Annotated in this window: 56 protein-coding genes (2 of these 56 only partly in view); 34 read left to right on the plus strand and 22 right to left on the minus strand. The window is 56.2% G+C overall.

Annotated elements, in window-relative coordinates:
- From hemA to CSC3H3_RS13180, 7 genes are all read right to left on the minus strand, one after another.
- Nucleotides 1-933: the 5' portion of a glutamyl-tRNA reductase gene (hemA, locus tag CSC3H3_RS13150; protein WP_101268167.1), read on the minus strand. 429 nt of this gene lie to the left of the window's left edge; 933 of the gene's 1,362 nt are visible here — the first part of the coding sequence; it begins with the start codon at nt 931-933; the stop codon falls past the left edge of the window.
- A 7-nt stretch (nt 934-940) separates the two neighbouring features.
- Complete coding sequence (gene hisS, locus CSC3H3_RS13155; RefSeq protein WP_101268169.1) at nt 941-2,182, minus strand: histidine--tRNA ligase; 1,242 nt, start codon at nt 2,180-2,182, stop codon at nt 941-943.
- Between the two features lie 107 nt (nt 2,183-2,289).
- Nucleotides 2,290-3,402, minus strand: a complete 1,113-nt coding sequence (ispG, locus tag CSC3H3_RS13160) for a flavodoxin-dependent (E)-4-hydroxy-3-methylbut-2-enyl-diphosphate synthase (protein WP_101285119.1) — start codon at nt 3,400-3,402, stop codon at nt 2,290-2,292.
- A gap of 175 nt (nt 3,403-3,577) precedes the next feature.
- A complete protein-coding gene (locus CSC3H3_RS13165) occupies nt 3,578-4,864 on the minus strand; it encodes a helix-turn-helix domain-containing protein (RefSeq protein WP_101285120.1) in 1,287 nt (428 codons plus the stop codon).
- A 168-nt stretch (nt 4,865-5,032) separates the two neighbouring features.
- On the minus strand, nt 5,033-7,312 hold the full coding sequence (gene ptsP / locus CSC3H3_RS13170) for a phosphoenolpyruvate--protein phosphotransferase (protein ID WP_101268175.1): 2,280 nt from the start codon (nt 7,310-7,312) through the stop codon (nt 5,033-5,035).
- 5 nt (nt 7,313-7,317) lie between these two features.
- The gene (locus tag CSC3H3_RS13175; RefSeq protein WP_101268467.1) at nt 7,318-8,346 is read right to left on the minus strand and encodes an NAD(P)H-dependent flavin oxidoreductase; all 1,029 of its coding nucleotides are present in this window, start codon (nt 8,344-8,346) and stop codon (nt 7,318-7,320) included.
- Between the two features lie 430 nt (nt 8,347-8,776).
- The gene (locus CSC3H3_RS13180; protein WP_101268179.1) at nt 8,777-9,997 is read right to left on the minus strand and encodes an aspartate kinase; all 1,221 of its coding nucleotides are present in this window, start codon (nt 9,995-9,997) and stop codon (nt 8,777-8,779) included.
- A 325-nt stretch (nt 9,998-10,322) separates the two neighbouring features.
- Here CSC3H3_RS13180 and CSC3H3_RS13185 point away from each other — a divergent pair, with 325 nt between their 5' ends.
- From CSC3H3_RS13185 to CSC3H3_RS13210, 6 genes are all read left to right on the plus strand, one after another.
- Nucleotides 10,323-11,009: an HAD family hydrolase gene (locus tag CSC3H3_RS13185; RefSeq protein ID WP_101285121.1), complete on the plus strand. Its 687-nt coding sequence runs from the start codon at nt 10,323-10,325 to the stop codon at nt 11,007-11,009.
- Between the two features lie 29 nt (nt 11,010-11,038).
- Nucleotides 11,039-12,109 carry an AraC family transcriptional regulator gene (locus CSC3H3_RS13190; protein WP_101285122.1) on the plus strand — a complete coding sequence of 357 codons (1,071 nt, stop codon included), beginning with the start codon at nt 11,039-11,041 and terminating at the stop codon, nt 12,107-12,109.
- Nucleotides 12,110-12,179: 70 nt separating this feature from the next.
- The gene (locus CSC3H3_RS13195; RefSeq protein ID WP_245881117.1) at nt 12,180-12,833 is read left to right on the plus strand and encodes a YbhB/YbcL family Raf kinase inhibitor-like protein; all 654 of its coding nucleotides are present in this window, start codon (nt 12,180-12,182) and stop codon (nt 12,831-12,833) included.
- 190 nt (nt 12,834-13,023) lie between these two features.
- Nucleotides 13,024-13,779 (plus strand): bifunctional 2-polyprenyl-6-hydroxyphenol methylase/3-demethylubiquinol 3-O-methyltransferase UbiG, encoded by a 756-nt coding sequence (gene ubiG / locus CSC3H3_RS13200; protein WP_101268184.1) that lies wholly within the window; start codon nt 13,024-13,026, stop codon nt 13,777-13,779.
- A 26-nt stretch (nt 13,780-13,805) separates the two neighbouring features.
- Complete coding sequence (locus CSC3H3_RS13205) at nt 13,806-14,336, plus strand: GNAT family N-acetyltransferase (protein ID WP_101285123.1); 531 nt, start codon at nt 13,806-13,808, stop codon at nt 14,334-14,336.
- A 73-nt stretch (nt 14,337-14,409) separates the two neighbouring features.
- The gene (locus CSC3H3_RS13210) at nt 14,410-14,949 is read left to right on the plus strand and encodes a GNAT family N-acetyltransferase (protein ID WP_101285124.1); all 540 of its coding nucleotides are present in this window, start codon (nt 14,410-14,412) and stop codon (nt 14,947-14,949) included.
- 37 nt (nt 14,950-14,986) lie between these two features.
- On the opposite strand, the gene CSC3H3_RS13215 is transcribed toward CSC3H3_RS13210, so the two are convergent.
- Together CSC3H3_RS13215 and CSC3H3_RS13220 are read right to left on the minus strand one after the other, a co-directional pair.
- The gene (locus tag CSC3H3_RS13215; protein WP_157831894.1) at nt 14,987-16,375 is read right to left on the minus strand and encodes a GGDEF domain-containing protein; all 1,389 of its coding nucleotides are present in this window, start codon (nt 16,373-16,375) and stop codon (nt 14,987-14,989) included.
- A 548-nt stretch (nt 16,376-16,923) separates the two neighbouring features.
- Nucleotides 16,924-17,361 carry a DUF1178 family protein gene (locus CSC3H3_RS13220; protein WP_101285126.1) on the minus strand — a complete coding sequence of 146 codons (438 nt, stop codon included), beginning with the start codon at nt 17,359-17,361 and terminating at the stop codon, nt 16,924-16,926.
- 561 nt (nt 17,362-17,922) lie between these two features.
- On the opposite strand from CSC3H3_RS13220, the gene CSC3H3_RS13225 reads away from it, so the two are divergent.
- From CSC3H3_RS13225 to CSC3H3_RS13240, 4 genes are all read left to right on the plus strand, one after another.
- Nucleotides 17,923-19,410, plus strand: a complete 1,488-nt coding sequence (locus tag CSC3H3_RS13225; RefSeq protein ID WP_101285127.1) for an alkaline phosphatase family protein — start codon at nt 17,923-17,925, stop codon at nt 19,408-19,410.
- Between the two features lie 77 nt (nt 19,411-19,487).
- Nucleotides 19,488-19,931 carry a hypothetical protein gene (locus tag CSC3H3_RS13230; RefSeq protein ID WP_101268198.1) on the plus strand — a complete coding sequence of 148 codons (444 nt, stop codon included), beginning with the start codon at nt 19,488-19,490 and terminating at the stop codon, nt 19,929-19,931.
- 1 nt (nt 19,932) lies between these two features.
- Complete coding sequence (locus CSC3H3_RS13235; RefSeq protein WP_157831895.1) at nt 19,933-20,652, plus strand: ABC transporter ATP-binding protein; 720 nt, start codon at nt 19,933-19,935, stop codon at nt 20,650-20,652.
- On the plus strand, nt 20,649-22,016 hold the full coding sequence (locus CSC3H3_RS13240) for an ABC transporter permease (protein WP_101285129.1): 1,368 nt from the start codon (nt 20,649-20,651) through the stop codon (nt 22,014-22,016). The genes CSC3H3_RS13235 and CSC3H3_RS13240 overlap by 4 nt, the downstream gene beginning before the upstream one ends.
- A 99-nt stretch (nt 22,017-22,115) precedes the next feature.
- On the opposite strand, the gene CSC3H3_RS13245 is transcribed toward CSC3H3_RS13240, so the two are convergent.
- The 4 genes from CSC3H3_RS13245 to CSC3H3_RS13260 form a co-directional block, all read right to left on the minus strand.
- Nucleotides 22,116-22,943: a carbon-nitrogen hydrolase family protein gene (locus CSC3H3_RS13245; protein ID WP_101285130.1), complete on the minus strand. Its 828-nt coding sequence runs from the start codon at nt 22,941-22,943 to the stop codon at nt 22,116-22,118.
- A gap of 144 nt (nt 22,944-23,087) precedes the next feature.
- On the minus strand, nt 23,088-23,345 hold the full coding sequence (grxC, locus tag CSC3H3_RS13250) for a glutaredoxin 3 (protein WP_101268206.1): 258 nt from the start codon (nt 23,343-23,345) through the stop codon (nt 23,088-23,090).
- 81 nt (nt 23,346-23,426) lie between these two features.
- Complete coding sequence (locus CSC3H3_RS13255) at nt 23,427-24,359, minus strand: ComFC family protein (protein ID WP_245881118.1); 933 nt, start codon at nt 24,357-24,359, stop codon at nt 23,427-23,429.
- 82 nt (nt 24,360-24,441) lie between these two features.
- Nucleotides 24,442-25,347 (minus strand): LysR family transcriptional regulator, encoded by a 906-nt coding sequence (locus tag CSC3H3_RS13260; RefSeq protein WP_101285131.1) that lies wholly within the window; start codon nt 25,345-25,347, stop codon nt 24,442-24,444.
- Nucleotides 25,348-25,557: 210 nt separating this feature from the next.
- Here CSC3H3_RS13260 and CSC3H3_RS13265 point away from each other — a divergent pair, with 210 nt between their 5' ends.
- The 3 genes from CSC3H3_RS13265 to CSC3H3_RS13275 all read left to right on the plus strand — a co-directional run bounded on the left by CSC3H3_RS13265 (nt 25,558) and on the right by CSC3H3_RS13275 (nt 29,980).
- Nucleotides 25,558-26,175 carry a glutathione S-transferase family protein gene (locus tag CSC3H3_RS13265; RefSeq protein WP_101268210.1) on the plus strand — a complete coding sequence of 206 codons (618 nt, stop codon included), beginning with the start codon at nt 25,558-25,560 and terminating at the stop codon, nt 26,173-26,175.
- A gap of 324 nt (nt 26,176-26,499) precedes the next feature.
- Nucleotides 26,500-28,872 carry a 2Fe-2S iron-sulfur cluster-binding protein gene (locus CSC3H3_RS13270; RefSeq protein ID WP_172963425.1) on the plus strand — a complete coding sequence of 791 codons (2,373 nt, stop codon included), beginning with the start codon at nt 26,500-26,502 and terminating at the stop codon, nt 28,870-28,872.
- A 193-nt stretch (nt 28,873-29,065) separates the two neighbouring features.
- On the plus strand, nt 29,066-29,980 hold the full coding sequence (locus CSC3H3_RS13275) for a methyltransferase domain-containing protein (RefSeq protein ID WP_101285133.1): 915 nt from the start codon (nt 29,066-29,068) through the stop codon (nt 29,978-29,980).
- Nucleotides 29,981-29,999: 19 nt separating this feature from the next.
- On the opposite strand, the gene CSC3H3_RS13280 is transcribed toward CSC3H3_RS13275, so the two are convergent.
- Nucleotides 30,000-30,218, minus strand: a complete 219-nt coding sequence (locus tag CSC3H3_RS13280; RefSeq protein ID WP_101286233.1) for a DUF6500 family protein — start codon at nt 30,216-30,218, stop codon at nt 30,000-30,002.
- Between the two features lie 126 nt (nt 30,219-30,344).
- Here CSC3H3_RS13280 and sfsA point away from each other — a divergent pair, with 126 nt between their 5' ends.
- Both sfsA and map read left to right on the plus strand, forming a co-directional pair.
- Complete coding sequence (gene sfsA / locus CSC3H3_RS13285; protein WP_101285134.1) at nt 30,345-31,067, plus strand: DNA/RNA nuclease SfsA; 723 nt, start codon at nt 30,345-30,347, stop codon at nt 31,065-31,067.
- A gap of 237 nt (nt 31,068-31,304) precedes the next feature.
- Nucleotides 31,305-32,111, plus strand: coding sequence for a type I methionyl aminopeptidase (gene map, locus CSC3H3_RS13290; RefSeq protein WP_101268218.1), 807 nt, complete (start codon nt 31,305-31,307; stop codon nt 32,109-32,111).
- Nucleotides 32,112-32,190: 79 nt separating this feature from the next.
- On the opposite strand, the gene CSC3H3_RS13295 is transcribed toward map, so the two are convergent.
- From CSC3H3_RS13295 to CSC3H3_RS13315, 5 genes are all read right to left on the minus strand, one after another.
- Nucleotides 32,191-33,480 (minus strand): MFS transporter, encoded by a 1,290-nt coding sequence (locus CSC3H3_RS13295; protein ID WP_245881119.1) that lies wholly within the window; start codon nt 33,478-33,480, stop codon nt 32,191-32,193.
- Nucleotides 33,481-33,550: 70 nt separating this feature from the next.
- On the minus strand, nt 33,551-34,120 hold the full coding sequence (locus CSC3H3_RS13300; RefSeq protein WP_101285135.1) for an isochorismatase family protein: 570 nt from the start codon (nt 34,118-34,120) through the stop codon (nt 33,551-33,553).
- A 484-nt stretch (nt 34,121-34,604) separates the two neighbouring features.
- The gene (locus CSC3H3_RS13305; protein ID WP_101285136.1) at nt 34,605-35,066 is read right to left on the minus strand and encodes a MarR family winged helix-turn-helix transcriptional regulator; all 462 of its coding nucleotides are present in this window, start codon (nt 35,064-35,066) and stop codon (nt 34,605-34,607) included.
- Between the two features lie 221 nt (nt 35,067-35,287).
- Nucleotides 35,288-36,559, minus strand: coding sequence for a beta-ketoacyl-ACP synthase II (gene fabF / locus CSC3H3_RS13310; RefSeq protein WP_215907501.1), 1,272 nt, complete (start codon nt 36,557-36,559; stop codon nt 35,288-35,290).
- 34 nt (nt 36,560-36,593) lie between these two features.
- On the minus strand, nt 36,594-37,028 hold the full coding sequence (locus tag CSC3H3_RS13315; protein WP_101268226.1) for a MarR family winged helix-turn-helix transcriptional regulator: 435 nt from the start codon (nt 37,026-37,028) through the stop codon (nt 36,594-36,596).
- A gap of 153 nt (nt 37,029-37,181) precedes the next feature.
- On the opposite strand from CSC3H3_RS13315, the gene radC reads away from it, so the two are divergent.
- Together radC and CSC3H3_RS13325 are read left to right on the plus strand one after the other, a co-directional pair.
- On the plus strand, nt 37,182-38,117 hold the full coding sequence (gene radC, locus CSC3H3_RS13320; RefSeq protein ID WP_245881120.1) for a RadC family protein: 936 nt from the start codon (nt 37,182-37,184) through the stop codon (nt 38,115-38,117).
- Nucleotides 38,117-38,509 (plus strand): VOC family protein, encoded by a 393-nt coding sequence (locus tag CSC3H3_RS13325; protein ID WP_215907502.1) that lies wholly within the window; start codon nt 38,117-38,119, stop codon nt 38,507-38,509. Before radC ends, CSC3H3_RS13325 begins: the two co-directional genes overlap by 1 nt.
- A gap of 48 nt (nt 38,510-38,557) precedes the next feature.
- Here CSC3H3_RS13325 and CSC3H3_RS13330 read toward each other — a convergent pair whose 3' ends face one another.
- Complete coding sequence (locus CSC3H3_RS13330; RefSeq protein WP_101286235.1) at nt 38,558-39,709, minus strand: FAD-dependent oxidoreductase; 1,152 nt, start codon at nt 39,707-39,709, stop codon at nt 38,558-38,560.
- 74 nt (nt 39,710-39,783) lie between these two features.
- Between CSC3H3_RS13330 and CSC3H3_RS13335 the strand changes: the two genes are divergently transcribed.
- Entirely contained in the window at nt 39,784-40,227 is a 444-nt protein-coding gene (locus CSC3H3_RS13335; RefSeq protein ID WP_101285138.1) for a MarR family winged helix-turn-helix transcriptional regulator, read from the plus strand.
- A gap of 95 nt (nt 40,228-40,322) precedes the next feature.
- On the opposite strand, the gene CSC3H3_RS13340 is transcribed toward CSC3H3_RS13335, so the two are convergent.
- Together CSC3H3_RS13340 and CSC3H3_RS13350 are read right to left on the minus strand one after the other, a co-directional pair.
- On the minus strand, nt 40,323-41,303 hold the full coding sequence (locus tag CSC3H3_RS13340; protein WP_101268232.1) for an aldo/keto reductase: 981 nt from the start codon (nt 41,301-41,303) through the stop codon (nt 40,323-40,325).
- A gap of 227 nt (nt 41,304-41,530) precedes the next feature.
- Complete coding sequence (locus CSC3H3_RS13350) at nt 41,531-42,112, minus strand: 4'-phosphopantetheinyl transferase family protein (RefSeq protein ID WP_101285140.1); 582 nt, start codon at nt 42,110-42,112, stop codon at nt 41,531-41,533.
- A 323-nt stretch (nt 42,113-42,435) separates the two neighbouring features.
- Between CSC3H3_RS13350 and CSC3H3_RS13355 the strand changes: the two genes are divergently transcribed.
- The 16 genes from CSC3H3_RS13355 to CSC3H3_RS13430 form a co-directional block, all read left to right on the plus strand.
- Nucleotides 42,436-42,837 carry a hypothetical protein gene (locus CSC3H3_RS13355; protein WP_101285141.1) on the plus strand — a complete coding sequence of 134 codons (402 nt, stop codon included), beginning with the start codon at nt 42,436-42,438 and terminating at the stop codon, nt 42,835-42,837.
- A gap of 15 nt (nt 42,838-42,852) precedes the next feature.
- On the plus strand, nt 42,853-43,719 hold the full coding sequence (locus tag CSC3H3_RS13360; protein ID WP_101285142.1) for a beta-ketoacyl synthase chain length factor: 867 nt from the start codon (nt 42,853-42,855) through the stop codon (nt 43,717-43,719).
- On the plus strand, nt 43,712-44,527 hold the full coding sequence (locus tag CSC3H3_RS13365) for a lysophospholipid acyltransferase family protein (protein WP_101285143.1): 816 nt from the start codon (nt 43,712-43,714) through the stop codon (nt 44,525-44,527). Before CSC3H3_RS13360 ends, CSC3H3_RS13365 begins: the two co-directional genes overlap by 8 nt.
- The gene (locus CSC3H3_RS13370) at nt 44,514-44,777 is read left to right on the plus strand and encodes a phosphopantetheine-binding protein (RefSeq protein WP_101268242.1); all 264 of its coding nucleotides are present in this window, start codon (nt 44,514-44,516) and stop codon (nt 44,775-44,777) included. The genes CSC3H3_RS13365 and CSC3H3_RS13370 overlap by 14 nt, the downstream gene beginning before the upstream one ends.
- Nucleotides 44,774-45,037, plus strand: coding sequence for an acyl carrier protein (locus CSC3H3_RS13375; protein ID WP_245881121.1), 264 nt, complete (start codon nt 44,774-44,776; stop codon nt 45,035-45,037). Before CSC3H3_RS13370 ends, CSC3H3_RS13375 begins: the two co-directional genes overlap by 4 nt.
- The gene (locus CSC3H3_RS13380) at nt 45,018-45,605 is read left to right on the plus strand and encodes a COG4648 family protein (protein WP_101285144.1); all 588 of its coding nucleotides are present in this window, start codon (nt 45,018-45,020) and stop codon (nt 45,603-45,605) included. The genes CSC3H3_RS13375 and CSC3H3_RS13380 overlap by 20 nt, the downstream gene beginning before the upstream one ends.
- The gene (locus CSC3H3_RS13385; protein ID WP_101285145.1) at nt 45,602-47,356 is read left to right on the plus strand and encodes an ApeI family dehydratase; all 1,755 of its coding nucleotides are present in this window, start codon (nt 45,602-45,604) and stop codon (nt 47,354-47,356) included. The genes CSC3H3_RS13380 and CSC3H3_RS13385 overlap by 4 nt, the downstream gene beginning before the upstream one ends.
- Before the next feature lie 15 nt (nt 47,357-47,371).
- Nucleotides 47,372-49,132: a glycosyltransferase family 2 protein gene (locus CSC3H3_RS13390; protein WP_101285146.1), complete on the plus strand. Its 1,761-nt coding sequence runs from the start codon at nt 47,372-47,374 to the stop codon at nt 49,130-49,132.
- Nucleotides 49,119-50,693: an HAL/PAL/TAL family ammonia-lyase gene (locus CSC3H3_RS13395; protein WP_101285147.1), complete on the plus strand. Its 1,575-nt coding sequence runs from the start codon at nt 49,119-49,121 to the stop codon at nt 50,691-50,693. Before CSC3H3_RS13390 ends, CSC3H3_RS13395 begins: the two co-directional genes overlap by 14 nt.
- Nucleotides 50,690-51,097: an acyl-CoA thioesterase gene (locus tag CSC3H3_RS13400; protein ID WP_101285148.1), complete on the plus strand. Its 408-nt coding sequence runs from the start codon at nt 50,690-50,692 to the stop codon at nt 51,095-51,097. Before CSC3H3_RS13395 ends, CSC3H3_RS13400 begins: the two co-directional genes overlap by 4 nt.
- Nucleotides 51,094-51,732 carry a LolA family protein gene (locus CSC3H3_RS13405; protein WP_101285149.1) on the plus strand — a complete coding sequence of 213 codons (639 nt, stop codon included), beginning with the start codon at nt 51,094-51,096 and terminating at the stop codon, nt 51,730-51,732. The genes CSC3H3_RS13400 and CSC3H3_RS13405 overlap by 4 nt, the downstream gene beginning before the upstream one ends.
- Complete coding sequence (locus tag CSC3H3_RS13410) at nt 51,729-54,200, plus strand: MMPL family transporter (RefSeq protein WP_101285150.1); 2,472 nt, start codon at nt 51,729-51,731, stop codon at nt 54,198-54,200. Before CSC3H3_RS13405 ends, CSC3H3_RS13410 begins: the two co-directional genes overlap by 4 nt.
- Nucleotides 54,187-55,440, plus strand: coding sequence for an NAD(P)/FAD-dependent oxidoreductase (locus CSC3H3_RS13415; protein WP_101285151.1), 1,254 nt, complete (start codon nt 54,187-54,189; stop codon nt 55,438-55,440). The genes CSC3H3_RS13410 and CSC3H3_RS13415 overlap by 14 nt, the downstream gene beginning before the upstream one ends.
- On the plus strand, nt 55,437-56,132 hold the full coding sequence (locus CSC3H3_RS13420) for a DUF3261 domain-containing protein (protein WP_101285152.1): 696 nt from the start codon (nt 55,437-55,439) through the stop codon (nt 56,130-56,132). Before CSC3H3_RS13415 ends, CSC3H3_RS13420 begins: the two co-directional genes overlap by 4 nt.
- A 98-nt stretch (nt 56,133-56,230) precedes the next feature.
- Complete coding sequence (locus CSC3H3_RS13425) at nt 56,231-57,448, plus strand: beta-ketoacyl-ACP synthase (RefSeq protein WP_425444982.1); 1,218 nt, start codon at nt 56,231-56,233, stop codon at nt 57,446-57,448.
- Nucleotides 57,449-57,513: 65 nt separating this feature from the next.
- Nucleotides 57,514-57,671: the 5' portion of a hotdog family protein gene (locus CSC3H3_RS13430; protein ID WP_101285154.1), read on the plus strand. It continues 445 nt past the right edge of the window; only the first 158 of its 603 coding nucleotides appear in the window; the start codon lies at nt 57,514-57,516; its stop codon lies off the right edge, out of view.

A 57,671-nucleotide genomic window follows, 5' to 3' on the forward strand; every position in this document is an offset into this window, starting at 1 on the left:
ATAAAAGACTTCCGAAATATCATCGACCTGCGGGTCAATGTCGCCGGGAACGGCCGTATCAATCATCAATACCGGGCGATACCGCCTGCGCTTTACCGCTGCTAACGCAATTTCACGGTTAATCAGGTAACGGCGTGATCCGCCAGCCGTCAGCACAATGTCGGCCTCGGCCAGCAGGCGGTCGAGATCGCCCATATCCGACCAGTGGCATTCCAGCCGGCGCGCAACAAGGCGGGCACGCGCGGTTAACCTGTCGGTCACCATGATGCGGCCAATGCCCCGTTCGGCAAGGGATGCGGCAATCAGTTCGCCCATATCACCCGCACCGGCCAACAGCAGCGCGCAATTGCCAATATCCCCATGCAGGTCACGGGCGACGGACTGTGCGGCCGCCGCAATCGAAACCGCCCCCTGCCCAATCCCCGTCTGGCTGCGGACCTTTTTGGAAATGGCATAGGCCGTTTGATAAACCTGCTCAAGCTCGCGGCCAACAAGGCCGTGGGCACGGGCAATTTTGTGGGCATCCTTGATCTGGCCGAAAACTTCGGGTTCGCCAATCACCAGGCTGTCCAGGGACGCAGCAACGGCAAAAACATGGCGCAGCGCTTCGCGCCCGTTACGAATATAAAGTTCGGCTGCCAGCTGGTCACGGTCCAGATCGGCCCACAGCGCCATCAGGTCGATAACGCGTTCGCGGCCCCGTTCGGCCTCGTTGGCCAGCAGGTGGATTTCGGTACGGTTGCAGGTCGAAACCACAACCGCCTGCCCCAGCCGCGCCTGGGTGATAACCCCCAGGAATTGCGGCAAACGGGCTTCGTCAATGAAAAGGCGGTCGCGCGTTTCCTCACTGGATCGCCGGTGGTTGGTCCCAACCACCATCAAGCGGTCCAGCGGCCAGTCTCCGGCTTCGTCGCGTCCCGCCGCCTCACTCACCGGGCACTTACCTCTCGCCAATAACACCAATCAGGCTGTCAATCGCAACTTCCTGCTGCTCGCCTGCATCCAGATCACGCACAACGGCAACGCCTTTTGCCAGTTCATCATCACCGATGATAACCGCCATTTTGGCATTTGCCTTATCTGCCCGTTTCAGGCGTTTTTTCATATTGCCCGAATAACCCAGTTCAACGGCAATGCCCGCTTCGCGCAACTGTTGTGCCAGTGTGCGGCAACGGCTTTCGGCGGCATCGCCCATCGGCACCAGTGCAACAGGGCGCGGTGCAGCGGGGGCCGTACCCACCATCATTGCCAGGCGTTCAACACCGGCAGCCCAGCCAACACCGGCGGTTTGCGGGCCACCCATGGTCGAAATCAGGCCGTCATAACGGCCACCGGCCATTACGGTGCCCTGTGCGCCAAGGGTGCTGGTCACAAATTCAAAACAGGTGTGGCAATAATAATCCAGCCCGCGTACCAGACGCGGGTTAAGCTGGTAATTAATGCCAATATCACCCAGCCCGTCGGTCAACTGCTTGAAGAACGTTTTTGAATGTTCATTCAGATATTCACCAAATAACGGGGCATTGGCCACCAGTTCACGGTCGCCTTCATCCTTGGAATCCAGAATACGCAGCGGGTTTTTCTCAAGGCGGTTGCGGCTGTCTTCCGACAGCTTTTCAAAATGCCCTTTGAAATAATCCACCAGCACATCGCGATATGCCGCACGGCTTTCCGGGTCCCCCAGGGTGTTAAGTTCAAGGGTGATGTTATCCCAAAGACCCAGCGCCTTAAGGATATGCGCGCCATAGGCAATGACTTCGATATCACCGGCAACCTGTTCAACGCCAAGCAGTTCAACACCGATCTGGTGGAACTGGCGCTGACGGCCCTTCTGCGGGCGCTCATAACGGAACATCGGCCCGTAATAACACACCTTCACCGGCGACATCTGCTGCATGCCATTGGAAATATAGGCACGCGCGATACCGGCGGTATTTTCCGGGCGCAGGGTGATGCGCTCCCCACCGCGATCCTCGAAGGTGTACATTTCCTTGGTCACAACATCGGACGTATCGCCAAGGGTACGGGCAAAAACATCGGTGAATTCAAAAATCGGCGTGGTCATACGATGATAACCATACAGCTCGCCAATGGCGCGGGCAGTTTCCGCAATATGGTCCTGTACCCGGTTTTCTTCGGGTAGAAGGTCATGTGTGCCACGGACGGGTTGAAGCGATGCCACGTTCTGTCTCCGATATTCTTGCTGTTTTCCAAATCAGGCGGGACGCCTGCGCACGAAAATAGCCTTCCGCCGGGATGGCGGAAAGCCCTAATTCCGCATAAAAGGCGCTATTCTGCGGCGGCCTTGGCTGCTTCGATTTTCGCAGCCCGTTCCTCGACCAGTTCCACAATATGATCAACCATCTTTTCAGTGCTGATATTATGGTCGGGACGGCCGGAAATATACATTTTGTGGTTGCCACCACCGCCACCGGTCAGGCCGATATCAGTTTCGCGCGCTTCGCCCGGGCCATTAACGATGCAGCCAATAATCGACAGCGAAATCGGCGTGGAAATATGGGCCAGGCGCTTTTCAAGCTCGGCCACGGTATCCACCACGTTAAAGCCCTGCCGCGCACAGGACGGGCAGGAAACAATCTGAACACCGCGGGTCCGAAGCCCCAGCGATTTCAGAATGTCAAAACCGACATGGATTTCCTCGACCGGGTCAGCAGACAGCGACACACGCAATGTATCGCCAATACCAGCCCACAAAAGGTTACCCATCCCGATAGAGGATTTAACCGTACCGCCGCGCAAACCACCGGCCTCGGTAATGCCCAGATGCAGCGGGTAATCGCAGGCATCAGCCAGCCCATAATAGGCGGCAACAGCCAGAAACACATCCGATGCCTTGACCGAGATTTTAAATTCGCGGAAATCAAGGTCTTCAAGAATGCGCGCATGGTTCAGCGCACTTTCGACCATCGCTTCAGGGCAGGGTTCGCCGTATTTTTCCAGAAGTTCACGTTCCAGCGACCCGGCATTCACGCCAATGCGCATCGAACAGCCATGATCCTTGGCAGCCTTCACCACTTCGCGCACCCGATCGGTCGAACCGATATTACCGGGATTAATGCGCAGGCAGGCGGCACCACTTTCGGCGGCCTCGATTGCACGTTTGTAATGGAAATGGATATCAGCAACGATCGGCACGCTGACCTGTTTGATGATGTCCTTTAACGCCAGCGACGATTCCTGATCCGGGCAGGACACACGCACAATATCAGCACCGGCTTCTTCAAGCCGGTGGATCTGCGCGACCGTAGCCGCCACATCCGTGGTCAGGGTGTTGGTCATGGACTGCACCGAAATCGGTGCATCGCCACCAACCTCGACATTGCCTACACGGATTTTGCGGCTTTTGCGGCGTTCGATATCACGATAGGGGCGGACACTCATTTGCGGATCCGTAGCCTTTGTTGGAACACAGTGAACTGTAGGCCTGTATATAGCTTATCCCCCGCGCGGAAGAAACCGTCCCGCGCAGGTTTTTCACGGTGTTTTTGTGACAGTCACAAAAAAGGCGGCCCGGGGTGCGGCCGCCTTCCTGTTTTTCATACCTGCGGGCAGGTCATTACTGGGTCTTTTTCTCGGTCGTGGTCGCCAGAATATCATCAGGATTCAGCGAATAATCCGAAATCACCTGACCATATGACCCCACCACAAGGTTCTTTGCGCCATCAACACTGATCGAAAGCGCACCGGCATTACCCACTTCAAGCTTCAGGCCATCCCGGTTGGGAACGCGATAAACATCACCGGCACTCAGCATACGGGTCAGAAGAATATTGCCATCTTCCTCGCGAATGCGTACCCAACTGGTTTCATTGGCCGAAATGGTCACGCGGCTATCGGCATTCACGGCACCAAATACGCGCCCGCCGCCTGCATCACCCACTTCCGGCGCTGCCGGAACAGAGGCAACTTCCGGCGTGCTCGCCGTTTGCGGGGTATTGGGTGCACGCGGCGGCAACGGAATATTGCCCTGATCAGGCATGATACCTGCGGCCTGGTCTGCCGGGGCAGCAGGCGCAGACGCCGCACCACCAGCCGCACCATTATTTGCCACCTGCCCGTTTGCAGGTGCCGGTGCCGCACCATTGGTCGCATTGGCGCCATTGGCCGCCATGGCCGGCGTATCATTCATATTCGCCGGTGAATTGGCGTTACCATTGGCCGTGCTGGCATTGCCTGTGGCATCAAAATCAGGTTCGGCAAACATGCCTTCAACCGTGCCAGACGCCTGGTCATTCATGCTTTCCGATGCCTGCGCCGAGGGGGAGCCCCCCATCCGCTGCCCCGATGAAGACGGGCCAACTTCGGCTGCATGTGCTTCGGCTGCGTTTTCCAGCGTACGTTCACGTTCAGAAGATGCATTACCAGCCGGTGCCGATGCTTCGGGAACGGCGGTATAGCCTTTCATGCGATCAGGCAGCGGCTCGACCAGATCGGCAATGGTTTTGCCCTGGCTTGAAAGATAGTACCAGCCACCATAGGCAACGATGCCCAAAACAGCCGCAATCAGCATCATCGCGCCACCAGGAACCCGGCTTTCCTGCACAGGTTTGGGAAAGCTCAACTGGCTGCGCACGGCGGGCGCATTGCTTTCTTCCTTGTAGCGACGGACAATTTCTTTGCCATCCAGGCCAAGATGCTCTGCATACCCCTTCACAAAGCCCAGCCCATACGGCCCGCCCGGAAGGGCGTCGTAATCACTGTTTTCAATCGCTTCCAGATAGACTTTGCGAATCCGCAAAAGCTGCGCAACACCGTCAAGGGTCTGGCCATGCGTCGTCCGCGTGTGACGCAAAAGCCGCCCGACAGTCATCGATTCAGCGTTTAAATTAGCCTGTGGTTCCATACTCATATCATTTGAAGGCACACTTCCGGGCAACGGTTTAAAACGCAAACGCCCTCTTGGTGGCACTCCCAAATGATCTTCCTTTCGCTTTCCGATCGCCAACTCCCGCACCCCCACGTTACGATCCAGCAACAAACTAGCAAATACCCCAGCCAAAAGCGATTTTTTTTAAAGTTTTACACCGTGATCTATTGCGAAAGCCTTAAGACGGGACCTAAGACTTTTGCTGGGGCTGTCGAGGAGCGACAGAACGTATTGTTCAACACTTTTTGCATTCATGCTCCTGACCATCTCCTTGACCGGACCAACCGATGCCGGCGCCATTGACAAACGCCGGACCCCAAGCCCGATCAATGCCATCGCCTCCAATGGTCGCCCGGCCATTTCACCACAAATGGTCAGGCGCACATTCCGGTCATCACACAGTTCCACAAGGTGCTTCAGGAAACTGAAAACACCCGGCGACAAAGTGTCATAGCGACCTTCAAGACGCGGATTCCCACGATCTGCGGCAAACATGAACTGAAGCAGGTCATTGGTACCCACCGAAAGAAAATCCACCTGGCCCAACAGGCTGTTTGCCTGCCACACCAGCGCGGGAACTTCCAGCATCGCACCTACCTTGACCGAACGCGGCACAAATCCACGCCCGGCTTCACGTTCAAGCTGCCGGTCAAGCAGTTCTCTGGCAGCCCTGAATTCCGCCACCTCTGCTATCATCGGGAACATGACATGCAAATCCCGGTCATGTGCTGCGCGGATCAGGGCACGCAACTGGTGCACCAAAACCGCCGGTCGATCCAGGGTTATCCGGATAGACCGCCAACCCATGGCCGGATTTTCTTCTGTCATATCCTGCCAATAGGGCAATAATTTGTCACCGCCCACATCCAGGGTCCGAAAAACAACCGGTCGTCCTTCGGCCTGTTCGAAAATGCGGTTATAAAGCCGTGTCTGGTCCTCGATATCGGGCATGGCCGATCGCACCATGAACGGTATCTCGGTCCGGTAAAGGCCGATGCCATCAGCTCCGCTTTCAATCACATGCGGTACGTCAATCAGCAAACCGGCATTGATATTCAGCGAAATATTAACATCATCATGGGTTTGCGCAGGCAAATCACGCATCTGCGCATAAAGTGCCTTGCGTTCCGCCCGTGCCTTTAACGCACCATCAATAACCGCACGGACATCCTCGCTGGGACGGACAAATAACTGCGCATTATCGGCATCAACGATTAACGGATCACCGCCTTCGACCTTGTCCAAAACGCCCTTTACACCGCCCAGAACGGGAATATCAAGGGCACGCGCAACAATGGCGACATGCGATGTATGCGACCCTTCCTCAAGGGCAAGGCCCCGCAAACGGGTATGGTCATAATCAAGCAGTTCCGCCGGGCCAATATTGCGCGCCACGAGAATGATATCATCGGGCAAATTGCCAAAGGCCGGGGACTGAAACTGGCCGGACAAATGCTGCAACAGGCGGTTTGCCAGATCTTCAAGGTCGTGCAGGCGTTCGCGCAAATAGGGGTCTGTCACCTGTGCCATGCGCGCGCGGGTATCATCATGCACCTTTTGCACGGCGGCTTCGGCCGTCAGGCCGGTATTGACCGCTTCGGTAATGCGGTTCAGCCAGCCGGTATCCTTGGCAATCATCCGATAGGCGTCAAGGATATCGCCGGTATCTTCACCGCCGCCCAGGTCAATATCGCCAACCGCCTCGACCATGCGATCCAGGTGTTTTTGCAATCCGCGCATGGCTTCGCGCAGGCGCGTCAGTTCCTCCTGCGGGTCTTCGGCCACCATGCGATCAATAACAATGCGCGGTTCATGCAAAACCGCCGTACCCTTGCCGATACCCGGCGCCAGCCGCGCACCCGACAGGCGTAACGGCAACAGGGCAATGCCATCCGCCGGGATCAGCTCGTCACGGTTGACCAGCTCGCCGCCCGCCACCATTTCGGCCAGGACCATGGCGACGTTTTCAAGGGCTTCCTGTTCGTCTTCGGTATATTGGCGTTCGGTGCGGTTCTGCACGGCCAGAACACCAATAATCCGGCCACCACGCAGGATCGGCACGCCGATCATGGAATGGTAAATTTCTTCACCGGTTTCCGGGCGATAGGCAAAATTCGGATGCGACTGTGCATCGCGCAAATTAAGCGGCCGGGCATGTGCGGCCACATAACCGACAATCCCCTCGCCGGTGCGCAGGCGCGTGCGGTGCACGGCCTCGGCAGCAAGGCCACATGTGGCAAAAAGTTCAAGCACCTCGCCCGCCCGCATCACATAGACCGAACACACTTCGGCAACCATATCGGCTGCGATAATGGTTACGATCTTGCCCAGGCGTTCTTCTGCGCTGCCCGGTCCGGCCATGACATCGCGCACCCGTTTCAACAGGCGACGCGGACCGGTAACTGCGGCGGGCGAAATGCTCATCAGATTTAAATGTCTCTTTGTGCGAAGGACTGAACGGCCTGATCGACCAGTTCGGCCAGAATTTCAGATGCCGGCTGTTCTTTCTTTACCATACCAACCGATTGTCCCGCCATGACAGATCCATTCTCAACGTCCCCGTCAACCACGGCACGGCGAAGCGCGCCCGCCCAGAAATGTTCGATTTCCAGTTGTGCTTCGCCCTGTTCTACATGACCGGCACGGAACTTTTCAATGACTTCGCGCTGCACATTCATGAAGGCTTCGGTGCCCTTGTTATTCAGGGCGCGCACCGGGATCACCGGGAAGCGGTCATCAAGCTGAACGGTGGTTACAGCTTCGCGCGCACTGGCACGGATAAACGCCTTTTTAAAGGCCGGATGGGCAATGCATTCGCTGGCACATACCAGGCGGGTTCCCACCTGCACGCCAGAAGCCCCCATTTCCAGCAGCGACGCAATCGCTTCGCCGCGGCCAATACCACCGGCGCAGAAAATCGGCACATCGCGAATTTCGGGCAGAATTTCCTGGGCCAGCACGGTCAGCGATACCGGGCCAACATGCCCACCTGCTTCGCTGCCTTCAATCACCAGGGCATCGGCACCCGACCGCGTCAGTTTCTTTGCCAGCACCAGGGCCGGGGCAAAACACACAACCTTGGCAAATTCCTTGACCGCCTTGATCGAATTGGATGACGGCAACCCACCGGCCAGAACCACATGCCCCACATTCTGTTCGCGGCAAACAGCGATCAGGTCGTCAAGCTGCGGGTGCATGGTAATCAGGTTAACGCCAAAGGGCTTGCTGGTCATTTCCTTGGTCGCGGCGATTTCCGCAGCCAGCAGTTCCGGCCCCATCGAACCACAGGCAATTACGCCAAAGCCACCGGCATTCGACACCGCAGCAACAAGGTGACGTTCGGAAACCCACGACATCGCACCGGCCATAATGGCATATTCGGTCCCCAGAAATTCCTTGCCGGGTGCCCACAATTTTTCAAGGCGGTTGCGTGCTGCCGCAAATTTCGGATCGTTCATATAGTTATACCCCAATGCAGAAATGCAGGGCACCGTTTGGTCCCTGCGAGGGTGAGCCCCATAAATATGACTGCAACGGCAGTCAGCATGACTGAAAAATACAAGGAATAGCCGCCAGACAGGACATCATCCCGATCAGGCAGTTTGACGCAGTGGGCCGCGTTCAAACGGGCTTTCCTTCGGATCGCCCCCATTTGCACGGTCTGCCTTATCGCAAAATCCGGGACAATATTTTATCGTCCCCTGGCTTTGCTTCGCCCATCCGCACAAATCCGGGCGACCATTCCGGTCATATTTATGGGTCTGCACCCTATTCATCATAATGGCCGGAACAAAATGTTCCAGCCCATATATGTTTTAAATATCGACCGTTTAACACCGCCTTAATCGCAAAACAATCAGGCGGTGTTATCTATTTTTTCCAAACGCCTTATTCGGCATCCAGTCCATATGCCGTATGCAGGGCGCGCACGGCCAGTTCGGTGTATTCTTCGGCGATCAGAACGCTGACCTTGATTTCCGATGTGGAAATGACCTGGATGTTGATGCCCTTTTCCGACAGGGTTTCAAACATCTTGCGGGCCACGCCAACATGGGAACGCATGCCAACACCAATGATCGAAACCTTGGTCACGTCAGACGTGCTTAACAGTTCCTGATAATTGATCTTTTCGCGGTTGCCTTCAATCACCTGCAGCGCGCGCTGGAATTCGCCGCGCGGCACGGTAAAGGTCATATCCGTGCTGTTGCCATTTTCCGATATGTTCTGAACGATCATATCGACATTGATATTGGCTTCGGCCAGCGGGCCAAAAATGGTGGCAGCCGTCCCCGGCTTGTCGGCAACCTTTACCAGGGTGATCTTGGCTTCGTCCCGGCTATAGGCAATTCCGCTAACGACTTCCTGTTCCACGATTTCGTCCTCGTCTACAACAAGTGTACCTTCTGCATCACTAAAGGTCGACCGCACCTGCACCCGGACGCGATGGTTCATTGCCATCTCGACGGAACGGGTTTGCAGGACTTTTGCACCCAGTGATGCCAGTTCCAGCATTTCTTCGTATGTAATTTTTTCGATCTTGCGCGCTTTGGGCACAATGCGCGGGTCGGTGGTGTAAACACCATCCACATCGGTATAGATGTCGCAGCGATCCGCCCTTAAGGCTGCTGCCAGCGCCACCGCCGAGGTATCAGACCCGCCACGCCCCAGCGTGGTGATACGGTTATCCGGTGCAATCCCCTGGAAACCGGCCACACAAACAACTTCGCCACCATCAAGGCGTTTATCAAGTTCGGTTGTGTCGATTTCCTTGATCCGGGCCTTGGCATGTGCGCCATCAGTCTTGATGGGAATCTGCCAGCCCAGCCAGGAACGTGCCGGAACATCCATGCTTTGCAGCGCCATCGCCAGCAGGCCAACAGTCACCTGTTCACCCGAAGATACGATCACGTCATATTCGCGCGCATCATAAAGCGGGGATATGGCATCGGCCCAGCCAACCAGTTCGTTGGTTTTGCCCGACATCGCCGAAACAACAACAGCAACCTGGTTACCGGCGTCAACTTCGCTTTTGACGCGACGGGCAACATTCTTGATCTTTTCAATATCAGCGACGGATGTGCCGCCGAACTTCATGACAATACGGGCCATGAAAATTCCCCGTTATGCTTGCCTGCACATCTCGCCAACCGAAATGCCAGGTCTTTTGTTTCCGCCAGTTTCACAGGTCACAGGCCTGCGCTAAAGTCAGGCCCTGATCAAGGCGGCGATATCAATACTGCCATAATGCTTGCGAAACAAGCATGAAGGCATTGTTAAGCCACCCAAGCGCGATTTTTGACCAATGATCTTTCGCAAAACTTAAAATACCGCATAAACTTTGACCAAATCCCGGACAAACGCGAAATTTTCATGCGTAATAACCCGGATATCTGAATTTAATTGCTTATCCGCCCCAAAATGCCGGAGCCACCCGATGCCCACACTACCCCCATCCGCCCCATTATCACATTCCGTTGCAAAGCCCGCTGGCGGGCAAAAAATGGTGATCTTTGATGTGGGTGAAACACTGGTCAGTGAAACCGCCATCTGGCATCGCATTGCCAGCCATCTGGACCTGCCACCTTTTACGGTGTCGGCGGCAGCGGGCATTGCCCTGGCGCGCAATTTCGGCTTTGAAGCCATCCTCAAACAGCTTGGCGATTTTTCAGCCATCGCGGGCGAACCCTGGCGCCGCCCCGATCTTTTGTCTTTCACCGCCGATGACCTGTATGACGATGTTTTACCCGCTCTGTCACAGCTTGCCGATAACGGCCACAAGCTGGGTATTTGCGGCAACCAGCCCGCATCATCCGAACAGGTGCTGGCCACACTGCCCTGCCAGATCGACTGGCTTTCAAGTTCGGCCCGGTTAAAATGCAAAAAGCCCGACCCTGCCTTTTTCCGGGCCATTATCGAACAAACCGGCCACACGCCAGCCGATATCATTTATGTTGGCGACCGGCTTGATAACGATATTTACCCCGCCCTTGACCACGGCATGGGTGCTGTTTGGCTGTTGCGCGGCCCATGGTCATTTGCCCAATGGCAGGAAAATGGTGTGCCAAATGGCATTTCCGCCATCAGGTCCCTTGCCGAACTGCCCGCCCTGCTGGCAGCATAACCATCCCTGCCCGCTAACAGGATCAGCCCATGCCGCCACATCCCAACCCCGCAATGGCCCCAGCCCGCCTGACACCCGGTGATTTCCGCCAAATCGCCAGCCGCCTGCCACGCCCGGCACAAGGGGCAGGCCAATTGCAGGTGCCAGGCAACGCAAAGCCGGGTGAAGCAGCCCCAACACAGCCAGGCCGGGTTGAAATTCACGGGCTGTCACGTTTGGGCAAGCTGATCTTTCGGCAAACCGAAACTCTGCAGGATTACATTGCCGATTTCCCCGCCATTGCCTATCTGATCGATGGCAGCAAGGCGGTTGGCACAAGTGCCGATGCCCCGCTTGATGAAACCATGCTGCCCGGCCAGGTATTGCTGATCCCGGCAGGATTACCGCTAAGTGTCGTGAATTACCCCGACCTTAAAAGCGGCCAATATTGCGCACTGGTGCTGGAATTTTCCCCGGACCTGATTGTGCGCTTTACCGCAGCCTACCCGGAAATTCGCGAGTTGATGGCGTCATCCCCGATATCGGGCCCTTCCGGCCTTGTTTTTACCCCGCAAGATGACCTGCTGCGATCCATGATGGCCGTAATGTCCCTGCTTAGCACAGCCGGTGAAAACCACGACCGCGCCCTGATCCGTCATCGTTTGATGGAAGTTCTGCTCCTTCTCGCAAAGGCCGGGCAGGCCGGGCCGCTTTTGCTGCCCATTGCCTCGCCCGATATGAAAGAACGGCTTTGCGCCCTGTTTCGCCTTGCCCCAGCCCGCAAATGGCAAAAAACGCAGCTTGCACATCACCTTGGCACCAGCCCCTCGTCCCTCGACCGGCAGTTAAAACAGGCAGGCACCAGTTTCCGTGCCCTTCTTGAAAGCGAACGCATGGCCTATGCCGCCCGGCTGCTGGGCCATTCGCATAAGGCAATTGCGCAAAACAGCAATCATGCCAATACGCCAGAAACGCATCACAGCATTGGCAAACCAGCCCGGCTATTGGCAGTGTCCGACATTGCCTTTATGTGCGGCTATCAATCGCAATCGGCCTTTGCCCGTGCCTTCACCCGCCATTTTGGCTACAGCCCGACGCAATCGGCACTAAACATGGTGTGATCGGCACAGCCGACAATCCCTGCCTGCACTAGCCTTGCCTGATCAATGACCGATCAGGCAGGAGCCCCCCATGAATTACAAATTCACAAACACCACCCGCCATTTTGCGAAAAACGGCACGTCCATCGCCCGCTTTGGTGCCCGCACCCTGGCAGTTGCCGGGGTCATGCTGGCAGGCATCACACCATCTTTCGCGCTGGAACTGCACAGCAGCGATTTTGCCCCAAACGGCACCCTCGCCCAACAGCAGGTATTTAATGGCTTTGGCTGCACTGGCGAAAATATCTCGCCCACGCTGGAATGGTCCGATGTGCCCGACGGCACCCAAAGCTTTGCCCTGATGGTCCATGACCCGGCCGCACCAACCGGCAGTGGCTGGTGGCACTGGGTTGTAATTGATATCCCCGCATCAATGCGCAGCCTGCCGCAAAATGCTGGTGCCGTGGCCTCAACCGCAACAATGGCGAATGACAGCAAAGGCACGGTGGGCAGTATGGGCGCAATGCGCCAGTTAAAAACCGATTTTGGCCAGCCCGGTTATGGCGGTCCCTGCCCGCCCCTTGGCGATGCGCCGCATCCCTATAACTTCACCCTGTTTGCACTTGATGTGCCAAAAATCGATGTGGATGACACGGCCAGCGCCGCACTGGTCGGCTATATGGTGCATGGACATACCATTGCCAGCACAACACTGACCGGTCTTTATGGCCGCAAGGCACAATAAGCAGCATAGGGCACCATGATAGGGCAGGTGGTGGCATATCGCGTCCGCCTGCCCGTCACCTGCCCTTTGCCTACCCCTCGCCCGCCCATAAAAACCCGGTTGAACAAAGCATATGGTTGCGCCACGCGGGCGGGCCGCGTAAACAGGGCAAAGATCAATTCTGTCATCTGTTGCCCGCCGGAGCCCTGCAATGTCAGCCCAAGCCAATCGCACTGCCAACCCCGAAGAAATTTCGCGTTTTTCCGCCATGGCGGACGAATGGTGGAACCCGGAAGGCGTGATGAAGCCGCTGCATAAATTCAACCCGGTGCGCCTGCAATTGCTGCGCGATCATATCGCTGCGCATTTTGGCCGCGATGCCAGCGACATCAACCTGCTTTCAGGCCTTGATATTGTCGATGTTGGCTGTGGTGCCGGCCTTTTGTCCGAACCCATGGCGCGCCTTGGTGCGAATATGACTGCACTCGACGCTGCGGAAAACAACATCAATGTCGCCCGCGTCCATGCCGAACAGGGCGGCCTTACCATTGATTACCGTCTGGGCACGCCGGAATCCATCGTCGATGAAGGCCGCCAGTTTGACGTGGTTCTCAATATGGAAGTCATCGAACATGTCGATGACCCGGCCTTTTTCATGCAGGCCTGCACCGCGTTGCTCAAACCGGGCGGGATCATGTTTATCGCGACCCTTAACCGCACCCTGAAATCGCTGGCACTGGCGAAAATTGGCGCGGAATATGTCCTGCGCTGGGTCCCGGCCGGAACACATGACTGGCGCAAATTCGTCAAACCGTCCGAACTATCGCGTTACATCCGCGAATGTGGCCTGCAACTGACCGATATTACCGGCATTGCCTATAATCCCATTCAGGACAAATGGCTGCCTGCGCCGCGTGATCTTGATATCAACTATCTGGCAATGGCCGTTAAACCCGCCCAGGACTGATTTTCAAAATTTCGCAGGCGCGCGCCATGACCATTCCGCATCTTGAAACCGAACGCCTGGTGCTTGAACCCTTTGGAAGTGCCGAACATATCCAGGCTTGGTGCGAAATGGATATGGATGCCGAGGTTATGCGCCATATCCGCCCGCCCAGCCCGGATTTGGAATTTGCCCGCAAACGCCTGCAGGATGCCGAAACCGGCGGCCCCGCCATTGTGGGCAATTGGGGCATTCGCGAAAAAGCAGGCAACACGATTGTCGGGCGCGGCCTGCTGCGCTGGCTGGCCGATGAAAGTGCCGTTGAAATCGGTTATCGCCTGTCACGCGCCAGTTGGGGCAAGGGTTATGCCACCGAACTGGCACTGGCGATTGTCGATTATTCCTTTGCCACCCTGTCCCTGCCCGCCATTTGCGGGGTTTATCAGCAAGGCAATATTGGTTCGCGCAAGGTTCTGGAAAAATGCGGCATGGTTGATGCGGGCACCACATCAACACATGGCAACAGCGCCAAACCAATGATGATGATCACCCGTGATCAATGGCTGGCGGACAAGGCATAACCCCGGCCTTTCAATTACAAACGGCCAACTGTCTATCACCTTCGCCTGCCAACAAACCCGTCAGGAAACGCTCATGTCAGACCTTCAACCCCGCCTGATCACCGATCGCCTGATTCTGGAACCCTTTGGCGAAGATCACATCCCGACATTGGCCCATGCCGATATGGATGAACGGGTAATGCGCTATATCCGCGCACCCAGCCCCGATTACGCATCGGCCGAGGCCCGCATTCGCCAAATCCTGATGCAGGATGACGGGGTTTTGGGCATTTGGGGTGTGCGCCTGCGCGAAAATAACGACGTAATCGGCCTTGGCATCCTGCGTCCGCTTCCCGATAAAAGCGATATCGAAGTCGGCTATCGCCTGACCGTGCCACATTGGGGCAAGGGATTTGCCACCGAAATCGCCCGCTGCCTGATCAATTACGGGTTCGGCACCCTTAAACTGCCCACCATTACCGCGACCTTTGACGCCGAAAATGGCGCGTCACGCCGTGTACTCGCCAAATGCGGCCTGCGCGATGATGGCATCACCACCGCCTACAGCCCCGATGGCACACCGCTGGTGCGCATCAACCTTGCAGACTGGCAGGCGAAAAACGGCAAAGAATAATCTTCCGCGCACAAATGCCGGGCAGGCGCACCAAAACCTACTGCACCAGCACCTGGTTGCGACCGGCACGTTTGGCCTCATACATCATTTCGTCAGCTTCCAGAATCAGTTGATCCAGGCTGGACGATGATGCCATTTCACGGCTGATCATCCCCGCACTGATGGTGATGGAAATGGTGCGCGCATTGTCATCCCGGCCCTGTCTGACATCGGCCTTTTCAACTGCCTGGCGGATCTGCTGGGCAATATTATTGGCGTCATCGGCCTTGATGTCGGGCAATAACAGGGCAAATTCCTCGCCCCCCAACCTTCCAACCAGATCATTGCCACGCAAATGCGCCCGAATGATTTCAGCCACCTTTGCCAGCACGTGATCGCCCATCGCATGACCATAGGTATCGTTGATCTGTTTGAAATGGTCGATATCGATTACGATGATTGTCAGGCTGCCATGCCGTTCGGCCAGTTGCGATACCAGCGCATTTCCCAGATTAACAAATGCCCGGCGCGATAAAAGCCCGGTTAAAAAATCATGCTGGGCGGCATGGGCCAGTTGTTCCATCAGGGCACTGCGCGCCACATTGATGCTGGCGACCGTTAACGGCCCAATTGCCAGAAGCGCAATGCCCAACCGCGTTGAAACCACCCCCGAATAGGCATCCATATTGGCAGGCAGGCTATCAAGCAGGTTAAATTCCAGCACAAAAATCAGCGCCTGTGACACCAGAAAAACGATAAAGGCCGTAACCTGCAACGGATAAACCAGCGCACACCATAAAAGGGCAGGCACCGGGAACACAATGGCACCTGGCCCGCCCACAACCTGCACCAGCGCCAGGCTGAATACCAGTGCCGCGACCGGCGCATAGGGTTTAAGCTTTTCCAGACCAAAGGAAAATTCCCGGCAAAACTGCGCAATCTGTTTTAACGGTTCGCGGCAGCAGGTGATCGTCAGGGTAAAAGGCAGGATCACGACATAATTGGCAAATTCCGCGCTGAACCAGAACAGAAATGCCGTGACCGGTTCGTTGCCAAAGGCCAGCGTTGAAACAACCGCGCCAACGGCACCCGATGTTCCCGCCGTCAGCAGGCTGATGACACACAAATTGCGAATGGAAAGCGGGCGCCGCAAATTGATATCTTCACCCGAAAGCTGGCGCAGCAATGTCACGCCAACAGCAACACCCGAAAGGTTCGCCACCGTCAACGCCACGGAAACCACCAGCAAACTGCCCGTAACCAGATCAGCCGCAACAAAGCCGATCACAGCCCCCAGCCACCCTGCCGGATTATGAAGCCTTTGATTGCGCACCAGAAGCGCCGTTAACATGGCATTGGCGGGCCATAACGCCGCCAGCATGTTTTCTGGCCGGGTTAAAATACCAAAAAGCGACAGGACAAAAACAAATGCACCAACGATGCTCACCGCTGATACCAAAGACGCGATTGAAGGTTTATCTGCGCGCGTCCCGGAAGACGAATTCATTTCCCGCACCAAAAGCCCCCGACATTCCCCCGCCATCCAAAAGCGGGCCTACCCCAAGAAACACCGTTTTATAAAGGGTTTCGCCGCCGCGCCTGATATATCCTGGCACGTTTGTTCTGACGAAACCTGTCATTAAGCAGCCAATATCAAGGCCAGGGCCCTTTTGCCCGACACAAGGGCACGGGGCCAGACAGCCCCAATATGATATTACCCGCCCCGACATTAAACATGACCAGCCCCGCGATCCAAGCGCTTTGCCCGCCCAAAACCGAAATTTGCAGGATCGTTGCTACCACCAGCGCGGCCCCATCATCGCAACACCGCAACAGGCGAGCAATCAATGGGCAACTATCCCGCCCCGCAAGGCATAAAGCCCAACCGAAAACGGCAGTGGCAAAAGCAAACATCAGGCCCGCAAATCGGCACGGCCCGGCAAACTGCTCAAACCGGCAGCGAAAAGACAGTGACAATTCAATGTCAGGCTGAATTCAGTTCTTTTTGGTTTTGTCTCCGGCCCACGGCAGGGCATGCACATCAATGCCCTCATCGACCAGCTCGGCGGCTTCCTTGACGGTGGCTTCGCCGTAAATGCCGCGTTTTTCCGTTTCACCATAATGGATCTTGCGGGCTTCCTCGGCAAAGCCGGTGCCAACATTTTCGCAATTGGTTTCAACCTGGCGACGCAGTTCGCTTAATGCCTTGTGGGTGGCTTCGGCAATGGCGGCCTTTTTGCGGTTTTCCTCGGCGGTTTCCTTTTGCCGCGATGTTCTTAACCGGGGCGCCATCAACGCCTTGCCAACCTTGTCCGAGCCGCACATCGGACAGGAAAGTTCCCCACCCGAAGATTGCTCCTCATAGGCGGCACTGTCGCGAAACCAGCCTTCAAATTCATGGTCATGGTTACATTTTAACTGAAACAGAATCATGATCGCGTTTGGTCAGGTCGTGTTAAACATCTGTGACGAAATAGGGTCCTACCGGATATATGGCGATTTTATCCAAAAAGACCAGCACTACCGTATGGCTCCCCCGGCATTTCGACATAAAATAATGAAAATGCATCCATGTTCGGGCCGGCCACCAACCGGTTTGGCCGCACAGCATATGTTAAAACCCCACAATTGGCGCAAGTGACAGTTACAAACATATCCCCATCATTCACCCGGAGCGCTGGCTGTGCCCGGCACGACACCCGAAAAATTCAAAGCTGCCAGACCAACCCCACCGCAAACATTTATCCCCCGCGCCACCACCCTTAATCTGCATGAAAAATGCCCAAAACGGCAACATTTACAGGTTAAAATTAATCGTCTTTTCAATGTGATATGGCAAAAAATTTGACCAATTCAATTTGAATAATCACGAAATCCATTGTCACCATGCAATAACCGTTCTGTCACAGAACTGTTGCACACTGTTTCTATAATCCCGACGCGAATAAAGGGGGAAGACATCTCCCTTTCATGTTTCACAAAGGGGGTTATTTGATGAAACGCATTCTTTGGGCCACCGCCCTTGCCAGCACCATGTGCTCGACCGCAGCTTTCGCCGCAGACAAACTGCCGCAGGCTGAAAATCCTTACTACACCAAGGCACAGCAGGAACTGCAGCTGAAGCTGGCTGACAAGCCCAATACCAACAAAGCGAAAAACATCATCCTGTTTGTTGGCGATGGCATGAGCATCCCGACCGTCACCGCAGCGCGCATTTTTGAAGGCCAGCTGCGCGGTGTCGACGGCGAAAGCAACAGCCTGGTATTTGGTCAGTTCCCGAACGTGGCCCTGTCCAAAACCTACACCAACGACGCCCAGATCGCCGATTCCGCACCGACCGCATCCGCCATGATGAGCGGCGTTAAATCAAACAACGGCACCATTGGTGTTTCGGGCGATGTTGCGCGCAATGACTGTGCCGCACAGCTTAAAATGCCGACCACCTCGCTTGCTGAACGCGCTGAACTGCTTGGCATGTCGACCGGTATCGTCTCGACCGCCCGCCTGACCCACGCCACCCCGGCTTCGGTTTATTCCCACACGTCCAACCGCGACTGGGAAAGCAATGCCGAACTGCCTGAAGACGCCGTAAAAGGCGGCTGCAAAGACATTGCCAGCCAGCTTGTTGAATGGCCGGCAGGCGACGGTTTTGAAGTTGCCTTCGGTGGTGGTCGTCGCATGTTCATCGACAAAACCATGGAAGACCCGGAAGACAAGGGCAAAACCGGCCAGCGTACCGATGGTCGTGACCTGACCGCCGAATGGGTCAAACGTTATGGCAATGAAGGTGCCTTCATCTGGAATGAAGAACAGTTCAAAGCCATCGACCCGGCGAAAACCAAACACGTCCTTGCCCTGTTTGACCGTTCGCACATGGAATACGAAACCGACCGCACCAAAGATGCCGGTGGCGAACCGAGCCTGGCCGAAATGACCAGCAAAGCCATCGACATGCTGTCGCAGAACGACAAGGGTTTCTTCCTGATGGTTGAAGCCGGTCGTATCGACCATGCCCATCACGAAGGCAATGCCTACCGTGCCCTGATGGACACCGTCGCCCTGAACGACGCGGTTAAAATGGCAATGTCGAAGGTCAAAACCGAAGACACCCTGATCATCGTTACCGCCGACCACAGCCACACCATGACCATTTCCGGTTATGCATCGCGCGGCAACCCGATCCTTGGTCTGTCCGAAGAAAAGGGTGACGACGGCAAGCCTTACACCACCCTTGGCTACATGAACGGCCCGGGTGCCCTGAAAGACGAACTGCGCACCGACCTGACCAATGTCAACACCCAGGACCCGGACTTCCTGCAGCAGGCACTGGTCCCGATGAGCAGCGAAACCCATGCGGGTGACGACGTTGCCATCTTCGCAACCGGCCCGTCGGCTTATCTGTTCCACGGTGTGGTCGAGCAGAACTTCATCTATCACGTGATGGATTACGCTGCCGAAATCGAAGGCCAGCTGGCGAAATAATCCCGCCACGGCACATCAATGTCGAGCCGGCCGCATGCATTCGTCTGCGGCCGGCTTTCTGCTTTGAAGGAGTTCCCATGCGAATTGACCGTCGCCATTTTCTTGCCGGCAGTGCTGCCCTGATCGGACTTGCATCAACGGGCATTCTGGCCCCGGCGCGCGCAGCTGAAAGCCTTAAAATTCGCGATATCTATAAAACCCAGGACGAGTTCTCCCAAAGGGCGCGTGACCTTGTGGGCAAGCGCATCGAAATCCCCGGTTTTATGGCGCCTCCACTCAAGGCTGATGCGAATTTCTTTGTTCTGACCAAACGCCCTATGTCCGTTTGCCCGTTTTGCGAAACCAGTGCGGACTGGCCGATTGATATTGTTTTCGTGCGTATGCGCGAAAAGCTCGAAGCCGTGCGCTTTAACCGCCCCATCATGACCACGGGTGTTCTTGAACTTGGTGTCGCCAAGGATGAAGAAACCGGCTTTGTCAGCATGGTCCGTCTGGTTGATGCCGATTTTGAACTGGTCTGACATGGCACATTCAAATCCCCCAAGCCCCAAAACCGGTGCAAGCCCTGCCCTGGAAATCAACCAGCTTTCGCTGCGCTTTGCCCGGCAGGCATCGCCCATATTAACCCTGCCCTTTCTTGCCGTTGAACCGGGCACCATTCTGGGGGTGGCCGGGCCGTCGGGCTCTGGCAAATCATCGCTGCTTTATTTGCTGACCGGGCTGCTGCGCCCCAGCAAGGGTTCCATTCATTGGGGCGCCACCGACCTTACCGCCCTGTCCGAAGGGGCCTGTGATGCCTGGCGCCGTAAATATGTTGGTTTCATTTTTCAGGATTTTCACCTGATTGGTGAATTGTCCCCGCTGGAAAATGTGTTGTTGCCCGCCGGTTTTCACGGCTGGCACACACCGGCAAGCCTGCGCAAACATGCTGCCAGCCTTCTGGATCTTGTTGGTGTACCGGCCAACCGCCGATCCGTTGCCGATCTGTCGCGCGGGGAACAGCAGCGCGTTGCCATCGCGCGCGCCCTTCTGTTTGATCCGCCCATTTTGCTGGCCGATGAACCCACCGCCAGCCTTGATAATGCCGCTGCCGAAAACTGCGCCGATATCCTGTTTGCCAATGCACGCGAAAACAACCGCACGCTGATCATTGTCAGCCATGATCACACCGTCATTGATCGCTGCCCGCGTGTCCTGCAATTCGACAAGGGCCACCTTCTGACTGAAAACGAGGCCGCATGAACCCGTTTCCCATTGTTTTTGCCAGCCTGCGCCGGCACTGGGTGATGAACCTGCTCTTTATCGCCCTTATTGCCGTGGCCGTGGCAATTGGTGTCGGCATTACCGCCCAGGAACGCGCCCTTCGCCAGGGCAGCGCACATGCCGCCGACAAGTTTGATATTCTTGTCGCAGCACCAGGCAGCCAGACCGACATTGTGATGAACACGGTCTTTTTGCGCCCCTCGGCGGTCAACCTGCTGGAAGGGCCGGTATGGTCGAAACTGCTTGATGATGACCGGGTTGATTTTGCCGCCCCGCTGGCCTTTGGTGATTCCTGGCAGGATCACAGCATCGTTGGCTCAACCGCGCAATTTATCGATTATCTTTCTGGTGGCCTGAAAGACGGTGCCATGTTTGCCGACCACGAAGAAGCCGTCATCGGCGTTGCCGTGCCGCTTGAAATTGGCGACAGTTTTGAACCTGCCCACGGACACGGGATCGAAGCCGAAGAACACCACCATCACGGTGTTAACATTCGCGTGGTTGGCCGCATGCATGCCACCGGCACCCCGTGGGACAGCGCCATCATCGTGCCCGTCGAACAGGTTTGGGAAGTCCATTCCCTTTCTGCGGGGCACGCCGAAGAAGACGCCCACGACGATGATGACGAAGACCACGATCACGATGCCGCAGGTGTTACGGAAGATCATGATCACGACCACGAAGACGCAGATCATGATGAAGATGGCGATGGCGATGGCGACGCACATGATCATGAAAATGACGCGGATCACGCCGATCATGACCATACCGTAAAGCTTGGCCCGCCCTTTGACGGGGTTGATCTACCCGGTGTTCCGGCAATGGTTGTGCATCCCAAAACCATTGCCGGTGCCTATAGCCTGCGTTCAAGCTATCGCACCGATCACAGCACGGCCTTTTTCCCGGCCGAAGTGCTGGTGGAAATGTATCAGTTACTGGGTAATGCCGGTACGGTCATGCGCTGGATGGCACTGGGCACCCAGGCATTGGTGGTTGCCGCCATTCTGGCCGCCGTCTTGGCGCTCATGCAAATTTACCGCAAACAGTTTGCCGTCCTGCGCGCCCTAGGCGCACCACGGTCCTATATTTTCGGTTCGATCTGGCTTTATGTCGCAACGCTGGTGGTATTTGGGGCCGCCATCGGGCTGGGGCTGGGCTGGGCCGTTGCACAGGCGGTTTCGCAGGTCTTCACCGCCGAAACCGGCATGGCCATGCGCGCCACCATCGCAACACCGGAACTGACCCTGGCAGCAGGCTTCATCCTGATCGGTTTTGCCCTGGCCCTGGTGCCCGCCTTCATGCTCTATCGCAAACCGGTGGTCGATGCACTGCGTGGCAGTTAACGCCTTTTGCCCTGCCGCCCAATCACGATTTACCCATAAAAAAGGACCGGCTTGAACCCCGGTCCTTTTTGCATTCTGGTGATAAATCCGTGCGTTACGTTAACCCGCCGGGCTATAGGGATGATCATTGCGCAAGGATGGCACCATCGCGCGCACTTCATTGACACGTTCCAGGTCGATCTCGGCGGTGATAAAGCCCGGTTCGGCACCGCCATCGGCCAGGACAACGCCCCACGGGTCAATGATCAGGGAATGGCCAAATGTCTGCCGGTCGCCGGGATGGTCGCCACACTGGGCCGCCGCAATAACAAAACAGCCGGTTTCAATGGCACGCGCACGCAACAATGTATGCCAGTGCGCCTGCCCGGTTGTGCGGGTAAAGGCTGCAGGCACCGTCAAAACCGTCGCACCGGCTTTGGCATAATCACGAAACAGGTGAGGGAAACGCACATCATAACAAATCGCCAGGCCGATTTTGGCCTGTGCGGTTTCCACCAGCCGGGCAGCATCGCCGGGGCGGAAAGTTTTGCTTTCGCGATACGATTCCCCATTGGCAAGGTCCACATCAAACATGTGGATTTTATCGTACGACGTCATCACCTGCCCGTCCGGGCCAATCACATAACAGCGGTTGGCAACGCGGTCTTCGCCCGGCACGCTGACATGCAATGATCCCACAACCAGCGTGCTTTCAAGTTCAGCAGCCAAATCCCGGAAAAACGCCAGCGCCGGGTGGGCATCTTCGGCAAAGGCGGCGGCACGCACCTTTTCCCCGCCAAAGGACATCATCGACACATTTTCGGGAAAACTGATCAGCCGGGCACCGGCAGCATGGGCATCGCGGGCATAAATTGCGGCACGCGCCAGATTGTCATCCATGTTATCGCGGCTATTTACCTGCACACAGGCAGCAATAAAACGGGTCATGGTCGTTTCTCCTTTTCCGGCCAGCCGGTGACGTTATTTTTCTAACCTATGCCGCCCGCGAACCGGGTGAAAGCCAAAAAACAAAAAGGGCGGCCCGCCCGATGCGAAACCGCCCTTCTTCTCGCCTTCAGCTACGTCCTGCAATCAGGCCGAAATCAGCGGATCAAGCCCACCCTTGGCATTTAACGCCATCAGGTCATCGCAGCCGCCAATATGTTCGCCATCAATAAAAATCTGCGGAACACTGGTACGGCCACCGGCGCGATCCATCATTTCTTTTTTGCGGCGCGGCTCCATCATCACATCGATGACTTCATATTCCGCGTGCTTTTCATCCAGAAGCTTGCGGGCGCGCTTGCAATAGGGGCACCAGTCGGTTGCGTAAACTTCGATTTTCGCCATGTCTTCAATTCCTTTTATTTCGGGCTCCTGACCCGGAATATCCATGTGTTAAAAGCTATATAGCAGATAATTTTGAATTCGTCAGCGTACCACCCGCGCAATTGTGATCAGGTCCACCTGCATGGCTCCGGCCCGTTTTAACGCCCGTGCGCAGGCTGCTGCCGTGGCACCGGTGGTTAAAACATCATCCACCAGCACCACCTTTGCCCCATCCAGGCGGTATTTCACTGCCCGCCGATCCGAAACGGCAAAGGCCCCCTGCACTTCACGCTGGCGCGATGCCCGGCCCAGCCCTGCCAGGCTGCGGGTTTTGCGTTTGCGCGTAATCAGGTCTGGTGCAAATTCAATGCCGGTCTGGCGCGATAATGCCGCTGCCAACAGGCCGGACTGGTTATAACGGCGCATCAGCAATCGGCTGCGATGTAACGGCACAGGCACCAACAGGTTTGCATCCCGCCAGTAATCCTGCCCGGCCTGCATCATCCAGCGCGCCAGAAGCGGGGTCAAATCGGTGCGATCCCCGTGCTTGTAGCGCAAAACATAATCCCGGCTGCCATCATCATAAATCAGCGCAGCCCGTGCGCGGTCATAAGGGGGAATATGGCGCAGGCACGGGCCGCATAATGCCCCCCTGCCGTAATCCGCACCTGCCTTTTGGCCTGCATGTCGGACATTGCCGGACGGTCCCGGTCGGCCTGCCCCGTGGCGCTCTGCCAAATGCCCCGCTGCCCCCAAAATCGCGTCATTACCAACGTCATCATCAACGTCTTCATCTTCATGGTAATCGGGCGACAGCATTTCGGGCGGCATCAATTCAAATGGGTAACCGCAACAGGCACAAAATGGCGGGGCCACAAACCGCAGCGCGGCCCAGCAATCGGCACACAGGGCATGGGGAACATCACCAATCGCCCCGCATCCCCCGCAGCGCGCAGGCAAAAGCCCCCGCAAAACGGCCTGCCATGCCACGTTGCCAAGCCATTTCAACCGGCTGATATCAACACTGCCTGTCATGATGTTCGCCAAGCTGCGAGCTGCCCCCAAATTTCGCACATCCCTGCACGAACAGTTAAGCACGGGCCATCAGCCATCACAATTATTCGTATTCGCGCACGGCGGGTGTTTCACGCAGCCTTTCAGTGGCAAAATCAATAAAGGCACGCACTTTGGCAGCAGCGCGCCGCCCTTCCGGGTGTACCAGATGGATCGGCACGGGGTTTTCATCATATTCCGTCAAGACAGTTTCAAGCCTGCCCGCCGCAATCGCCGGGCTGACCTGATAGGATAACAACCGCACGATCCCCCAGCCATCAATCGCGGTTTGCAGGGCGGCATCGGTGGCATTGGTCAAAAGGGTGGGCTGCACGGCGACCGATATTTTTTCGCTACGCCCAAACCGCCATTCCTGGGTCGTGGGTGGGTTGGTGGTGCCAATAATGCGATGCCCGGCCAAATCCGCCGGTTTTTCCGGCCGGCCATGCCGGGCAAAATAGGATGGCGCGGCACATACCAGGCGTTTCACCGCCCCGACCTTCACCGCACTTAACCCGGAATCCGCAAGGTGGCCGATACGCACAGCAAGGTCGATGCCCTCTTCCACCACATTCACCACCCGGTCCAGCAGCAATACCTGCCCGCGCATGCCGGGGTTTTCATCCAGAAACGCCATCACCAGCGGCATGACATACATTTTACCAAACAGAACAGGGGCGGTAATCGTCAAAGTCCCGGTCGGGATGGCATAGGCCCCACCCGCTGCGGCATCGGCCTCGGCCAGATCATCAAGGATACGGCGGCAATCGCGCACGTAACGTTCGCCGGCCTCGGTCAGTTTAACGCTGCGTGTTGTCCGCGTTAATAACCGTGCCCCGGTTACATCTTCCAAATAGGCAACCGCGCGGGTAACGGCAGGCGGGCTCATGCGCAAATCGCGCCCGGCCTGCGCGAAACTGCCGCAATCTGCAACACGGATAAAAACCTTCATTGCCTGCAAACGATCCATGCCAGCCTGCCTTTTCTCCCACGCTTCCCCAACGCCCCGCCTGCATCAACCCGGCCTGTCACCGCAAAATGGCGCATATATTGGCAGGCTTCATTGTTCCAAAAACTGGAATAGTAAATTCCATATAGTCTATCTTAACCCCAAAGCATGAAACAATCATAATCCCGTCATCAGCAACCCGCATTAAACCCGGATGAGAAGGGAAACGTCATGAAGCTTTATTATTTTGCCCTGTCGGGCCACGCCCACCGCGCCCATCTGTTTTTGTCGCTGATTGGTGCCGATCATGAACTGATCAATCTGGACCTTGCCAATGGTGAACATAAAAAACCGCCATTTCTGGCGTTAAACCCGTTTGGCCAGGTGCCGGTCCTTGATGATGATGGCGTAATTGTTTCTGATTCCGTTGCCATCATGGTGTATGCCGCCAAAAAGCTTGGCAAAACCGAATGGCTGCCCGAAGACGCCACCAATGCCGCCCATATCCAGCGCTGGCTTTCGGTTGCCGCCGGGCAAATCGCCTATGGTCCCTGTGCCGCCCGCCTTGTCACGGTATTTGGCGCAAAATTCAACCCGGACGAAGTCATCGCCCGCGCCCACGCTATTCTGACCCTGCTGGACGCTGAACTGGCCAATAAGGACTGGCTGGTCACCGAACGCGCCACCGTCGCCGACATCGCGCTTTACAGCTATATCGTCCAGGCACCCGAAGGTAACGTCGATATCAGCAGCTATCACAATATCGATAAATGGCTGCGCCGGATCGAGGCCCTGCCGGGTTTTGTCCCCTTTACGCAAACACCAGCCGGCCTTCGCGCCAGCGCGTAATACCGGGCGGCATAACCGGCGAAACAACCGGCAACACGACCGAGGCTGACGGCGCGGCATAAGACGCAATCCCTCCCATTGTGTCCTCACATGGCACGCCACACCCCGCCCTGTTGCCTGTTTTCATCCATCGCATTTACCGGCCATGCAGGCCGGTTTCACGAACGCAGATAAGCGGGCGCACGCTATTGCTTTGCCTGATCGCTGTGCCTGGCTGCAATGCCCCGCGCCCAGTGCCCCCCGCATGCGCAATCCCCGCCGCCAATACCGGCAATCAAGCCCGGCAATCCGGCGCCCGTTTATCTGCCAGCAAAGGTAATTCCCATGTCACAGGTCATTCCCCCCCCCGCATCACAAACCTGGCATGAAGGCGAACGCGCCCTTCATCAGCACCTGGGAATTACCGACCGCATGGAAGGTATTGGCAGCCGCAATATCCGCGATCATCTGATCGAACAGCACAGCACCTTTTATGCCCAATTGCCGTTTATCGTGCTGGGCAGTGTTGATGCCAATAACGATGTCTGGGCAACCCTGCGGGCCAAGCCCGCCGGTTTCATGCATGCAAGCGATGATAAAACACTGCATGTCGCCCTGCCCGCCAGCACAGATGACCCGGCACAACAGGGCATGGGCAATAATGCGCCAATCGGCCTTTTGGGGATCGAACCTGAAACCCGGCGTCGCAACCGCATGAATGGCTTTGTCAAAAATGCCCGCGACAGCGGTTTTGACATTGCCGTGCATCACAGCTTTGGCAATTGCCCACAATATATCCGCCTGCGTGATCATTATTTTATCGATAGCGATACCAACAGCAATAATGACGATGACACGCCCCCCAAGGGTGCCATCCCCGGCCATCGGCACGAAACCGCCACGCTGGACGATACGGCCACAGCCATAATCGCCAACGCCGATACCTTTTTTGTTGCAAGCTATGCCGACCGCCCGCTTGCAACAGATGCGGATACGCACGCCCCCAAACCTGTGGCAGCCTTTCCCGGCAGTAACCAGCATGCCCCCGATGGCCTGCAAGCACAGGCAACCCAGCATGCAACAAATACGGCCGGGTCAAATACAGCCACTCGCCGCGAAGTCGATGTCTCCCACCGCGGCGGGCAACCCGGTTTTGTAAGGATCGATGATGATGGCGGGCTGACCATTCCTGATTTTGCCGGCAATCTGTTTTTCAACACACTGGGCAATATCCTGATGAGCGGCCGGGCCGGGCTGGTTTTTGTTGATTTTGCCACCGGCACCTTATTGCAGCTTACCGGCAAAGCCGAACTTTTGATCGACAGCACCGAAACCCGTTATTTTCAGGGCGCAGAACGGTTGTGGCGGTTTTACCCCACCCGCGTCATTCGCCGTGAAAACGCCATTGCCCTGCGCTGGCGCAACCGCGATAGCGGCCAATCCCCCAATAGCCTGCTGACTGGCACCTGGCAGGATGCCGCCGCGCGCGCCAATGCCGCCAAACTCGCCCGCGAATGGCGCAGGCTTGAAGTTGTGCGCATCACTGATGAAAGCGAAAGTGTGCGCTCCTTCTATTTCGCGCCCCCACGCCCGAAAACGGATGCCCACGCAAAGGCCGAAAACACCAAAAACACCGAAAACGCGCACCCGACCGATGCAACAAACGATACCGGGCTGATCCCATCTATTGCCGGGCAATATCTGCCTTTGCGTGTAACCCTGCCAAATGGTGAAAAGGCCATTCGCACCTATACCCTGTCATCTGGCCCGCAGGACCGGATGTATCGCATCAGTGTTGCCAAACAAAACGGCGTTTCCAAATACCTGCATGACCATATCCAGCTTGGGGATATCATTGAAACCCGCGCCCCACAGGGCCAGTTTGTGCCCGATACCACGTCCGACCGCCCGATGGTGATGATGGCGGGTGGCATTGGCATTACCCCCATGATCGCGATGTTACGCCATATGCTGTATGAAGGTCGGCGCACCCGGCGCATTCGCCCCTGCTGGCTATTTTATGCTGCCCGCAACAAGGCCGACCGTGCCTTTGACCAGGAACTGGCTGCGTTAAAACAGGCATCCAACGGGTTGTTCAAAGTCATCCGTGTCCTGGGCAGCACCGAAAATGCCGTACCGCTGGAAGATTACGAAGCCACCGGTTTCATCGATATGGACCTGCTGCGCGCGGCCCTGCCCTTTGATGATTTTGATTTTTACCTGTGCGGTCCCCCCGCCTTCATGCAGGCTATGTATGATGGCCTGCGCAGCAAAAACATCGCCGATCACCGCATCCATGCCGAGGCCTTTGGCCCCGCCAGCCTGCAACGCACCCCCTATGCCAGCAGGCCAACGGATGCAAATAACGAACAGTTAACGGCAAAAATTGCGACCCAACCCGTTGCTGTGCAATTTGCCCAAAGCGACAAAACCGCCAACTGGACACCCAATACCGCCCCAACCCTGCTGGAACTGGCCGAAGAAAACGGCCTGACCCCGGATTACGGATGCCGTAATGGCAGTTGCGGCACCTGCCAAGTCAAGGTGTTGCAGGGCAAAGTCGCCTATGACACCCGCCCTACCGCATCGCCGGAACCCGGAACGGCCCTGTTATGCTGCGCCCGCCCGGCCACACCGGATGAAGATGAAGGAAATGGCAAAAGTGCGGAAACAGGCGGGAAGGATGACGCCCGCACACCGCTGATCCTCGATATCTAAGCCAGGATCACGGTTATTCATTTTTGGATCACCATTGGTACATATTTGAACAACCTATCGCCACCGCCCTGCCGCCCCAAAAGGTGGCAGGGCGAACTGACACAGCAGGCATGGCGGGATGATCATTGCACCAATAGGCAGGCCGGTCTATTTAAGGGGCCAACATGGCAATTCCCGCATAACGGAGCCCGCAATGAGCGATCCGATCACGGTGTTTGATCGCCGTCTATTAAAGCTGCGCCGCGACCGCGCTGCAACACGGTCACAGGACTATAATTTTCTGTTTGCTGAAACCGCCGAACGGCTGGCGGACCGGCTTGATGATACCACCCGCAGTTTTCCTGTTGCCCTTGATCTTGGCTGTCATAGTGGTGAGCTGGGGCAAATTCTGGGCACGCGCGGCGGCATTGAAACGCTGTTTCAGTCCGACATTTCATATAAATATGCCCGCAATGCCAAAACCAGATCGCCCAACCGGCCAACCCTGGTCGCGGACGAGGAATTTTTGCCCTTTGCGCATGGGTCGCTGGATCTGATTTTGTCGAACCTGTCACTGCACTGGGTGAATGATTTGCCCGGCATGCTGATACAGGCACGACAGGCCCTAAAACCCGACGGGTTCTTTCTGGCTTCCATGCTGGGCGGCGAAACCTTAAAGGATTTGCGCGACGCCCTGATGACCGCCGAGGCCGAAGAAGAAGGTGGCGTTTCGCCCCGCGTTTCACCCTTTATCGATGTGCGCGATGCCGGTGCCCTGCTTCAGCGCAGCGGCTTTGCCCTGCCCGTTGTCGATATTGATGAAATCACGGTGGATTACCCCGACGCCCTGAAACTGATGCGTGACCTTTCAGGCATGGGCGAAAGCAACCTGATTTTAAAACGCAGCAAAAAGTTTACCAAGGCATCAACTCTGGCGCGCGCAGCCGCCATCTACCACGAACGCCACGCCCGCCCCGATGGCCGCATCAATGCCACCTTCCAGGTGGTTTACCTGACGGCCTGGGCGCCGGATGAAAGCCAGCCCAAACCGCTGCGTCGCGGGACCGGCCAGGTCAGCCTGGTGGATTTTCTCGGTGATGTACCCGACAAACCCAAACCCGCCAATTAAGGCTCTTTGCCCTTAATGTTTAATGCCCGCGTTCCACCATATCGCGGATTTTGACGGCCTTTTCAAAATGATCAAGTTGGTGGGTTTTTATCCACCAACTGGCCGCTTCCATCAAAAGGCCGGGGTCGTCATTGCGATTGGCGAAAAACGCATAAAAGGACAGGCCAACATCGGGGCCTTTCTGTGCGATTTTACGGTCGCACACTTCCATAATTTTCCGGCGAAGGCTGTCGCGCATTTCAACCCTTTGATTTTTTGGGGTCATCAGGGGCTTGATGTATGGCGCAAATGCCGTGAAATTGGCAGTCCCTACCGCGCCCAATAATGACAGCCCCTGTCAGGACAGATTACCGAAAGGCCGATCATGCAACTGCCCAGCCCGCTTATCCACGGCAAACTGATCATTCGATACAAACGTTTTCTGGCCGATATCGAACTTGATAACGGCGAAATCGTTACCGCGCATTGCGCCAACCCGGGCGCCATGACCGGGCTTAAGGATGCGGGGATATCGGTTTGGCTTTCGACATCGGATAATCCCAAACGCAAACTCAAACACAGTTGGGAATTATGCAAGGTCGGTGATGCGATGGTCGGCATTAACACCGCCCACCCCAACGCCATTGTCGAAGAAGCCATTCTGGCCGGGAAAATCCCGGAACTGGCAGGCTATGAAACCCTGAAACGCGAGGTCAAATACGGCCAGAATTCGCGCATCGACATTTTGCTGTCCGACCCGCAAAAGGGCCTGTGTTATGTCGAGGTAAAAAATGTGCATCTTAAACGCGATGATGCCGTGCCCGGCCTTGCCGAATTTCCCGATGCAGTAACCAAACGCGGGGCAAAACACCTTGATGAAATGGCCGAAATGGTCGCCCAGGGCCACCGCGCGGTGATGTTTTATCTTATCCAGCGCACCGATTGCGCAAGTTTCACCCTGGCATCCGACATTGACCCGCATTATGCCGCACGCTTTGCCAGCGCCACCCAAAATGGCGTGGAAGCCATCGCCTATGATTGCGCGATTGATACCAGCAGCGTCACCGTCAACGAAAAACGCCCGATTTTGCCCGTTCCCACCGCCTGATTTGCCCGCCAAACCGTGCTGCTGCATCAAAACAGTGCCGGGATTGCCAAAAATCACAGGATATGACCCAGAACAAAGCATGATGGGAGATATAGCGGCATATTACCCCCTTCGCAGCCCTGCCATGCAGGCCAATCCTTGCTTCTTGGGCGGACAACGATTATTTCATTAGGCTGCAAAACAAATTGATGAAAATGGGTTGCCCCCATAAGGACCGCCAACACAAGGAGAATTCGGTTGGCAAACGGAAAAGTTAAAATTCACGGCCCCGAAGCCTTTGAAGGTATGCGCGCCGCCGGTCGGCTGGCTGCGGAAGTTCTCGACTTCATTACCCCCTATGTCGTTCCGGGTGTGACCACCGGCAAGCTTGATGATCTTTGCGACCAGTATATTCGCGATCATGGTGCGATTTCGGCCTGCCTTGGCTATCGCGGTTTTCCGAAATCGACCTGCACATCGATCAACCATGTCGTTTGCCACGGCATTCCCGGCGATAAAAAACTGCAAAATGGCGACATCATGAATATCGATGTTACCGTCATTCTGGATGGCTGGTATGGCGATACAAGCCGCATGTATATTGCCGGCACGCCCAAGGTCATGGCGCAGCGCCTTGTTGATGTCACCTACGAGGCATTGTGGCGCGGCATTCGCGCCGTCAAGCCGGGTGCAACACTGGGCGATATCGGCCATGCCATTCAGTCCTATGCGGAATCCGAACGGTTTTCGGTTGTGCGTGATTTCTGCGGCCACGGGCTGGGCCAGGTTTTTCATGATGCGCCCAATATCCTGCATTACGGCAAACCGGGCCAGGGCATGGTTCTGGAACCGGGCATGATCTTTACCATCGAACCCATGATCAACCAGGGCACCTATGAATGCAAAGTCCTGTCCGATGGCTGGACCGCGGTCACCCGCGACCGCAAGCTTTCGGCACAGTTTGAACATTCGCTCGGTGTCACCGAAGACGGCTATGAAATCTTCACCGGCTCACCCGCCGGTCTGGAAAAGCCGCCTTATGAAATCAGCGACGCTGCCGAATAATACGGCGCGCGATTTCCCAATCAAAAAGGGCAGGCTGTTTTATCGGCCTGCCCTTTTTCGCATCCTGTGTGTAGCAGGGTCACTCCGCCGCAAGGGTAACCTTGGGTGCCTCGTTTACCAGAATACGCAATCGCCCATCGACGCGGCGAATACGCATTTCGCGATATTTAAACAGGTAAACCAGTGCCACCAGTGCGGCGGCCAACCCGGACAGGGCCGCAACACCCAGCGCCCAGCGCGGCCCGTAATGGTCCGCCACCCAGCCAACAATGGGTGCACCAATCGGCGTTCCGCCCATGGCAATCGCCATGCGAATGGCCATGACACGGCCACGCATCATCGGGTCAGTCGAAAGCTGGATCAGGCCGTTGCTTGAACTCATGAATGTCAGTGCGGCAATGCCGATAATCACCAGTGACGCGCCAAACAGGGCATAGGATGGCATGACAGCCGCTACAATGCAGCCCAGGCCAAATACCAGCGCCCCATAAAATAACAGGCCGATTTGCGGTGTTGCCCGCTGGGCTGAAAACAGCGCCCCCATGACTGTTCCCACCGCCATCAATGATGACAACATGCCATATTCACCCGCACCGGAATGAAAGACCGTAACCGCCATTGTCGAAATGAAAATGGGAAAGTTCAGGCCAAAAGTGCCGATCAAAAGCAGCATCAGCATGATCACGACAAGGTCCGGCCGACCCGCGACATAACGAAACCCGCTCACCAGGTTGCCCCGCCCGCGCAGCGGACGGCGGGTCACATTAAGGTCCTGCTTGCGGATCAGCGAAAGTGATGTCAGCACACCGGCAAAGGATGCAGCATTAAGCAAAAACACCCACCCCGTTCCCACCACGGCAATCAGCACACCCGCCACGGCAGGGCCGATCATGCGCGCGGCATTAAACGATGTGGAATTAAGCGCAATTGCATTGGACAGGTGATGTTCGGGCACAAGGTCGGAGACAAAGGTTTGCCGTGCCGGGGCATCAAAGGCAGCAACGCACCCCAGCAAAAATGCGAACACATAGACATGCCAAAGTTCGACAAGGCCGGTCACGGTAAGCAGACCAAGGCCCAGCCCCAGCAGCCCCATTAAAAACTGGGTCACCATCACCAGTTTGCGACGGTCAAAATAATCAGCAGCAAAGCCGGTAAATGGCAGCATCAAAAGCTGCGGGCCAAATTGCAGCCCCATCACAATGCCAACGGCGGTTGAATTATGATCGGTCAGTTCGGTCAGAACAATCCAGTCCTGGGCGGTGCGCTGCATCCATGTACCGGTATTCGATACCAGCGACCCCGCTGCCCAAAGCCGATAATTATAAACCGCAAGCGAGCGGAACGTTCCCTTCATCGGATTTTTCATTATACGTCCCCCCATAATCGGGCGGAGTAATGATTGGCCCGGAACTTCCGGGACCATTTTTCCGGTAATGTCATTTGCGGCCCCCATCCTGTTCCAGGCAGGCCAAAATCTCGTCCACGGTGCCGGTTTCGCCAAGGCGCGGGAAAATGCGTGTCACGCTGTTAACATGGGCATCTGCGTTCATATCGGTCATGGCATCGGTCGCGATGGTCACGTTAAAGCCCAGTTCATGGGCCTGGCGCGCGGTTGATTCCACACCAATGCTGGTTGCAATGCCGCACAACACCACCTGCGTCACCCCCTGCCCGGCCAAATATTCGTTAAGGTCGGTGCCCGTAAAGGCCCCCCAGGTTTTCTTGGTCACCTTATGGTCATGCCTGCCGGTATCAATTGCCGGTGCCAGATCGGCCCATCCTGGCGGAAAGCTGCTGGCGCGCGGGGGCTGTTCATTTCGCCCCGGTGCCCCACCCGCAACATTGACCAAAACCACCGGCAGGTTGCGCGCCCGAAATGCATTTGCCAGCGCCACGGATTTTTCCAGGACATCATCGGCAGAATGGACCAGCGGATAAGCCAGAATACCCTGTTGCAAATCAATCACGATCAGGGCGGTTTTGGGGTCAAGGACGGTAACAGGCATGGGGCGCAATCCTTTTTGGTTGGGTGTCATCGGGGATGACGGATCTTCGCGGTCTTATTGAATTTTCGTGTGGCAGTGTCGTTCCACCCGGTGCGCATTGGCGGTGCTACAACAATCGTAGCAGCAAGGGCGTCAGGCAGCACAAACGGGCAGGCAATTTGGGCGCAGGCAGCAACAGGCGAACCATCCCCACGGAATGGCGCATAAAGGAAAAACAAATCAAAGGCACGGGCATCGGGGCTGGCGACAGGGCCAGAAGAAACAGGCAGAAGAAAGGGGCAGAACCGGTTTAAGCCTCGTTATTCGGCCAATGACGGGCGGGCTTGAAACCGGGGTAGCAAAGCCAGACAGGTTTTACCGATCAGACTGGTGATAATATGGCAGTGTCATTCACGGCAATTGTGCGGGCAGTGTGGTGTCGTGTGGCGTGGTAAGGGGCAAAATATGCGCGTACTTTCGGCCAACGCCAAAATATGATGGCATGTTAATCCGTTACATCGACAATCCGCTGCAAAAGTGCCGTGGCATCTGCCAGGGTTTGTTGCTCCTTTTCTGTGAAATTGTCCAAAATCGAATGATAAAGCCAGTCTTCGCGAAGGGCGCGGCTGGCGCGCAGCCATTCCTTGCAGGATGGCGTTAATGACAGCAGGGTTTTGCGGCCATCATTCGGGTGTGGCGCACCCTGCACCAGACCAGCCTTGATCAGCGACATCACCTGCGCGCCCATCGATTGGGTCCGCACCCCTTCGGCACGGGCCAGGCCCGTCACCGTGGCCGACCCGTTGCGATCAAGATGGCGCAACACCGATTTTTGCGTCCAGTTCAGATCGCCCATATGGGCCTGCCGGCGCAATTTACGGCGCAACCGCCCGATCAGGGCATGCAGGTCCGTTGCAAGCGCAAGAGCCGCTGGCGACGACGCCGTATTTTCCGGTTTTTCGGTCATGGTGATGCTTTCAGATACAAAGGCAATCTACGAAGTTTACCTTCCTATATTGATGAAAATAGCCAAAGCCACAGGATTGTCAAGCCAGCCGCAAAACTATCTTGAAAGCATTCAAAAAGAAGAATGGCAGGTGAATTCAAACACCCGATACAGCCAATAAAAAAGGGCCAGCCCGGCATATGCCCGACTGGCCCCTTGAAACATCGCCAAGCGATCAGCACCTAGCCTTCATAGGCACTTAGCAGAAGCGAGGCATTTACACCACCAAAGCCAAACCCGTTGCAAAGCGCGTGTTTGACATCGGCCTTGCGGCCCATATTGGGCACAAAATCCAGGTCTTCCATGCCTTCATCAACCTGATGCAAATTGATGGTTGGCGGCAGCATGCCTTCGCGAATGGCAAGGGCGGTAAAAATCGCCTCGACCCCGCCAGCAGCCCCCAGCAAATGGCCAATCGCCGATTTGGTGGAAGAAACCGGGATTTGCGGCAAATGATCACCAAACACACGACGCAAACCGGCCACTTCGGCCTGATCACCCACCGGGGTCGATGTGGCATGCGCATTGACATAACCAATTTCCGACGGCGCCAGCTTTGCCATGCGCAATGCAGCCTGAACCGCCAGCGCACAGCCTGATCCATCTTCCGGCCCGGCGGTCAGGTGATAGGCATCCGCACTGGTGCCATAGCCGGTAATTTCCACCAGCGGCACCGCCCCACGCGCCAAGGCGTGATCAAGGGATTCAACCACCATCAAACCGGCACCTTCACCCATAACGAACCCGTCCCGGTCGCGATCAAACGGGCGGGAAGCTTCGGCTGGGGCATCATTGCGGGTTGAAAGCGCGCGGGCAGCAGAAAAGCCACTGATCGACAAAGGATCAACGCAGCCTTCGGTACCACCAGCCAGCACCACGTCGGCCTCGCCCGAACGAATCATGCGTACACCATCGCCAATCGCCTGCAAACCCGCCGCACAGGCGGTTACCGGCGCGCCAATCGGCCCGCGAAAACCATAACGGATGGAAACATTGCCAGACGCCATATTTGCCAGAAAGGACGGCACCACAAAGGGCGAAATGCGCGATGGGCCACGTTCGTTCAAAACCGATTCCGCATGGGTAATAACAGGCAACCCGCCAATGCCGGTGCCAATAACCGTACCGGTGCGGTCTTTCGCATCCTGGTCCAGATCCAGCCAGCCTGCCTGCGTCAATGCCTGCTGGGCAGCCGCAAGGGCATAGATCGTAAACAGGTCAACCTTTTTGCGATCCTTTTTGGAAACGACATCATCTTCGTTAAGACCGGCAGGGTCCTGTTCCTGGCTGGGCACCAGGGCAGCAAACTTTGTTGCAAGGTTGCTGCTGTCAAACCGGTCATTGCTTACAACGCCAGATTTACCGGCCACAAGCCGCTGCCACACAGCATCAAGCCCGCACCCCAGTGGCGTGACAAGGCCCATACCCGTCACCACGATCCGCTGTGTCATCATACCCTCTTCACATAAAACATGTTAATCAAAACCCTCAGCCGATTGTCGCAATCAGCGACAGGGCCTTTTGCACGTCCTGCCAGTCTTCGGCACCCAGTTCGCCCAGAATTTCCTTTTGGGCCTGCTGCCAGACCGGCAATATCTGCTGCACTTTTTCTTCGCCCTGCGATGTCAGTGAAAAAACCTGTGTGCGTCCCTGCCCGGTCTGGTCCGGGGCAATCAACCCGTGACGCTGTAAAACCGCAAGGTTGCGGGTCAAAGCACTGCGTTCAAGATCCATCAAACGCGCAAGGCTGCTGATGGACTGAAACCCGCCCCAACAAATGCAAAACAGAAGCGATGCCTGCGTTGATTGCAGACCATGGGGTTTCAGCAACAGGTTATAGCGGCGCGTAACGGCACGCGCCGCCCTGCGGCTTTTTAACACCAAACATTCATCAATCAGGGCATCGGGCAATGTTATAGTCATGTCTGGTGATTACCCTGTGCATATGCACAAGTCAAATGGAATCACATTTTGCAGCTTTCCACCCCGGCAAATGCTGCTGCCCCCTAGACAGCAAAGACGCGGCAACGCACACTGCATCTGCAACGCCAAATTGCATGATGACAGGAGCCCGCCGTGAGTGCCGAAAAACCCCGCAAAACAGCAACATCCTCCATCGACGATGGCAGCCGGGTCTATTTTGATCCGAACGGGGAACTTGCCAGCCTGACATCATCATTGGGCGAAGCCCCGCTGACAAAGCCCGGCAAACCCGCCCGTGCCAGCACCAACAAAAAGGCCCCTGCCAGTGGGGCATTGGATGCCCGTGAAAACGAGGCTGGCGAAACGGCCGGACCGGAAGATGAAAGCGAAAAAACAGCAAAACCTGGCAAAGCACCCAAGCCGCATTATTTCGGCCACCGGCAAAGATTGCGGGAACGGTTTTTAAAGGGCGGAAGTGCAGCCCTGGCCGAATATGAAATTCTGGAGCTTCTGTTATGCATGGCAATCCCGCGTGGGGATGTAAAACCGCTGGCAAAATCGCTGATTGACCGGTTTGGCAGCCTCGCCGGTGTTTTGGCCGCCAGCCAGGAAGAACTGGCAACCTGCAAGGGCGTTGGCGAAGCCGCCATTGCCGCCATCAAAATTGCCGAGGCCAGCGCACAGGTTTTGTCGCGTGAACGGGCGATGGAATTGCCAGTAATCGCATCGTGGGAACAGTTGATCGATTATTGCCGTGTCCGGCTGGGCCACCGCAAAACCGAAGAACTGCATTTGCTGTTTCTAGATCGCAAAAACCGCCTGATCGCCGATGAATGCCACCAGCGCGGCACGGTTGACCATACCCCGGTTTACCCGCGCGAGGTGATCAAACGTGCGCTGGAACTTCATGCATCGGCCATCATACTGGTGCATAATCACCCCAGCGGCGATGCCACCCCATCGCGCGGCGATATTGACATGACCCGTAAAATCGTTGATGCCGCCAAGGCAATGGAAATCAACGTGCATGACCACATCATTGTCAGCCGCGCGGGATATAATTCGTTTAAAACACTGGGGCTTATCTGATGCCAATGATCGGGCAGTTTTCAATTCTGGTGGCAAATTATGATGATGCCATCGCCTTTTATTGCGGCAAAGCCGGGTTTGACCTGGTCGAAGATACCGATATGGGCGGCGGCAAACGCTGGGTTCTGATCGCCCCGCCTCGCGCAGCGGAAAATGCCACCCGTATCCTGCTTGCCGAAGCCAGCGACGACGCCCAGCGCAACGCAATTGGCAATCAGACCGGCGGTCGCGTCGGCTTTTTCCTGATGACCGATGATTTTGCCCGCGACCATGCCAACATGGTAGGCAATGGCGTGCATTTCCTTGAGAGCCCACGCCACGAACCCTATGGCATTGTTGCCGTTTTTGAAGACCTTTACGGCAATAAATGGGACCTGCTGCAACCCGCCTGATACCAAACCGGCACCAGGCGGCAAAACAGCACGTCACATAACATGCATTCAGGTCAATGCGGCTTCGGCCCGGTGGCTTTCCATAACGGCCAGTGTCAGTTCCAGCCCCAAATGCGAAAGTTCGGTTGCGGCGGCATCATGGGCTTCGCGGGCGGGCAAACTGACACGGGCAAACATTTCGGTCTCATAGGTTTTCACACCGTCGCGCCAGTCATTGGCGCTGACAATATGCCGGGCCAGTTCGGCGGCATCAAACAGGGCTTCGTTCACGCCATTACCGCCAAACGGCGACATGACATGGGCGGCATCACCCAGCAGGGTCAAACCCGTCCTGTTTTGCCAATGATGCCCAACCGGCAACGCATAAATCAAACGTGACACGATATGGTCATTGGCAACGCGGATCATATCTGTAAGGCGCGGTGACCAACCGGGAAATTCCGCCACCAGCCGCTCGCGCCGGGCAGCAGGCGAAAGATTTGCAAACTGTTCGCTGGCCCAGTTTTCGGGTACGCGGAAAATGGCATAACCCCGCAAATGGGCATTGGCATTGCGCTGGATGATAATGGCGCGGCCATCGCCTTCGGCCCCCAATTTGCCACGGCCGACAAAACCGGCAATTTCCGAGTGGCTTGCATCCACATCATCAATGCCAAATTCAATAAAGGTCAGCCCGCTATAATGCGGCTGATAGGCCGATAATAACGGCCGCACCCGCGACCAAGCGCCATCAGCCCCAATGACCAGGTCATAATCCGCAATCGGGCCATTTTGCGTATGCACGCGAAAGGCACCTTCCTTGGTTGGCGATATGCTGGCAACTGCCTGCCCCCAGCGCACCATGCCCTTTGGCAGGGATGCCAGCAGCAAATCGCGCAGTGCCGTGCGGTCTATTTCCGGGCGGTTATCTTCTGGCTGGCCAGGATCATCCAGCAGCAGGCGACCATGTTTATCACACAGCCGGCTGCCCTGGTCATCATAGCGTGCAAAACGTTGAAACGCCGAAAGCAACCCCGCCTGCGCCAGGGCCTGCTGGCCGGTGTTTTCGTGAATATCAAGTGTGCCACCTTGCGGGCGAAACTGCGCGCTTTCATCACCTTCAAAAACGGTGGCGGCAAAACCCGCCATATGCAGCAAACGCGCAAGCATCAGGCCACCGGGGCCGCCGCCAATAATGGCTATTCCTGGTTTTTCAGTCATGGACATACTCTATTTTTCGATATACATAGGAGCCTATATAAATAAACATAGGCACCTATGCAAGTGAGTTTCCAATGACCGACTGGGACATGTTTGAAAGCCCCGCCCCGCTGATCAATATGGCGTCACGCGCCTATAGCCGCATTGCCGAAAAAAGACTGCGGCAATTGGGCTTTGGTGTGGGGCAAATTCCGGTGCTGTTTTTACTGCGCGGGGGCAATGCCCTGTCGCAAAAGGAACTGGCGCAATTTGCCAAAATCGAACAGCCATCAATGGCGCAAATCCTCTCGCGCATGCAGCGCGACGGGTTGATCATTCGCACACCCGACCCAAAAGACGCCCGGTCCAGCCTGATATCGCTGACACCGGAAACACTGACAAAGCTGCCTGCCCTGCGTGCCGCCCTTGAAGACGGGCGCGAAGAAACCCTTAAAGGTTTCAGCAGCGATGAAATCACAACGCTGATTGACCTTTTAAAACGCCTGAACCGCAATCTGGACCAGTTTTCAGCATCCTGAAACCTGCCTGCATTTGCAGCCCTGTGCGGTCAAACAAAACGCCCGGCCACGGTAAAATACCGTGGCCGGGCGCACATAAACCGGGCAGTCAGGTCTTATTGAAAACCTGCAATCGCATGGGGCACATAGGGGGCTTCGAGCAATGCGATTTCATCATCCGTCAGGTTCAGGGACATGGCGGCGATGGAATCATCAAGGTGATGCGCCTTTGAGGCACCAACGATTGGCGCGGTCACGCCATCCTTTTGCAGCAACCAGGCCAGGGCAACCTGCGCCCGCGGCACATCACGGTTTTTGGCAACCTCGCCCACGGCATCAACCACCTTGTGGTCGGCATCGCGGGTATGTTCATAAAGGCGCTTGCTGACTTCGTCCTTTTCATCGCGGTTGGTTTTTTCATCCCAGTCACGGGTCAGTTTGCCGCGGGCCATCGGGCTCCAGGGAATAACCGCGATATTCTGATCGGCACACAGCGGCAGCATTTCGCGTTCTTCTTCACGATACAGCAGGTTCAAATGGTTCTGCATGCTGACAAACGGTGTCCAGCCATTCGCGCGCGACACATAAAGCGCCTTGGCAAACTGCCAAGCATGCATGGAAGATGCGCCAATGTAACGCGCCTTGCCCGCCTTCACCACGTCATGCAGGGCCTCCAGGGTTTCTTCAATCGGAGTGCCGTAATCCCAGCGATGGATCTGGTATAAATCAACATAATCAGTGCCCAGCCGTTTCAGGCTGTTGTCGATTTCATCAAAAATCGCCTTGCGCGACAAACCCGCCCCGTTGGGGCCGGGGCGCATACGGTTATAAACCTTGGTTGCCAGCACCACATCTTCGCGCCGGGTAAAATCGCGGATCGCACGACCGATAATTTCTTCCGACGACCCGGCAGAATAGACATTGGCGGTATCAAGAAAATTGATCCCCGCTTCCAGTGCCTTGCGAATGATGGGGCGGCTGTCTTCTTCACGCAGGGTCCAGGGGTGCGGGCCGCGATCAGGCGTGCCATAGGTCATGCAGCCCAGACACAGGCGCGACACTTCCATGCCGGTCGCACCGAATTTTACGTAATCCATTTACCGTCTCCTGTCAGGAAAGGCGGCGCATCATCAAGCCAGCAGGGATGCCAGCCGGTAAAAAGCAATGATGCAGCCGGATTGATAAGATACCCCATCATACCCAAAAGCCCGCAAACACCCAACAGTTGTAAAAAACTTTGCCAACAGGGCAGTTTCCAACGGGGGGGCAAAGACAAAACATCGTCACGCTTAACGACATTCTCGGCGCCCCCACACAGGACCACCTATTCAACCAATGCCGCGTCACCCTGCCAGACCATCGCCCCGGCATAATCGGGCCATTCATCAAGATAAACCGTATCGGATGGCAGCCTTAACGCCGGGTCATTGATGCCGGTGCATTTGAAAATCGCCTCATAGACGCACCATTGCTGGTAAAAATCGCTTTGGCCGGGGTCTTTGGCCAGGGCATCCATGCGCGCGGCATCGTCCAGATTGGGGTTTTCCCGCCGCCCGCCAAACAGCCATTTTTCCAGCCGGGCAATTTTGCGCGTTGGGTCGCGATATTCGATATCAATGCCAATTGAACCATCCGGGCAAAAGGCGACGGCAAAAATATCGCGGCTATGTGAAATGCTGGCACCGTAAAACCCGCCATCGCCTGCCCGGCGCAAGGCGGGCTTTCCGGCATCATCACGGTGATAGGTAAGGTTGCCTTCGCCTGTGACCTTTCCGGCAAGGTCACACAGGGCAATGCGCGCGATATCAGACGTTGCCTTGCGCCGTTCCAGGCGGTTTTCAGGCAGGTTTTCCAGGCGTTTCCATCCCCAGAAAACCCTGCCCTCAAAGGCGGATAATATCTGCATTGTGCCATCCCATTTCCGCATTCCCCCTCTAGAAACACCCAGCAATGCAGACTTTTATGGCAAACAGCACAACAGCGAAAGACTGGAAAAACCACCCGGAACCGCACGGCACCGGGCGCGTTAACTGCGCGCACGCCGTGCATGATCCTTGCGATCATTTTGATCACATTTATGGGTAGGATGCTGCGTGCCCTGTTTACTTGTTCACTTTCAATGCCCTACAAATGGTTATCGAACGTTCCAAAATAGGGGACCCACCCCGTCCAAAAGCATATTTCGTGACCCTGTCCTACACCATTGAAAGTATAAAGGAGCCCTGCTGCATGATGCGTTCGCTGAAATTTGCCATGCTGGGAATGCTGACCTTGTTTGTTGTGGCCTGCACCGCACCGATCATGCAGGTCGAAAGCCAGCCCTTCCCCGACGAAACCCAGAACCTGAGCATGGATCAGCTTCAGGATGCAATCATCAAGGCGGCCAGTTCCCGGGAATGGACAGTAAAAAAGCTTTCGACCGGCAAACTGATGGCGACCTACGCCCCGCGTGACCATCTTGCCAAGGTCGAAATCGACTTTTCCCAGCAGGAATTTTCTATTCTGTATGCGGACAGCACCAACCTGAAATATAATGGTGGGACCATTCATAAAAATTACAATCGCTGGGTCAATAATCTGAAAGTTGATATCCAGCGCGAGGTTGCAGCCATGATTGCGGCAACTTCCTGAGGAAAGCAGTCCAAGATGCAGTCTATCCCGGCTTCTATTTCCCAATGGGCGCTTTGGCAGGATCATGCCGCGCAATCCACCCTGATGACACACAAATCAGGGGGCAAAGCATCCGGGATAGACAAAAAGGACCTGGCACGCGGCATTGCCCCGGCCTGGCGGCGACGCCTGGACCTGTTTGGCCGCGCCAGTGCCGAAGTCCTGGGACAGATATTCGAGAACCTGTCGCCCGAAGATATTCGCAATTGCCGCGTCATTTTTTCATCGCGCCACGGCAATATCGAACGCACCCTGAAACTGCTGGGCCAGATCGCCCGCGAGGAAATCCCCTCGCCTGCGGATTTCAGCATGTCGGTGCATAATGCGCTGGTGGGTGTCGCATCGATCAATTGGGGCATTACCCAGTCCCACAGTGCCATTTCCGCTGGCAATGACAGCTTCATCGCCACCCTGACCGAGGCCCTGGCACAACTGGCTGACGACCCGCAAAGCCCGGTTGCAATTGTTTATATCGACCTGCCCCTGCCCGATGTATATGCCCAGAACGACCCAGCAGGCATGACCGGCACGGCCTTTGCCATCCTGTTATGCGCACCGGACCATCCCCTTGCCCATCCTGCCAGCAACACCAATGCAGGCACGGCAGATGCCACGAATGATGGCAGCAATGATAGCCTGCAACCGCCCATTACCCTGGACTTTCAACCCGTCGCCGTTGATCCCGATACGGCACCAGGGGCAAATGATACATTCCCTTTGTGCCATGCCCGCCAGATGGCCGATTTTTTGATTGCGAACCTTGGCAGGGAAGCAAAAACCAATAACGCATCGTGCCTTTTGGCCGGGCACAGTTTTGCCTGGAACATGGTGCATCATGGATAAGCGCGACCAGCCAGCGCAGGGATTTTTCTATAAACTAAGCCAGGTCTGGCGGCTGTTTGCCACGGGGCTGGCTTTTTGCATTTTTGGCGGCGGCGCGCTGTTACTTGCCCTTACGCTGTTTCCCCTGATGATGCTGGTTTTGCAAAACCGCGAAAAACGCCGCAATGCCGCCCAACTGGTAATATGCCGCTGTTTTCGGCTGTTTTGTTTTATTCTCGATATTACCGGTGTGGCATCGGTTGATTTTGACGGGCGCGACAAACTGGTAAATGCGCGCGGCAAGCTGATCATCGCCAATCACCCAACGCTGCTTGATGTCGTAATCATTCTGGCGCAAATGGATCGCTGCCAGTGCGTGGTGAAACACCAGCTGTTTCGCAACCCGTTCATGGCCGGTGTGGTGCGCGCGGCGGGCTTTATCCGCAACGATGACAACCCGGAAAAACTGGTGGCCGATGCGGCACGCCATTTGCGCAATGGCGATTGTGTAATGATCTTCCCGGAAGGCACACGCACCGCCAGCGGCGAGAAACTGGGGCCCCTGCAACGCGGTGTTGCAAATATTGCGATCAGTGCTCCTGCTGACTTGATTCCTGTGATTGTGCGCTGTAATCACGATACCCTGAAAAAGGGGACACCGTGGTATCAGATACCACCTTCAAAAATACGATATAATGTTCGTGTCGGATCGACGATATCCGCTACGGGGGAGATTGACCCGTCACAGGTGCGTGCCCGCCAGGCCCGTGCCCTAACGGCGGTCATAAAACAATATTTCTGCGACAGGCTACGCCATGACCACGCTTGAAACCGAGCTTAAATCTTTCATCATCGAAACGCTCAATCTTGAAGATCTGAGTGTCGAGGATATCGACAGCAACGAGGCCCTGTTTGTTGAGGGGTTGGGCCTTGATTCCATCGATGCCCTGGAACTGGGCGTTGCCCTGCAAAAAAAATACGATGTTCGCATTGATGCCAAAAGCGACGATGTAAAAACCCATTTTGCATCGGTGCATAACCTGGCAAAATTTATTGAAATGTCGCGAGGCCAGGCATGAGCACCACCACCATGCAAAGCCGCCAGGACGTTTACCAGCAACTTCACGATTATCTGGTTGATCTGTTTGAAGTGCCCAGCGAAGACATTTCTCCCGATGCCCGCCTGGTCGAGGACCTGGACCTGGACAGCATTGATGCCGTTGATCTGATCGTGAAGTTTCAGGAACTGATTGGCAAAAAGGTGCCTGCCACCGAATTCCGGTCCGTCCGCACGGTCGATGACGTGGTCGAAAAGATCCATGCCCTGGTCAACACCTAAACGCATTATTGCCGTTATCCTTGCCCTGGTCGGGGCGGCATATCCGGTATTGGCCTATTACGGGCTGACGCATTTTTCAGCGCGTTTTCTGCTGGGTATGCTGCTGGTTCTGATCATGGCACGGGCGGCACTGTTTCTGGCATCGCGGCGTGTGGGGGCGGCCCTTATGGCATTGGCCATTGCCGTCATTATCGCTGCTGTCGGCTATTATGCGCAATTATCGGCCTTGCGGTTATATCCGGTGCTGGTCAGTCTGGTTCTGGCGGGTGTTTTTGCCGCTACACTGATGTACCCGCCCACCATGATCGAACGGTTTGCGCGGCTGCGCCACCCCGACCTTGATGCCTATGGCATTGCCTATACCCGGAAACTGACCTGCCTTTGGGTGGCGTTTTTTATCGGTAATGCCATGATTGCCGCAGTAACGGTGCTGTGGGGCACACTGGAACAATGGACCCTTTATAATGGCGTCATTTCCTATGTGCTGATCGGAATTTTGTTTATCGGCGAATGGCCGGTACGATACTGGCTGCGCCAGCGTCATGAAAACAGGAAACAGGGCGAATGAACGGCTTTCTGGCAGGCCTGTTAATGCCACAATCCCCCGACCCCATCATCTGCTTTGAAGATGATGCAGCCCTTGATCGTGCGCGCATGGCCACCGATATTGCGCACATCGCCAGCCACATCAAACACAGCCAGACACAGGCCATTGCCATTCATTGCCAATCGGCCCGTTTGTTTGCAGTTGCATTGGCCGCAACCTGGCTTGCGCGCGCAACGGCCGTTTTACCCGCCAGTGATCGCACCGGCTACCTTGATGAAATCGCCAGTGCCTTTGACCTGTTTTTGGATGATGCCGCCATTACTGCAACTCTAGGCGCACACGAAACATCCAACCAGCCCGTCTGGCAGGAAACGGACCTTCCCGCACCTGAAAACTGCCTTGCCACATTTTACACATCGGGTTCCACAGGTGCGCCAAAGGCCATTGCCAAAACCCTGGCCCAGCTTGAAGCCGAAATGGCAATGCAAACGCCCCTTTGGCAAAGCGACCTGCGCGCGAATTGCCGCATTTGGGGGCTGGTTTCGCACCAGCATATTTACGGGTTGCTGTTTCGCGTGATCTGGCCGGTAATGACGGACGTGCCATTCATTTCGGCCCAGGCCCGTTTCTGGGAGGATATCGTCCCGAACCTTCGGGATGGCGATATCATCATTGCCAGCCCCGCCCATTTGCAGCGCCTGCACCCTGACCTGGTCAATGCCGCGCGCCCGGCACGGATATTCTGTTCCGGCGGGCCGCTGGATCATAAATCAGCCATGCAGGCCCATGCGGCACTGGGCATCTGGCCAACCGAAATTCTGGGCAGTACGGAAACAGGTGGCATTGCCTGGCGTCAACAAACCAGCGGCGACACCCCCTGGCAGCCCCTGCCCGATGTTAGAACCAGCCAGAATGACGAAGGCTGCCTGATGGTTGCCGCCCCGCATATTGATGGCGAAAACTGGCACCATACGGCGGACCGCGTTGCCTTTGACAACCGGTCAGGCACCAGCCGGTTTCGCCTGCTGGGCCGGGCGGATCGTGTTATTAAAATTGAAGGCAAACGCATATCGCTCGACCGCGTTGAAACACATTTGCGCAACCATAACTGGGTCGACGAGGCCGTTGCCCTGCTGCCCGACGATACCGATAACCGGCTGGCGGCAATTGTGGTTTTAAGCCTGCGCGGATGCGAATATTTGCGGGAACATGGCGCGTTTCACACCGGGCGCATTTTGCGCAACCATATCGGCCAGCACGAAGATGACGCAGCCCTGCCGCGCCGCTGGCGATTTGTTGACGCCATTCCGACAGATAGCCAGGGTAAAAAACCCCTTCATCTGTTACGCGCCCTGTTTACCCCGCCAGCCAAACAGCCAAAGGCAACAGCCCCGATGCAAGGTCAGCCACCGATAACGGCACCGGTCACGTTTCCCACAATCCTTGAACGATCACAGGAAAATGATCTGGCGCGCCTGACCCTGCGTATGGACCCGGAACTGCTTTATTTTCAGGGGCATTTTGACGGCGCCCCCGTATTACCCGGTGTTGTGCAACTGCATTGGGCCGTGCACTATGCCAGGGATGCTTTCGACATTGTGATCACGCCTGATGAAATAACCCAGCTAAAATACCGCAAGGTCATTACCCCCAATGACCAGATCATCCTTCAACTGGAATGTGACCGCACCCGTGGACAGGTCAGGTTCACCTATCTTGGACCGGATACCGATTATTCCAGTGGCCTCATCAAGTTTACAAAGGCGAGCTAAAGGACACATGCTTTAATGCAGATTTGCGCGGTTATCCCGACCCACAACCACCATACGGTGCTGGCCGATGTGGTGGCAGCGGTTCGCGCCAGTGACCTTGCTGTCATTATCGTCGATGACGGGTCCGATTATATCGCGCGCGATTCAATCGCCCGCCTGCATGACCCTGACAATGGTGTCACCGTCCAGCGGCTCGATGAAAATTGCGGCAAGGGCATTGCGGTCATGACCGGCTTTGCCACCGCGCAGCGCCACGGATATACCCACGCCCTGCAGGTTGATGCCGATGGCCAGCATGACCTAGCGCGCATCCCCGATATGCTGCGTGCTGCCCGCGCCAATCCCAACGCCGTCATCACCGGCAAACCCGTTTACGATGACAGCATCCCGGCCGGGCGCAAATTTGGCCGCTGGATCACACATTTCTGGGTGTGGGTGGAAACCCTGTCACTTCATATTCGCGACAGCATGTGCGGTTTTCGCATCTATCCGATTGATGCATCCCTGCTGGTCTGGCAGCGCGAAGGCGTTGGTGCCAAAATGGATTTCGACACCGAAATCATGGTGCGGCTTTATTGGCGCGGGGTGGATGTTGTTCATATCCCGGTCGAGGTGATTTACCCCGAAGGCAATATTTCCAATTTCCGCATGTGGGACGACAATGTCCTGATCACGCTGATGCATATTCGCCTTGTGCTGGGCATGATTGCACGCCTGCCCGGTTTTGTTTTGCAAGGCGGCAACTGGCAACCTGCCCGGCCGGGACAAACGCACCAGATGCAGGCGCAGTCACGGACACAGACCCAGCCGCATTTTTCCCTGCAAAGCGATACATCGCCAGCACAGCACTGGGCCGATATTGATGAACGTGGCATGTATTGGGGTATGCGGTTTTTGGGCATGGTTTACAAGGCCGGCGGGCGTTATCTGTGCCTGGCGGCCATGTTGCCGGTGATTGTTTATTTCTTTTTGACCGGCGAAACCGCGCGCAAGGCATCGCGGAAATATTTGCGCAAAATGGCCCGTGCCAATGGCACGCCGCCACCGCGCTGGCGCGACAGTTTCGCCCATTTCTGGCGTTTTGGCGAAGCTGCCCTTGATAAAATTGCGGGCTGGTCGGGCGAAATGAAAATGGATGATGTCATCCTGCCAGACGGGCATGACGGTATATTTTCATATATCCCCAAGGACCGGGCGATTGTGTTGCTGGTATCGCATTTCGGCAATATTGAAATCATTCGTGCCCTTGCCAGCCGCGATCGTGATTTTCGCGTTAATGTTTTGCTGCATCAAAAAAACGCGGCCCGTTTTGGCAAGGTCCTGAAAAAACTGGCACCGGAATCCCAGGTCAACCTGATCGAGGTCAGCGAGATCGGGCCGGACACCGCCATCATGTTAAGCCAAAAGGTCGAACAGGGTGAATGGGTGGTGATTGCCGCAGACCGCGTTGCCATTGGCGCGCGCGATAAAACCGTGATGGTGCCTTTTCTGGGAGATCCAGCGCCTTTGCCGCAGGGGCCATTTATTTTGGCACATTTGCTGGGCTGCCCCGTTTACATGACAGCAGCGTGGCGTACCAACGGGCGGTTTGAAATTGCTTGGGAAAAACTGACGGACCGTATGGTTCTGCCGCGCGGCAAGCGTATCGAAGCCATTACGGATTATGCCACACAATATATGGCATGGCTTGAACAGCATGTTCGGGCGCATCCCTTGCAATGGTATAACTTCTTTGATTTCTGGGCCCGTCCAAGGGATAAAAATGACCAACAATAATAAAACGCCATCAACAGTTACCTTTGGAAATAACCGTCTTTCCATCGAAGATGTCGTTGCCCTTGCCGAAGGCCGCGCAAAAGCAGCCCTTTCGGACGATGCCGATTTTCGCCAGCGCATTGCCAAAGGTGTTGATTTTCTGGACCGCGAATTGCGCGATCATGGCCATATTTACGGGGTGACCACGGGATATGGTGATTCCGTTTTAAGGCGTGTTCCCCCGCATCTGGTTGATGAACTGCCCCTGCATCTTAGCCGGTTTCACGGCTGCGGCCTGGGGGCGGAACTTTCAGTGCCCGCAAGCCGGGCGGTTCTGGCTGTGCGGCTGGCATCGCTGTGCAGCGGTTATTCCGGCGTCAGCATTGAACTGCTTGAACTGTTAAATGCCTTTTTCGCCCATGACATTACGCCGATCATCCCCGAAGAAGGTTCGGTTGGTGCCAGCGGTGATTTAACCCCGCTTTCCTATATTGCTGCCGCCCTTGTTGGTGAACGCGAGGTTATGATGGGGGGCGAACGCCTGCCCGCAGATGCCGCCCTGCAAAAGGCCGGTTTGCAGCCCTTAACCCTGCGCCCGAAAGAGGCACTGGCGATTATGAATGGCACATCGGTCATGACGGCCCTGATGTGCCAGGCCTTTATGCGCGCCCAGTATTTATGCCAGATCAGCACACGCATCACCGCCCTTGCCACCATTGCCCTGCATGGCAACCCGGCACATTTTGATGCACGCCTGTTTGCCGCAAAACCCCATCCCGGCCAGGCCCGAATTGCCGCCAATATTGCCAGCGACCTTGCAATGCTGGGGGATGGTTATCAGCCTGCCCGCCTGCAGGACCGATATTCCATTCGCTGCGCGCCACATGTTATTGGCGTTCTGGCCGATATGATGCCAACTTTCCGCACAACGCTGGAAACCGAACTTAACAGCGCCAATGACAACCCGCTGATTGATATCGAGGATGAAACCATCCTGCATGGCGGGCATTTTTATGGGGGCCATGTGGCCTTTGTGGCCGATGGCATGAAAACCCTGATCGCCAATATCGCCGATCTGATGGACCGGCAAATGGCGCTTCTGGTGGATACAAAATTCAATCACGGTCTGCCATCGAACCTGTCGGGGTCCAGCACGGATCGGGCATCGATCAATCACGGGTTAAAGGCGGTGCAGATCGGCGTTTCCGCCTGGACGGCCGAGGCCCTTAAAAACACCATGCCAGCCAGTGTTTTTTCACGGTCAACCGAATGCCATAACCAGGATAAGGTCAGCATGGGCACCATTGCCGCGCGCGACTGCCTGCGTGTTTTGCAATTGACCGAACAGGTCGCCGCCGCCCTGCTGATTACGGTGCGCCAGGCCATGGTTTTACGCCTGGAACAGGGCAGCATCACCCGCGACCAGTTGGGCGATGATATTGCCGCCTTTCTTGATGATCTGGGCAGGGACATTGCCTTTATCGATGAAGACCGCCCGCTTGAAGGAACCCTGCGCCATTTGGTAGCACGGATTGGTGCGCGCCACTGGCCGCTTTACAGCGAAGGCAGCGCAGAAAAATGATCAGCGCCAGTGTTACCGAAACCATCCAGTTTTATCACCTCGACCCGATGAATGTGGTTTGGCACGGCAATTATGTGCAGTTCTTTGAACAGGCCCGCTGTGCGCTGCTGGATCTGATTGATTACAACTACCCGCAAATGGATGCATCGGGCTATGTGTGGCCGGTGGTGGATATGCGGGTAAAATATGTGCGCCCCTGCCGATTTGGGCAAAAAATTCAAATCACTGCCACATTGATCGAATATGAAAACAGACTGAAAATCAGTTACCTGATCACCGATGCCCAAACTGGCGAAAAGCTGACCAAGGGTTTCACCATTCAGGTCGCTGTCGAAAAGGCCAGCGGCGAAATGCTGTTTCGCAGCCCCGACTTTCTGATCGACAAGCTGGAGACGATGAATTGACCCTTGCCCGTTTCGTGCGTTCCCTGCTGTTGGCTGGTTTTATTGGCACCTGTGCTATTGTGCCCGTGGCGGCATCGGCCCGGCCCGGTGCTGTTGCACTGGAAAAGGGGCAATACCTTGCCGGGGATTTCACCCTGAACCGGCATTTGGCAGGGTTTGACGGCGGCCTTGAATCAACGGGCGAATTTACCCTGGTTCCGGGCAGCGGCCTGATCTGGCAAACGACCAATCCCTTTCCCGGCACCACCATTTTGGGGCCTGCCGGCATCACCAATATTGATGCCGAAGGCGAAAAAAGCCAGGTAGCCGCTGGAAACGCGCAGTTTGGCGTATTTGTTGATCTGATTTCATCGGTTCTGGAAGGCAATTGGGCCGCCCTTGAAAACCGGTTCCATGTTGAATTTTCCAAGCCGGATCAATCGCCCTGGCAGGTTCGCCTGACGCCCTTTGGCGAAAGCGCGATTGGCGGGCAGATTACCGATATTATTGCGACCGGCACCAATTTTGTCGAACAGGTCCGCCTGAACAAACCCGGCGGTGATTTTGATGACATCACCCTTGCCCGCCAGCAGGCAAAATCCCTGCCGCTTCCGGCGGATAAGGCATCGCTTCTGCCGGGAACCGGCACAAAATGACAGGTCGCCACGCAACAGCCTGGATCATTTGCCTTGTGATGGCCGCAGCATGGTGTGCCTGGCAAATTGGTGGCGGGCATACCCGCATCGATGCCGATTTTATTTCCCTGATCGGGCAGGAAAACCCCGATGATGGCGATAAATTTGATGATATCGACAATGTGCGCCATGTCCTGTCGCAAGATTCCCGCCGGGCTATTTTCATGGTTTCGGCCCCCACCCGCGACCGCGCCATAAATGGTGCCACCGATCTTGCCGGGCGGCTTTCATGGATCAATGGCACGGAAAAGGTCACAACACCGGATGACCAGGCCGGGCGCCTGCCCGAATTGCTGGCGTTTTTCCAGCCCCATGCAGCGGCCCTTCTTTCCCCGCAGGATCGCAAAAACCTTGAAGACGGCCAGGGTGGCAAAATTTACCGTCGTGCCCTGCAAAACATTTATTCGCCCACCAGCACGGTTAATGCCCGTTCCCTGAAACAGGACCCGTTTTCGTTGCTGCCGCAATATTTGGGGACGATGGCGGGCTATTTGGGTGAAGGTGGCGGCGTGGTGGAAAATGATGGCCGTTATTATGTGCCGGTTATTGCATCGCTGGACCCGCGCCTTGCCGGGTCGGACCGCGATGCCCAATGGGTTGCCGATGCCAACCGTGCCGCAGACAGCCTGGATAAGGCCGCCGATATTGATGTAATGCGCACGGGCCAGGTGTTTTTTGCCGCCGCCGAAGCCACCCATGCAAAAACCGATGTGCAGCGCATTGCCCTTTTGGCGACCAGCGGCATTGTTTTCATGGTTGGGCTGGTCTTTTTTTCGTGGGGGCCTTTACTGGCGGCACTGATAACGGTGGGCAGCGGCATTTTGGCCGGGATTACGGCGGTAACCATCATTTTCGGCACCGTCCATGCCATTGCCCTGGTTTTTGGCGCCAGCCTGATTGGTATTGCCGTTGATTATGCCCTTCATTATGTCAGCATTGATCCGGCACGCGGCAGCGCCCGGCAGCGCTTGCGCCTGATTTTACCGGGCCTGACATTGGGGCTGATTACTTCGGTTGTCGGTTTTGCCGCCTTATCGATCAGCCCGACGCTGCTGCTGACCCAAATTGCCATTTATTCGGTTGCCGGGCTGATTGCCGCCTATTTGACCGTTATTTTCCTGCTGCCGTTTTTGCCTGTGCAGCCAGTGCGCAATTACCTGCCCATTCGCCGGTCTGTTGCGGCACTGCGTTATGCGCAATATCGCATTACCCCGCCAACATGGGGGCGGCTGTCGCTGGTTGTGGTGATCTTGGCGGGCTTTGCGGGCAGCAGCCTTTTTATCACCAGCAATGACAGCATCCGAAGCCTTGGCCATGGCAATGCCAGCCTGATCGCACAAACCAAAACCATCCGCGATGTGATGGGGCTTGGTGCCAGCCCGATGTTTTTGCGCATTGATGGCAAAAATGCCGAAACCCGCCTGCAAACCGAAGAAAACCTGCGCAAAAAACTATCGCCGCTACTGGCAAGCGGGGCGCTTGATGGCATGGTTTCGCTGGCCGATATCATCCCGTCGCAAAAACGACAGGCCGAAAATATCGCACTGGTCAATAACCAGCTGTATGCCCCCTACGCCGCCCAACTGGCGCAAAATGTGCCTGTCACCATCACCCCACCGAACCAGGATAACACCCCCTACCTGCTGCCCGATGATGCCAGCCTGCGTGTTTTACCCGAACTGGCAAACCAGCAATCGGGTGATGGGGACCTTGTAAGGCTGCGCGGTGTGCAGGATGTGGCAGCGCTTAAATCCGCCCTGGCTGACATGGAAAACGTTCACCTGATTGACCCGGCCAGCGCGATTTCCGACCTGTTTGGCCGGTATCGCCATTGGGCCTATCTTGCGCTGGGTGTTGCCATGTTTGCCGCCCTGGTGCTGGCGGTTTTTCGGTATGGCCTGCGCGATGGCATTTGTGTTTTCGGGGCACCGGCCGGGGCAGTGTTATGCGCCCTGGCGGGCAGCTTTGCCCTGGATGTACCGCACAATTTTTTCACCACCATGGCGCTGTTTCTGGTTTTTGCCATTGGCGCGGATTACGTGCTGTTTCTTGCCGAAAGTCGGCACAGCACCCATGACGAAGATACCAGCCTGGCTGTGTTGCTGTCGCTGATCAGCAGTGTGCTGGCCTTTGGCCTGCTTGCCACCAGTTCCGTCCCGCTGGTGAGCGATATTGGCATTGTCATTGCCATTGGCCTGCTGGCAGCCTGGATATTGGCCCCTGTCATGGCCGGGCGACGCAGCATGAACCCGGCGGGTTACCCACCCCTTGGCATTGCCGGTAGCACACCCCAGCGTGGTGATATGATCGACGATATGGACGACATCGACGAGATGGATGACATGGATGATGGCGGCGCGTTTGACGGGCAAAGCAACAGCCAGAACCGCAATAATCCAAACCGGGGGCCGCACAATGGATCATTATGACATTGCCATTATCGGGGCCGGGCCAGCCGGGGCCGTTGCGGCAAAGTTCCTGCATGATGCGGGCCTGTCGGTGATTGTGCTGGAAGCAACGCATTTTCCACGTTTTGTCATTGGCGAAAGCCTGCTGCCTTTTTGCATGAATGTGCTGGAAAAATGCGGGCTAGCCGATACCGTAACGGCCAATGCTGCCAACCAGGCCTTTCAATATAAAAACGGGGCCGCCTTTGCCCGGGGTGACCAGCATTGCAGTATTGATTTTCATGACCGCTTTGAAAGCGATGGCTGGAGCACGACCTTTCAGGTCAAGCGCGACGCCTTTGACAAAACCCTGATTGATGCCGTTATCCATGCTGGTGTTACCGTTAAATTCGGGCATCGTGTGGTTGCGGCAAATCTTGACGAGGGTGATTGCACCCTGGGCTGGCAGGATGATAACGGCAATGCGGGCCATATCCATGTCGGGTTTGTTGTTGATGCCAGCGGGTATGGCCGGGTTATTCCCAAATTATTGGGGCAGGCCAACATCGCCACCATGCAGCCACGCCGCGCCCTGTTTACCCATATACGCGACAATATCACCGCGCCAGATTACGACCGCGATAAAATCCTGATTACGGTTCACCCGGAAAAGCACGATATCTGGTATTGGCTGATCCCCTTTGCCGATGGCACATCATCGCTTGGCGTGGTGTACCCGCTTGATGAAACGGCACCGCCAACCGGTGATGTAAACAGCACCGAAAACGATGCCGCGCTGTTTGACCGATTGCTGGGTGACACGGCATTGGGGCCGCTTTTGGCAAATGCCAGCCATACCCGGCCCCTTGCCGCGATTGCAAGTTACAGCACCGGCACCGAACGGCTTTATGGCGATGGTTATGTTTTATTGGGAAATTCGGCAGGTTTTCTGGATCCTGTCTTTTCCTCGGGCGTTACCATTGCACTATATTCCGCCGAACTGGCTGCCAATGCCCTGATCGCGCGACAAAAGGGGAATGATCCCGATTGGGAAAACAGCTTTGCCAAGCCACTTTCGGCCGGTATTGCCACGTTCAAATCCTATGTCGATGCATGGTATGATGGACGACTGCAGCAGATTATTTTTAATCAGCCCGACCGGGATTTGCAGTTAAAACGGATGGTGGTTTCGATTTTGGCCGGATATGCCTGGAATATGGAAAACCCGCTGGTCGCCAAGACAGACCGATATTTGAACCTGTTACACGAGTTAAGCCTGTGAAATTTGGTCCTGCCTTTATAATTGCCACTTCGCTGTTCACCGCGGCCTGCAGCGCACCGATGGAACTGCCCTTTGATATGGGTACCATCGATTTTTCCAATTCGCAGCAAAAGGAACATGCAAAACAGCATGAAGCCGCCCTGAATGCCGCCGATCCCGACCATATCGTGGCATTGAATGGCGACAATAATGCGCTGTTTGTCCTGCCTGAAATTCCCTGGCCGCTGGATGCCAACCGTGTTGATGTGATGCAGAAAGTTTATGCCACATGGCAAAATGGCCGGTCTGCCGATTTTCAGGCCCGTATCGGCCTGGAGCCGGGCCATGTGCGCATCGTGATGCTGGACCAGATGGGCCGTCGCGCCATGCAGGTGAACTGGAGCAGAACCGAGCTAACCTTTCAGCGTGCTGACTGGATGCCCGCCGGTTTTGACCCGGCACGGATGCTGGCCGATATCATGATGGTGTACTGGCCCACCGAAATGGTGCGCGATGCCCTGCCTGCCAACATGATGCTGGTGTCCAACCCCGACAATCGCGAGATTGCGATTATCGACGAAGACGGCAAATCCACGCCATACAGCACTGTCACCTACCCCGCCAAGGATCGCTGGGTGGGATCGGCAAGCCTGGATAACCTTCGGGATGGCTACCAGCTTGAAATCAATTCATCGCGGATTGGCACCCAATGACATCGCCTGTCCCATCCGGGGACAATAACAGGGCCGGAGCCGGAGCCGGAGCCGGAGCCGGGGCCACGACCGGCACCAGGCCGCGCCCGACCTGTTATCTGCATGCCATGGGCATGGTTTCGGCCCTTGGCATGACTGCAAATGAAGCACGGCAAACGCTGGCAGGCAACCGCAAGGCCAACATGGTGGCAAGCGATGCCTTTTTGCCAGACCGTACTGTAACCGTGGGTATGATCCCGCAAGAACCCGCTGCCCTGCCTGCCCATTTACACCACCATGATACCCGCAATAACCGCCTGTTATGGGCCGCGACCGAACAGATCGCCGATTGCATTGCCGAAACCATCACCCGTTTTGGCCGCACCCGCATTGCCGTTATTCTGGGTACCAGCACATCGGGCATTGATGAAGGTACGCAGTCCTACCGGGAATATCTGCACAAAGGGGCACTGCCCGAAGATTTCACCTATTCCGGCCAGGAAATTGGCGCCCCGGCGGATTTCCTGCGCGAAGCCCTTGATCTGGGTGGGCCAGCCTATGTGATTTCGACGGCCTGTTCATCCAGCGCCAAGGTTTTTTCAGCCGGGCAAAGGCTGCTGCGTGCCGGAATTTGTGATGCCGTGCTGGTGGGCGGGGTGGATAGCCTGTGCAGCCTGACAATTGCGGGTTTTGCCGCCCTGCAATCGGTGGCGGATGGTTTGTGCCGCCCCATGAGCGCGAACCGCGATGGCATCAATATTGGCGAAGGGGCCGCCATTTTCATGATGCGGCGCGATGCGGCCGACATTGCCCTGATGGGCGTTGGCGAAACATCGGATGCCCACCACCCCAACGCCCCGCACCCCAAAGGCACCGGCGCCCGTGCCGCGATGCAGGCCGCAATGAAACAGGCAGGCATGACACCGGCGGACATTGCCTATTTAAACATGCATGGCACGGCGACACCGTTAAATGACAGCATGGAATCCCTTGCCATTCACGACCTGTTTGGTGACGAAGTGCCGGTTAGCTCCACCAAACCCATGACCGGTCATACTCTGGGCGCGGCGGGGGCGATTGAAACCGCCATCCTGTTTTTGGCCCTGACTGATGTGGCAAACGGTGCCACCCTACCCCTGCATGTGTGGGATGGCGCACGCGATGAAAACCTGCCGGATATCAAACTGGTAAATGCCGGTAACAACCACCTGCCACCCGCCAGCCGGTGTGCGATGCTGAGCAATTCCTTTGCCTTTGGCGGCAGCAACGCGGCCGTTATTCTGGCGACAGGCTGGGGTGATCCAAATTTCGCGCCAGACAGTATCAGCCTAAGCTGATAAACAAATGCCCGTAGCACCAAAGCCAAAACGTCACACGCCCAAATCAAAAACAAGGCCACCCCATGCCCCACCGGCACAACCTGCAAAACAAGCCCCACACCAGCGATGCCTGCCCGCAGGATCATGCCAATGATTGCGGCCCTGATACGGGTATCGGGGCGGATAGCCAATTGCCTGCCGGGGCGACAAAGGATGGCGCCACACACAGCGACACGGCCTT

This window comes from Thalassospira marina (genome assembly GCF_002844375.1).
Taxonomy (GTDB): Bacteria; Pseudomonadota; Alphaproteobacteria; order Rhodospirillales; family Thalassospiraceae; genus Thalassospira; species Thalassospira marina.

Bases quoted from the DNA above. Each gene is read 5' to 3' on its own strand.
- ispG (WP_101285119.1), bottom strand. From the start codon at position 3,402: ATGAGTGTCCGCCCCTATCGTGATATCGAACGCCGCAAAAGCCGCAAA.
- CSC3H3_RS13165 (WP_101285120.1), bottom strand. From the start codon at position 4,864: ATGGAACCACAGGCTAATTTAAACGCTGAATCGATGACTGTCGGGCGG.
- ptsP (WP_101268175.1), bottom strand. From the start codon at position 7,312: ATGAGCATTTCGCCCGCCGCAGTTACCGGTCCGCGTCGCCTGTTGAAA.
- CSC3H3_RS13175 (WP_101268467.1), bottom strand. From the start codon at position 8,346: ATGAACGATCCGAAATTTGCGGCAGCACGCAACCGCCTTGAAAAATTG.
- CSC3H3_RS13180 (WP_101268179.1), bottom strand. From the start codon at position 9,997: ATGGCCCGTATTGTCATGAAGTTCGGCGGCACATCCGTCGCTGATATT.
- CSC3H3_RS13185 (WP_101285121.1), top strand. From the start codon at position 10,323: ATGCCCACACTACCCCCATCCGCCCCATTATCACATTCCGTTGCAAAG.
- CSC3H3_RS13190 (WP_101285122.1), top strand. From the start codon at position 11,039: ATGCCGCCACATCCCAACCCCGCAATGGCCCCAGCCCGCCTGACACCC.
- CSC3H3_RS13195 (WP_245881117.1), top strand. From the start codon at position 12,180: ATGAATTACAAATTCACAAACACCACCCGCCATTTTGCGAAAAACGGC.
- ubiG (WP_101268184.1), top strand. From the start codon at position 13,024: ATGTCAGCCCAAGCCAATCGCACTGCCAACCCCGAAGAAATTTCGCGT.
- CSC3H3_RS13205 (WP_101285123.1), top strand. From the start codon at position 13,806: ATGACCATTCCGCATCTTGAAACCGAACGCCTGGTGCTTGAACCCTTT.
- CSC3H3_RS13210 (WP_101285124.1), top strand. From the start codon at position 14,410: ATGTCAGACCTTCAACCCCGCCTGATCACCGATCGCCTGATTCTGGAA.
- CSC3H3_RS13220 (WP_101285126.1), bottom strand. From the start codon at position 17,361: ATGATTCTGTTTCAGTTAAAATGTAACCATGACCATGAATTTGAAGGC.
- CSC3H3_RS13225 (WP_101285127.1), top strand. From the start codon at position 17,923: ATGAAACGCATTCTTTGGGCCACCGCCCTTGCCAGCACCATGTGCTCG.
- CSC3H3_RS13230 (WP_101268198.1), top strand. From the start codon at position 19,488: ATGCGAATTGACCGTCGCCATTTTCTTGCCGGCAGTGCTGCCCTGATC.
- CSC3H3_RS13235 (WP_157831895.1), top strand. From the start codon at position 19,933: ATGGCACATTCAAATCCCCCAAGCCCCAAAACCGGTGCAAGCCCTGCC.
- CSC3H3_RS13240 (WP_101285129.1), top strand. From the start codon at position 20,649: ATGAACCCGTTTCCCATTGTTTTTGCCAGCCTGCGCCGGCACTGGGTG.
- CSC3H3_RS13245 (WP_101285130.1), bottom strand. From the start codon at position 22,943: ATGACCCGTTTTATTGCTGCCTGTGTGCAGGTAAATAGCCGCGATAAC.
- grxC (WP_101268206.1), bottom strand. From the start codon at position 23,345: ATGGCGAAAATCGAAGTTTACGCAACCGACTGGTGCCCCTATTGCAAG.
- CSC3H3_RS13255 (WP_245881118.1), bottom strand. From the start codon at position 24,359: ATGACAGGCAGTGTTGATATCAGCCGGTTGAAATGGCTTGGCAACGTG.
- CSC3H3_RS13260 (WP_101285131.1), bottom strand. From the start codon at position 25,347: ATGGATCGTTTGCAGGCAATGAAGGTTTTTATCCGTGTTGCAGATTGC.
- CSC3H3_RS13265 (WP_101268210.1), top strand. From the start codon at position 25,558: ATGAAGCTTTATTATTTTGCCCTGTCGGGCCACGCCCACCGCGCCCAT.
- CSC3H3_RS13270 (WP_172963425.1), top strand. From the start codon at position 26,500: ATGTCACAGGTCATTCCCCCCCCCGCATCACAAACCTGGCATGAAGGC.
- CSC3H3_RS13275 (WP_101285133.1), top strand. From the start codon at position 29,066: ATGAGCGATCCGATCACGGTGTTTGATCGCCGTCTATTAAAGCTGCGC.
- CSC3H3_RS13280 (WP_101286233.1), bottom strand. From the start codon at position 30,218: ATGCGCGACAGCCTTCGCCGGAAAATTATGGAAGTGTGCGACCGTAAA.
- sfsA (WP_101285134.1), top strand. From the start codon at position 30,345: ATGCAACTGCCCAGCCCGCTTATCCACGGCAAACTGATCATTCGATAC.
- CSC3H3_RS13295 (WP_245881119.1), bottom strand. From the start codon at position 33,480: ATGAAAAATCCGATGAAGGGAACGTTCCGCTCGCTTGCGGTTTATAAT.
- CSC3H3_RS13300 (WP_101285135.1), bottom strand. From the start codon at position 34,120: ATGCCTGTTACCGTCCTTGACCCCAAAACCGCCCTGATCGTGATTGAT.
- CSC3H3_RS13305 (WP_101285136.1), bottom strand. From the start codon at position 35,066: ATGACCGAAAAACCGGAAAATACGGCGTCGTCGCCAGCGGCTCTTGCG.
- fabF (WP_215907501.1), bottom strand. From the start codon at position 36,559: ATGATGACACAGCGGATCGTGGTGACGGGTATGGGCCTTGTCACGCCA.
- CSC3H3_RS13315 (WP_101268226.1), bottom strand. From the start codon at position 37,028: ATGACTATAACATTGCCCGATGCCCTGATTGATGAATGTTTGGTGTTA.
- CSC3H3_RS13325 (WP_215907502.1), top strand. From the start codon at position 38,117: ATGCCAATGATCGGGCAGTTTTCAATTCTGGTGGCAAATTATGATGAT.
- CSC3H3_RS13330 (WP_101286235.1), bottom strand. From the start codon at position 39,709: ATGACTGAAAAACCAGGAATAGCCATTATTGGCGGCGGCCCCGGTGGC.
- CSC3H3_RS13335 (WP_101285138.1), top strand. From the start codon at position 39,784: ATGACCGACTGGGACATGTTTGAAAGCCCCGCCCCGCTGATCAATATG.
- CSC3H3_RS13340 (WP_101268232.1), bottom strand. From the start codon at position 41,303: ATGGATTACGTAAAATTCGGTGCGACCGGCATGGAAGTGTCGCGCCTG.
- CSC3H3_RS13350 (WP_101285140.1), bottom strand. From the start codon at position 42,112: ATGCAGATATTATCCGCCTTTGAGGGCAGGGTTTTCTGGGGATGGAAA.
- CSC3H3_RS13355 (WP_101285141.1), top strand. From the start codon at position 42,436: ATGATGCGTTCGCTGAAATTTGCCATGCTGGGAATGCTGACCTTGTTT.
- CSC3H3_RS13360 (WP_101285142.1), top strand. From the start codon at position 42,853: ATGCAGTCTATCCCGGCTTCTATTTCCCAATGGGCGCTTTGGCAGGAT.
- CSC3H3_RS13365 (WP_101285143.1), top strand. From the start codon at position 43,712: ATGGATAAGCGCGACCAGCCAGCGCAGGGATTTTTCTATAAACTAAGC.
- CSC3H3_RS13370 (WP_101268242.1), top strand. From the start codon at position 44,514: ATGACCACGCTTGAAACCGAGCTTAAATCTTTCATCATCGAAACGCTC.
- CSC3H3_RS13375 (WP_245881121.1), top strand. From the start codon at position 44,774: ATGAGCACCACCACCATGCAAAGCCGCCAGGACGTTTACCAGCAACTT.
- CSC3H3_RS13380 (WP_101285144.1), top strand. From the start codon at position 45,018: ATGCCCTGGTCAACACCTAAACGCATTATTGCCGTTATCCTTGCCCTG.
- CSC3H3_RS13385 (WP_101285145.1), top strand. From the start codon at position 45,602: ATGAACGGCTTTCTGGCAGGCCTGTTAATGCCACAATCCCCCGACCCC.
- CSC3H3_RS13390 (WP_101285146.1), top strand. From the start codon at position 47,372: ATGCAGATTTGCGCGGTTATCCCGACCCACAACCACCATACGGTGCTG.
- CSC3H3_RS13395 (WP_101285147.1), top strand. From the start codon at position 49,119: ATGACCAACAATAATAAAACGCCATCAACAGTTACCTTTGGAAATAAC.
- CSC3H3_RS13400 (WP_101285148.1), top strand. From the start codon at position 50,690: ATGATCAGCGCCAGTGTTACCGAAACCATCCAGTTTTATCACCTCGAC.
- CSC3H3_RS13410 (WP_101285150.1), top strand. From the start codon at position 51,729: ATGACAGGTCGCCACGCAACAGCCTGGATCATTTGCCTTGTGATGGCC.
- CSC3H3_RS13415 (WP_101285151.1), top strand. From the start codon at position 54,187: ATGGATCATTATGACATTGCCATTATCGGGGCCGGGCCAGCCGGGGCC.